We start from the raw sequence: 51,626 nt of genomic DNA, 5'->3' as shown, positions 1-51,626 counted from the left end.
AAGTTAAGGGATTATAAATAATTCAGAGACTCTATAAGTTAAGGGATTATAAATAATTCGGAAACTCTATAAGTTAAGGGATTATAAATAATTCAGAGACTCTATAAGTTAAGGGTTTATAAATAATTCAGAGACTCTATAAGTTAAGGGATTATAAATAGTTCAGAAACTCTATAAGTTAAGGGATTATAAATAATTCAGAGACTCTATAAGTTAAGGGATTATAAATAATTCGGAAACTCTATAAGTTAAGAGATTATGTTGGTTAAAACTACTATTACTAAAACTTTCAAAATATGATTACTACAAATTGGAGTCTCGGAACACTTGCTATATAATAATAAAAACTCTCACTTAAATACTAAACTTTATTCTTTCAACAAAATGTTCTATTCAAACTTAGAACGTAACTGTTCATTCAGTTACGTTCTTTTTATTAAGTATGAGAAATAAGTTATTCAAATAAAGATAAATTATACAAAAGCAAAAGACCAATAAATATTATTCTTTTACTAAATAAGAAAGGTTCATTTCTAAAATGAACCTTTCTTGTCTTTTATTATTTATCTATGTTCTAATTACAAATCTTCACAACTTAAATACTTTTTCCGAATTTTTATTGTTATACGGTAAAAATCTAGTTATTGTTAAATGAAAAATATAAACTATTTTGGGGGCTAACTGTGAAGTTAAGATGTAAATGATTTGGAAGAAGAGAGAATAATAGTGAATCCTGTTAGTTTTGAGAGGTTTGTGAATTACCTACCAATTAATCATAAAATTAGAATTTCATATATTCAACAATACATAATTTTTTAGAATAATTAAGGATTTTAAATATAAATTCCAATAAAGTTATAAGTGAAATAAGAACTCAGACGTATAAAATTATTCAAAAGAAAGAACTAGTGGTAAGTATAAAATAAAAACTTGAAAAGATGTATAGTTAAGAAATTTTCATAAGTATAAATATTTTAAATGTGTTGAAAGAGGGGTGTACCATGTTTGATTATAATAATTTAAGTCCAAACGAATTTGAAATTCTTTGTTCAGATATTTTGAGTAGAGAATTAGGTATAGAATTGAGACATTTTAGTCCAGGTAGAGACGGTGGAGTAGATTTAACTGAAAGTCCTACTAATAAAAATGTTGTAGTTCAAGTTAAACACTATCTTAAAAGTACATATAGCAGTTTAAAATCCTCATTAGAAAAAGAATTGATTAAGTTACAAGAGATGAATCCTAAACCTCAAAAATATTATGTCTGCACATCTAAAGAGCTTACTGCTGAAAATATTAAAGAGATATATAATATTTTTAAAAATTATATGGAAAGCGATAAGAATATTCTTACTAAAAATGAAATAGATAAACTTTTAAACAAAGATTGTAATCAAGATATTCTTAAAAAGAATTTTAAGCTTTGGTTAGTAGCCGATCAAATTTTAACCCAATTAATTAATCGAGACATATTTATAGACGGAGAAGTGCTATTAAATAACTTAGAAGTAGATTTTAAGTATTTTGTTCAAACAAGTCTTTTTAACCAATGTTTAGATATATTGGAGAAAAATAGAAAAATTTTAGTTTGTGGTGATCCCGGGGTAGGGAAATCTATAACATCTAAGATGCTAACCTTTTATTTCGTAAAAAAAGGATATCAAATTCGATATACTACTAATGGCTTAATAAGTGATTTGAAAAAAAGTATACAAGACAATAAAGATTTAAAAGAAGTAATCTTATTAGATGATTGTTTAGGTCAATATTATTTGAAATTGAGAGAGTGGCAAGATCAAGAATTAATTAGTTTGTTAAATTACATAAGTATAAGTGAAAATAAAGTATTAATACTAAATAGTAGGGTTACAGTTTTAAATGAAGCACAGAATAGTTCAGGAGTTTTACGTAGATACTTAGAAGATGAAAAAGTGAAAATAAAAACTATTAATATGAATGATATTAGTGAGAAAGAAAAAGCTTATATATTCTTTAATCATTTGATACGAAATGAATTGCCAAATGATTACTATGACATGATTCGAGCAAATAAAAATTATCTTTCTATTATTAAACATAAGAATTATAATCCTCGAATAATAGAGTATGTCACACATAAAAAGCGATATGAAAAGATAAATCCTTCTGAATATCACGATTTTATAATAGCTACTTTGAGTAATCCACAAGAGGTTTGGAGCGAAGAGTTTAGACACGGATTAGCGATGGAAGATCGGATTTTTATGCATACATTATTTTCTTTAACAGATACTTTTGTGGAAGTGAGTGTTTTAGAAGAATGTTTTTTTAAGAGGATTCAAAGTGAAGGTATGATAGATCCTACTAGAAATATCTTTGAAGAGTCTAAAAAGCGTTTAACGTCCTCAATGATTAGAATGGTGGAAAATGAGGGGAAGCTCCTTATTGGTGTAATAAATCCTTCTTTAAATGATTATATGCAAAACTCTCTAAATGTTAATAGAATCGAAAAAGAACATATATTAGATAATAGTCTCTATGTTGAGCAATTAGAAAGAATTTTAGGAGAAGCTTCGCAGGAGAGACTTTTAAGTGAATTGCAGACGGGAGAGTTTCTTAGTAGAAAGAGTATTGATAATAAAATTCCATTATATTGCTTGTATAATATTTGGAAGTTCGGCGAATTAAATAACCAATATGAGCATTTAATAGTTGAAGGAATACTTAAAATGCCTAGAGAAATAAAAATATTTGGTGACAATTTAAGTAAGGCAAATATTGTTTCTATTTTGCTATATACATCTAAATACAATACTTTTTATAAAATAAAAGAAAGATTCTCAGAATCTAAATTTAGAGAAAGTGTTTTATTAAACCTTAAAGCTGATGAAGCTGCTAATCTATTATGTATACTGAAACAACAAGAATTAAATGAAGTTTACTATGAAGAATGGGAAAATCAATTTATAGATATTTTAGAGAGTTTTATTAATGAGTTTGATTTGAATGATTTTTTAGAGTATGAGGACGTAGATGACTTAGAATTCTACTATGAAAATAAAAGTACAAAAAAATTAGAATATGAAAGAGAATTAAGTAGAATAAAATCAAATATAGAAGAAAAGTTAACAGATACGGCATTTGATTTAGTTGAAATAACAGAATTTATAGATGAAAATAATCCTGATGTACAAAATGTAATACTTCAGGGTGTATACGAAAAGTTAGAAGATGAGTTTGAAGAAACCGTAGAGTGGTATTTAGAGCCTCAATCTATGGGAGAATATCCAAATCGAGCTATAGTTAATACTCCAGCTCATATAGATGAATTAGATTTAATATTAGATAGACCACTTGAATAAGCTTTTAAAAGTATAGTAACTTTAATAATTTGCTTACGAAAATTTTGAAAATTCGGCTAAATTAATGAGTGATATGAGAAATTAATTTATTCCTTAAAATGAAACTAACGTGGGCGTTAGTTTCATTTTAAGGAAAGGAGTTTTTCTAATTACAATATATAGATTATGTTATTTGTACGATAAACGATATAAACATTAAATGTATATGAATACTTTTGTGTAAAATTAACATTATTTTATTTACATAAGTAATAGTTAACGTGTTTTATTAAAAATAACGTTAAATGTTACATACCTTGTAGAAAAACTTCTTATTTGTCGTCATATTAAGTAAATAGTACAACTTTAATTTTAATAACAAACTTTATATGTTTACTTCTTTAAATGATATAAAATTTATAATTAATTAGATTGATGATTAATTTGTTTAAATAATACTAAATATAAATTATTATGGAATTTATATTTAATTATTGTATTTTCAATAACATACTTAAAGGTAAGAAGATATAATAGAGAGTTATACGAAGTAGAGATATTCGCTTTTTAACACAATGAATGTCTAGACGAAACACAAATAGGCGACTTGTTCCTTCCATTGAGAAAGATCAAGTCACCTACACTTTTTTTCTTCCATAATTCGTAATCCTTTCAACATTTAAAATTTATTGACTTACATGTTCCTTTTCTAACTCATTTACTGCATTCTCCTGGCACTCATTGATAAATAAATAGGTAAGGTACGAATGTAAGTCAAAACGTTCTTCTTTAATAAATGTAGAGAAACCCTGTTGTTTGCTCAATCGTTTTACCCCCTTTGTTCATGCTCTTATTCTTAATTATTGCCTAACTAGCAATCTTTTATACATATAAATTAACAACTGATGTTTATATGATAAGCACTTTCTATTCTGTACTGGCTCCGCCTACGCCACATACGTTGATAGCCACGCGTGCTATACAACCTAAATATAGTATATATGATAGCGTTTACAAATTGTAGTTAAAAGACGGAATATTATGATTAATTAAGTGTTCTAGAGAAATTATGAAAAGATTTTATAAATAGCTAAGAAACCTTTTTGTTTCATGAAGGTTTTTTAGCTATTTTAAATGTGGAAAACGGAATAAATATATTACAGTATGTTAATTATGGATTAAAGATGTAAAATACATTTTCCCAATCCTATAACAATTCCATAGGAGAACATATATGGACAATTATAAAAATGATAATACGGCAAGACGCTATATAGCCCACGTTAGTATATTTGGAACCACTCAAATTCACTTAAGAAATCCTTACATCATAGCTTGGTGGTCAGCAGCTTTTCCCGGTTTTGGACATTTACTTTTATCCAAATATCTTAGAGGCTTTGTTTTATTTATTTGGGAGGTTGTTATTAACCTTCAGTCTAATATAAACGTGGCTATGATTCATTCCTTTCAAGGAGACATAGACATGGCCAAAGAGTCACTAAACACTAGATGGCTTCTCATTTATATTCCGGTTTATATCTTTGCCATATGGGATAGTTATCGAACGACAGTTGATTTAAATAAAATATATGTCCTAGCTGAAAGAGAAAATCACACCTTTAATTCCTTTAGTATAGGATCTATGGAGATTAACTACTTGGATAAAAGAAATCCTCTTATGTCTATCGTATGGTCTTTATTTATGCCAGGTTTAGGTCAGCTTTATATTCATCGAATAATCGTTGCTTTTTTTATCGTTACTTGGACGGTTGTTTTCTTTTACTATTCTCATCTTCTTGAAGCTATTTCTCTTCTCTTTTTAGGCGAAATCCGAAAGGCTACTAACGTATTAAATGCAGAATGGTTACTGTTTTTCCCTTCCCTTTATGGCTTCGCCACTTATGATGCTTATATCAATACCGTTGAAAATAATAAGCTTGCTGAAAAAGAACAGAAAACCTTTTTAGAGAAGAACTATCAACACCCAGATTTTTATATTGAAAAGGAAAAAAGGTAACAAGAGGGCCTGGTCTACAGGTCTCTTTTAATTTTATGTGAATGAAAGAATCGTAATTGGAGCATACTAACCAAGATGCCAAAAGGTGTCATTGGATAAAGTCACGTAAGAGCTAAAACCGCCTTAGAGAGAAGGGGGTTTTTGCTTTTTAACTGTAATAATGTATATTTCTTTAGTTACCATAAAACGTATTATCAGTAGTCAAACCTTTTTAAATAAGAGTATTTTATCTTATCCATTTTTCACGTGTGCTTCTTAGATAATTTCCTAAATATTCTCCAATAGATCCAATAAAAAATATAAGTATACATTGAACTAAAAGGCTTGAAGGAGAGACTAATTGAAAAATAAGGGCACTTACACCTCCCCATAAAATAAATAACAATAAATTCTTTGCTGTAACCCCCATAATGTACTTCTTTTAAAAGTTTTTTTAATTTATTAAACCACATAATTTATTTACTTGATATAACAGGAATTGTAAGGAATCTTTTGTGGTTTTAAGCTTAAGATATATATCCTTAGTTAACATAATCACTCTTCCTGTACACAGAATAAATAGAACCACTTGTGCCACGTGGGGTTTGTTGAGTTCTATATTTACGGAACATACAGCTTTTTATACAACCTTAATTTAACAAGGTTTCCCTTAGGGACGGAATTTAGAGAAGTATTTAAAAAGTGAACTTTCTGCACTTTTATTATTTTTTGAAAATTCAATAAAATACCACTGTATTCTAGATACATAATTCACGTATAATGAGAAAGCGAGAAGAAAGAAGGGATTGTATGTTAAAAAGTAAAATGAATCAGTTGTTTGCAGAACAAAAGAGTGTTCATATACTGTATTCTTATGACCAGCAAGAAACGTATATACAACAAGCTGTAAGTTATATTCAAGAGGGGATTCTTGCTGGAGATTGCATTCTTCTTATTGAAAATGACCGTTTTTATCCTTTTATTCATAACCATTTAAAAGCACTCTTAACAACAGATCAAATGAAAAAAATCCATCGTATAAACAACTTTGATTTCTATTATTCAAGTGGTAGTTATCATCCTCCTGCTATTCTTGCTTACTTTGAGAAGAGTGTACAGCTCTATCTAGAAAATAAACTTTCTTTTAGATCATGGGCACATGTAGAATGGAGTACGATGGAAGATCCCTTACATCTCATTGAAGATTTTGAAAGAATCGTGGATGATGCAGTAAATAAACTCTCCTTTCCGTTAATTTGTGCATACAAAGCAGAGAGGATGCCGGAGTATCTCCAAACTATTTTGATGGAAACACACCCTTATGTTCTTATGGAAGGTGATTTAATTACCTCTGAACAATATCGGCCCCTAACAGATGTAGAATAAAAATAAAAGCGCTTACGTAATTATACGAAGCGCTTTTTTATCGGTAAGGAAACGACTAGTTCCCTTTGTTTTTTTATATCTCTTCTGTTTAGCCGTCATAGCCTAAATGTTGATTCTAACTAGTCTTATTCATTTTAAAGATTTTCTATTTAAAGGATAAAAATTACTTTTTTACGGTGAATACATGATAAAATGGACTAGATGGTTCCATCTATAAAGCCATTACTTATTCGTAGCCAAGAAGAGCCCTTTCAGTCCTTAACTAATTAAGGGCTTTTCTTGTTTTCCATATGTAATTTCCTTATGTTAGATTGATCTTAATGCCACTAGAAGATGCTGACGGTCTTGACCTTACTTCTTTTGTTTGTTTTGAAAAACTCTTGTATTTCCACATCAATACATGAATGCTTGTCACTTATATGACCGAGAGTGTTTCGAGGACATTGCTGCTGGGAGTGAACAGCAAAGTTTTCTATTTCCCATCAATAGTAAAACCAAAATTGGCTTTACTATTGATGAAAAGGTTTATTGATAACAGTATTGACTTGTAAACATTTGAATATAAAATAAAAGGGACAATTGATTCGTTACTTTTTTTAAATAATGAGGATTTCTAACTAAACAATAAGTTAACCTAATAAGAACAAGCAGATTATCTAAAAAGGACTTAAGATGCAAGGTATCTATTCTATAAACTTAACTAATAAACGCACCTAAATAAGCTAATTTAGGCGTTATTGATTTTACTCGAGAAAAATACATTAAGTTAATTCATGAGTTGTTATGGATGGAAAAATCAGAAAAAAGAATAGGAGAATGGCGCATGGAGATACTTTCAGCTATTTTAGTTGGAATTGTAGCATTAGAACATTTATTCATTATGATTCTTGAAATGTTTTTTATTCGTTCGAAGGTAGCAAAACGAGCATTCCAGTTACCTAAGCACTTGGAAGGAGATCGGAATGTAGCTATTATGTTTGCAAATCAAGGATTATACAATGGATTTTTAGCCGCAGGACTCGTTTGGGGGCTCATACTTGGATTTAATTCAATTGGTTATATGATTCAGTTGTTTTTTATCATTTGTGTGGTGGTAGCAGCTATTTACGGTGGTTTTACATCTACCAAGTCAATTATTATAAAACAGGGACTTCCGGCTATTTTAGCACTGATTACGCTTTTGTTTGTCATATAGAATTCAAGTTTTTTTAAAAAGGTACTTCCTTCTCCAATGCCATTAGAACGAGGTACCCTTTTCTCATTTAACTACTAAAGAAACTCCCACTCTTTCTTTTCCTCTTATAATGATGATGTCCATAACTTCCGTGATGACCACCCCTTTTCCTTACAATCAAATTGTAACATGCCTTTAAAATGGAACTTAAATGTTTCTATAAATACCTAGTTTCCATAAAACATTCTATCGGTAGAAAGGCTATCTAAATATATATGTATTAGCCATCAATAATCTGTGATTCCTTAACATTTAAAATTTCAATACTGTTACAATAAAAGTCGATATCTTCATTTTCTACGTCTCTTACTTGAAACCTAATGTTTTCCCAACTTCTATCACTAATATCTATTATTTGTAGTATAGATAGCTGTATAGCTCCGCCATTGGCAAATAGTTTGAAATTTTCTACTCCATAAAAATTCATACTGACTTCATAAAAGTTATGATTCCCTTTAGGTTGTAAAAGAAAAATTACATGTAAATTAGTTTTGTTTTCTTCACCAAACAAAAAATTGTTGCTATATTCTATAAAATACCTTATTTCTGTGATGTATTTCATATCTAATAACGAAAATTCTGGTGAAAGATTATTTAACAAGTGAAAGTTCTTAATATTTAACACTTTAAGAGTCTCCTTTTCTCATTACCTTATAGTACTTCTTAAAGAATTTTATTATTGCTCTATTTGTCTTTATTATTTAAGTCGTGCCAATCCCAATATGAACTATACAGTTCATCATGTAAAAATTCTTCATCTTCATCGTCGTCTTGTTTTTCTTCTAACTTTAAACCAACCCATATATCTTCTTCGTTCTCTGATACAGGATCACTTACCCCATCTAGTAAACAAAAAGCACTATGAAAAGCACCCATAATATTATCTCTTACGATTTTTTCAATTGCACTAATACTTTCGTCAGTAAACTTTTGAGCATTTAAAGCACTTATTTCTTCTTCAGTTAAATCGAATTCCTCCCAGGATAATTGTTTATCTGGCTGTTTCAATTGTTCCCCTACTTCTGCATATTTCTTAATGATGCTATGTAGTTCTCTTAAAAATAACTGTTTAGAATCCATATTTAATTCTCCCATGTATGTTATAAGTTCTATTTATTATATCAGTTTCACTTTGATACTCAGTGTATAAATTATACAAATTCAGTTTACATAATACGGCTTCTAGGAGCTTATTCAAAGTGTTCAGGAGACCAAACAGCTATATCATCGCCTGGAACGGCAACTAAAAGCCACTCATTGTCGCTTCCTCCCCAATGATCACCTAGTTGCCAACATTCATAGTTCGTATCATGACCATTTACAAACAAAATGCTACCTGATTCAAATGAAATGATTAGATGGGGCGACCGATGACCTAAATGTACATCCACTATTTTTTGTCTCTTAACATCCCAAATATGTTTAAAGTGCTGTTCTTCAGTATGTGTGGGGACTTCTCTCTCCGAAGATGGATAGACAAGTGGGACCTCTTCATATACCGTCCACGCTGTTTCAATCGTTAAAATGAATGCATCATCTTCTTTTCGATCATACTGAGTAAAGATTAATGAAATGGCGGAAACCTCAGACGCAAACTTTATTCCATCCATTTGACTATCAACAAGTAAATGCCTTAACGCTTTCTCTGCGAATCTCCGATTCTCTATTTTCAAAGTCGTTTCTCCTTTAACGTTTTTTGTGCTTATTATCTCATGTATGGGTCGTACATTTATAGTTACCATAATGTATCTTATTGGTACCTATTAAATAAACGATTTAAGCTGTGTTTCTTTATCACATATTAAAGCTTCAAGGTTTAGAGACTTAATTGTATCCTCAATATTTGTATCTTTAGCTAAAAGCAATGTTATAAACGAATCATAGATCCCCATAAATGCAAAGTCCATATTTTCATCTGTGATAATTGACTCGTTAGGAGATAAGTTAGCTATTTCTAAAGATGACACATCATTGACTTTAAATGAACCGTTTGTGTCGTGAATAGGTTCAGAAAAATATAAAGTATTTGCCCCTTTTGAACAGAGGATCTCTACTAAACTATTTAGTATAAACAACGATGTACGATCTTCTTCTGGGTAATAAAAATCTGGATTAGACTTAACATAAGGAGCTAATTTTTTATATTCATCACTAGGCACACCAGTAAGGTGTTGCAACGCTTTGAATAGTTCCTTGTAGGATTTTAAATTACATTTGGCCATTACTTCTTTCCATAGTATTGGTTCTCCAAGTTTAAGCATTTCCTCATCACTAGGATATATATGCTGATAAGGATTTTCTCTCTTTGATTTATCCCAACCAAAGGGCATTTGAATAAAAGGGTGGAATAGAATAGCCGCAGAATTAAAGTTATTAGGTAATTGAGACAAAATAGGTACATCTCCATCGATCCATATATAATCTAACAAAACGAGACATCTCCTTTGAATATACTTAGTTACGTACATTTTATATACAGAGAACAGTAATTTCTAGTCAACATAATCACTCTTTCCGGAACACATCACAAAAAAGAACCCTTATGAGAGTAAGGGTTCGAAAGAGGTCTCAATTATGAGTTATGCAGCTTTTTATACATCCTTGATTTATTAGGCTTTTCATTAGGAGGACCAACTAAATCGATGAATAAAAAGCGCACCTTTTATTCATATGCTTCAGACCCAAAAATAGCATTTGATACCATAATATGCCACACTACAGGTCAGACTATTTTTACAAATTTCAACGTAGCAAAAGAGCAACCTCTCGTCCACTGCAGAGGTTGTTCTTTTATTTTGTTAACGCTCCATTATTTTTAAGTTTTTATTTATATTGTCTTGCTGAGAAGAATTGAACAATCGGAAAAATAACTAAGGACAGGCAAATAGCTGCAAACAAAGAGATATTACCGAAATCATTTCTTCTGACAAAAATAATACGATCTGCTACCCATAAAACAAAGAGAGATATTGTTAAGATATGATAACTTGTTTTAGCACTTATAGTAGCAACCTTCTTGCCCATTTCATCTTTTTGAACTTTTCTATCGAATCCCCAAGTAGCAAATTGAAATATGCTAGTTAAAACTACGACTATTCCTATAACACCAGTTACTCCTATACTATATCCATTCTTAAAATCTGTAATATACATAGTGATTAGAAAAAAAGCGAAGCTTAGCAAAACAACAATACCCAAAATATAATTTCTTTGTACATTCTTCATTACGAATTCCTCCCATTATGATATAAAAATAATTCGTTCACACTTACTTCTAAGTTTTCTGCTAGTTGAAATGCTAAAGCTAAACTTGGGTCATATTTGTTATTCTCGATAGCATTGATTGTTTGCCTGGATACTTCACAAGCTTTAGCTAAATCCTCTTGAGACAACTTATTAAATTTCCTAAGTTCTTTGATACGATTATTCATACTTATCAACCTACCCCTTAAATGTAAAAAACTTTTTACATTTATATTTTATGGTAATATTTTCTTTTTGTCAAATATCTTTTACAAAACATCTATTTTTTTCACATATAGCATACAAACTTAGTTAACATAATGTGCTTTATAGACAGTGAGAAAGAATTTATATTTTCGATTAAAAATGGAAAAGGGTTAGATTCCTCACTAAGAGTCTAACCCTTTTTATTATCATAAATCGTATAATAATATTTATCTTTTGTATAAGTTTACTTTACCTTTATATAAGTTTGTTGTATTATTTGTTTGTAGTCAAAAAAGGAAGGTGATTACATTGAAAGAAAAAAATGGTGACTACGTTGAAAATAAAGTGTATGAGTACCGAGTTTTAAAAAGAATGTCTCAAAAAGAATTGGCAGACGCTGTAGGAGTATCCAAACAAACCATATATGTGATGGAGAAAAATAATTATTCTCCTTCCCTCGTTTTAGCTTTTCGAATAGCTAATTTCTTCGACGTAGACGTTAACGATATTTTTAATTATGTGGGAGGACGTGACTGAGATGATAACTGACAAAATAGAAGATGCTATTTTTATCCCTTTAAAAACCTGGACAGAACAATCAAATAATAACTGGAATATGCTGATTGGTATTGGACTTTTATCGCTTATAATCGCAATAATCTTAGTATACGTATTTCAAAAAAAATTAGGAATGAGTGTGTCTGACGAAAGAACCAATCAAATAAATTTAAAAAGTGCCCTTATTATGTTGTGTGGAATTATTTTATGCGACCTCATTTTTCCAAAAGAGTATATGTGGCAAATTTTCTTCTTATTTAAATACTCCCTGGCATTCCTTGCTGCAGGTATATATCTTGCTGTTCGATATAAAAAGGATTTCTTAAGCTAAAGAATTTTGCACACTATATTCAGCATTAGTTAACATATTGTACGTTATAGAAATAAGTAAAAAGAAGAACCTGCTATACAATAATAGTAGGTTCTTCTTTTTATATTAGGCTTTTTTCAAAAAGTATATCTATTTACTATCTATAATTTTCTTATCTAAAAGCAATTAACTTGCAGTGCTTCTTAAAATCTTCTTTAATATTTTGTTTGAAATAAAGAAAACAAAATAAAAGAAAGCAATATTAAACAAGATACCTAATATATTAAAAGTTAGCCTTGGACCTTTATAATATCCCAACCATTGAGCAGGAAAACCGAAATAATGATATGGTCCTTCAATCCTAATACCAACGTTTGGAATAAAAGCAAAAATTATAGTTGCCATAATACTAAGAATCCAAAATAATTTTAAACTAATCTTCTTTTTCATACACAATTTCATACACCCTTTACTTCTCACCTTTATATTCCTTAAATATTAAAATAGCCAGTATGCCAATTACAATGGTCATTGTAAAATAAAGCCACCGCCAATTTAAAAACAAACTATTTATTAAGTTTATTAGTATCGCGACTACCAACATGGAATTTAACCATTGTCTATATTTACTATCTTTAGCAGGGTCGATCTTTCTAAAAAATAATCCCACACTTAGCCTCCTTTTTTCATTCCTCTATATGTAACTACCTAATTCACAATGTGAGGTGTTAGCAAATTATGGGCACATAAAAAGTAATGCAGCAAACCTAAAGTGTGATGCATTACTTTTTTTTATTCTCACTCTTTTCATAGTTATATAGCATTATCTTTATGATGATTAATATCAATAATGTACATAAGGTATAGTATCCTGGTCAAGTTTGTCCTTTCCAAACAAAATTGACAAAGGCACTAGACACTAGTAGCCCTGCTACAACCCAAGAGTAAGATCCTTTCAACTTTCTCATTTGAAATTCCCTCGCTACCTATATGTTTATTCCTTAATTATCCATCATAACATATGTTAAATAGTTATTCAGTTCCATTGGTTATATAATGTTATTTTATACCAATTTAATAAAAGGATAGGTTTTCTATAAGTCCGCAAAGGTATACATTTACGGACTATTGTTTTTTATAAGAAATCTATCATTTTAATCGTTCGTTTAAGTTTCAAAATAAATTACGAACGTATTCTAAAGTACAGGCACTTTTACGAACATTTTTAATGGATTAATCAGAACAGAAAGTACAAAATGAGTATGCAAATAGAAAATTTGAGATTTTGATACATAGGTGCGATCAGTTGATATCAAAATAAAGATTATCATCTACAATTAATGCAGCAAAAATATAAAAAGGTATTATTTTCAAAATATTAAAACAAGCTATTAAACATCTTGCTTTACCACTCCCATTATTCATTACTCCTAATCTACATTTAAATTTGTTAATCCCTTTCAGTACATTTACTTAAGATAATTTCTTCATATAACCGTTATTAACTTTTTCAAAAGGGAATGAATTAAAAAGAGTAGTTAGAAATGTAGTTATAGATGGTAGCAACAAAGTCTGTTTTCCCATATAAGCAATGATCTTTTTAATAGTATAGTTTAGTAGTATAATATACACAGGAAAAATATCACTTTTTTATAGAAGAAAATAGATGAGTGCAAAATACACGGGTGAAAAAGAAATATTATGATAATTTATTTTGGAGATGAAATAGTAATGCCCTTAAATAAATGGCAATATACAAACTTTAAAGGTGATATTGTATATCTGGAAGACTGGATGAAATTCAGTATTACATTAGCAAATTATGTAAAGCAAGCAAGCCATCTAATGAAATTATATATATCTGTACCATCTAATCTAATGTTTTCTTATTTTTTTGTAGTTGGAGCTATTGATTATGATTTTAGGAATCCTTCTAAAGAATCATTATTGGAAGAATATCTCAACTTGAAAAAAGGGCAAAGGATTCTCTATAAAATAGGAGAAGAATGGGTAGCCCACTCAGTTATAGAAGTGAGCAAAATTCCTAATACAGATATTAATGCCATAGTGGTAAAAGATCGCTCAAACTGCATTAACTATATACCAGAAACAAGATGGTTTGAGTATATAAGAATACATGACAATGAAATAACAAGAGTTAGAAATACCAGAAGAGTAAACAATGTGGAGAACATAACCGATAATCTCAAATTGAAAAGTTTATACTCAAAGGACAATCTCAATTTGTTAATGATGCAAAACACGCCAAAGACTTATCTATACGCTAATAAAAAGGAATGGATAGATAATCTCTCCGTTATTGAGCTTAAAGTTAACGGAGAACCTATAAAATTCGCGGAAATATTGTTTGATGGCACAGAAGGTACGTTTAAGAATTTTTCATTTATCCAGCAAAATCACTCATCAATCCTTCCAGATGAATCTACGGTAGTATTTGCCGGAAGTAGTAGATCACTCAGTAAGATGGATCAATTTAAGGAACAAAAGTGTGTCTTTATTATAGATCTGCATGAGAGGGATGAGAAGATTGAAGAGCTTCAATTGAAAATTGAGCAAGACTTTTTAATGGAGAGAGGACAATCTCTAAATAAAGACATTTTGGAATATATGAATAAAAACCAAATTAGAATCCCAAAAGGAGTGGAGATCTTTGCATGGTCATCGAAGATCTAATCTGGATCTAGCAAATAAATTATATTCTTCACCTATAAATATAGAGTTTGTGAAGATTGAAGAAAGTCATATAGGAAGTTTAATATACGCTTTGAAAGAGCTACAGAATGAAGTCAAAGCTTATTATGAACATGATCAAGTTCTGTTAGACGAAACCGAGACATTCGTCAGAGTATGTCGTAAAGTAGTTGGTACTCTATGTAACTATAGCGCTTACTTTAAGGAGAATAATGACTTAATCGTCAAGTACTTTACCTTAACAAAAAAGCAAGTGTATGCTGATTTATTCAAAAAGAGCATAGAACCTATTATAAATATAATAAAAATACTACGTAAGCAGGAAAATAACTCCTATGCTGATGCTTTATCGCAATTACTTATAGAGAAACAAATTTCTCCGAATAATACATATATCTTAACTAAGAAAAATTCCCCAAATGAATATATTGAAATTAATCATACCAATTATAAAGTAATGAGAGATAAAGAATTTGTTAGTTTAGGAATATTTGCAGATGTAGTTATATTTTTAGGTACCCCTAACTATTTTTCTAAAAAATTCTCTACAATATTTCATGGAAATAAAATTATATTTATAGGATATTCTTGCTTCGAAAACCGATTAGTAAAAAGCAAATCCTTTTTGAACTTAATTAATGATGACCATCTAATAAATACCATTTATGAAGATGTTACGTTTGAAAAGGGATTTTCAGGGCTGGATTTTAAAGAAACTTTTACGAAAGAAACAATAAAAAAGTCAGAAAAAACTTTAATTAGTTATTTTGAGAATTTTTCTCCTGAAGGCAATATAGAGGTAAAATTAGCTACTATTTCTCATAATGATTACATTTTCTTGCCAATTAGGCAAAAAGTAAATGTAGTTGATAGAGATTCTCTAAGAGTATTCCAAAAAGAAGTTGAGGATGTAGTTATTGAGGATTTATTAATATTCAGGGAACAGAACGCATCTAATTTAGTCCGTGAAGAAGCAGATAACATTATGGGTGCAAACGCAAATGAATATCGAGAGAGCTTAGAAAAATGGAAGAAACGGCTACGCTATCATGTAAGAAAAAAGGGAATTAAGGCAGTATCTAAGATATTAATAGACCGTTATAAACTTTCAGTTGCTAAAGAGAATAACATTAAAAATTGGATGAGCAATCAGTCTATTAAGCCTTCATGTCTAAGTGAATTGTTAAAAGCATTAAGGTTTGATCCTCAGGAGATAAAAGAAATATTAAATGCAGCTACTGAAATTCGAAGTGCACATATCTCAGCCGGTCATCACATATCTCGCACCTTGATGAATGAGTTAGATAAAGATCTGGAAAATATTATAAACGAAAACGGGTTTTATAGGTTTGAATCAAAAAAATTCGAAGAATCCTTTTTTAATATTGCTGAAATAGAAAAAATTTCTGATGAAACCTATTTTATTCCAGAAAATGAAACATTAAAAATTATTAAAGGTTGAGGTGTAGAACAGTGGATAAAAAGTTAGAAAGATCCTTATATAATCGAGAATTTATTATTAATGCCATAGAACAAGAAATTGTAGGTCCCAGCGACATTCAAAATACTATAAAACCTTTAAATGTAATTGGCAATACATCATTTAATAATTTTGATGACTTGAATACCAATTATTATTGGAATAAGGCAGCATTAAAGGAGGAAGTAATCCAAAGAGATACCCCTTCTCGAAGGTATGCTGCAGGAATGTTATATCCTATGAACATTGAAAACGAAGATTCAAAAGAAAATGAACTTGTAATTAATATAGTTAATGATGAGCAAAAAACAGAGTTTTATGATGAATTAGCTAACTTAAATACAGAAGAAATAGATGAGGAATCAGGTCTAGACGATGCCGTAGCTAAAATCCAACAGGAAGATTCAAAACCTTCAAGCATGGGGATGACTTTTTGCATATCTAAGGATGCGAAATCATTTACAGTTAAGTTTAAAGGTGGAATATATGAAAAACATAAAATCTATGCAGATATTACTCATAAAGATGAGGATAATGGCAAACAAAAACATTACAAATTTGATGAATACTGGTGGTTACGCACATCTATTTTCGCTGAAAAAGAGATCAATTTATCAGAATTTGACCCTAACAAAGAGATTAGTGTAAAGAAATTTTCTCTAGATGTTTATGACAATACACAAAAAAGAATTGAAAAAATTAGTTTAAAATTACATATTCAATATCGTGTAAAAAAAGAATATACATTGTTGACAGTGACAGTTTTAAATGTGACTGAGCCTCCTGCAAGACATAATATAAACGAATATATAGTATTTCAATCTCATTTAAATATTTCAGCTGCTCTAGGAAGCTTTTTAAATTATCCTAAGATCTTTCAGCGCAATTTAGATTTAACTGAAGACGAGTGGAATAACGAGTTACTATTTCGGAACAAAGCTAATTATGCAATCGGTCATGGGTGTTCAACTACATGGAATCAGCATTCTAAAACCATATCGGAAATTAACTCTACATTTATTCCAAGGTATGAGACAGAGAGCATGACTCCAGATGTTACGTTGGAAAATATTGATGGTAAAGAAATAAAGTTAAAGATTGAAATGCAGACCTTAATGAATGCAAAAAGTTATGATGAGTTAATTAAGATCTTGCTGCCTTTAGTAACAGGCTATGATGACTGGATTACTAAACGCGAGAAAGAGCTATCTGGCTTACAAAAAGAACTAAAAAAAGCTGCTGAAGCTAATTTGAAATTGTGTAAGGAAAGCTTGACCAGGATAAAAAAAGGGCTAGAATTGTTGAAAAAGCCTAAGGTGCTTCAAGCATTCAAAATGGCTAACAAAGCGATATTGTTGCAACAAATTAATGGAAAGATACCACGTAAAGCTTACTATGAAAAGCTAGATACTGGATTAGAGTTAGTATTTGAAAAGAAATTTTCTGAATCAACAAAAAAAATGAATAATTTGGATTCATGTGATAACAGCTGGCGTGCTTTCCAGATTGCTTTTTTCTTGTTATCAATTCAGTCTTTAGTTGAAAAGGATTCCTTAGATCGTGAAACAGTCGATTTAATCTGGTTTCCTACTGGTGGAGGAAAAACAGAGGCATATTTAGGTGTTGCGGCATTTCAGATGTTCTATAGACGCCTGTTAGACCCTAATGATGCAGGTGTAGATATTATAATGCGCTATACTTTACGTTTACTAACAGCTGACCAATTCCAGCGCGCTTCTAGACTGATTTGTGCGATGGAATATGTACGTAGAGAAAATAAAAATGCTTTGGGTAGCATACCTTATTCCATTGGAATCTGGGTAGGGTCAAAAACTTCACCCAATGACAATAGAGAAGCATTGAGACAAGTAAGTTCAATGAGTAAGTCAAAAGGTCCTGAGAATTTAGTAGTAACAAGATGTCCTTGGTGTGGATGTCAAATTGGAAAGGTTGAAGTAAAGGGAAAAGGTGTCAAGCGTAATGAGAGCAAGGTAATTGGTTTTAAGAATAAAAATAACAGATTAGTAGTGACATGTCCAGATGATCAATGTAATTTCCATGATGAGATTCCTGTTTATTTCGTAGATGAAACAATTTATGAAAAGCAACCAACTTTTTTAATCGGAACTATTGATAAGTTTGTTCAATTAACTTGGAAACCTGAAGCTAGAAAGTTATTTGGTTTAAACGAAAGTGGAAAGCGCATTGTATCGCCACCACAAATTATAGTTCAAGACGAGCTCCATTTGATTTCTGGACCATTGGGAACACTTGCAGGTCTATATGAAGTATTAATTGAGGAATTATGCATTGATGATCGTGGTGGAGTACCGATTAAGCCTAAAATCATTTCAGCAACGGCAACTATTAAAGAATTTGAAGAACAAGCTAAATGCCTGTTTGGACGAAATAGTGCAAGGTTATTTCCAAGTCCAGGTATAGATATTGATGATTCTTTCTTCTCTAAAGTGGCCGTTGATGATAGTGGGAAGCCAATGCCTGGTCGAAAGTATATAGGAATTTTCACATCAAGAGTACGTATTTTAATGGCACAAGTAATGACGTATTCAGCTATTTTACAGAAAGTAGAGAGCTTACCAGAAGATGAACGGGATCCATTTTGGACACTACTTTCATTTTACAATAGCTTAAGAGATTTAGGAGCTGGATTAAATTTATTTAATAGCGATATTCCAACGTATATTGACGCGCTGATTAAGAGGGAAGGCTTCAATAACAGAAGGTTTTTAGGTGCACCTTTAGAATTAACATCTCGTAAACAGAGTAATGAAATCTCTAAAACTATAGATGATTTGAATGTTCCATATAATATAAAAGATAGTAAAGGTCGCACGAGGGCACTTACATCATGTTTAGCTTCGAATATTATTGAAGTAGGTGTAGATATTGATCGTTTATCATTAATGGGCATTGTCGGACAGCCTAAAATGACAGCACAATACATTCAAGTGAGTGGGCGGGTAGGGCGCAGACCTAACGAGAGACCAGGATTAATTGTAACAGTATATTCTAATCAAAACTCACGCGATAAATCACATTTTGAGCATTTTAATGAATATCATCAAAGGCTCTATGCACAAGTAGAAACAACAAGTCTAACGCCTTTTTCCACAGCCTCATTAGAACGTGGATTAACAGCCGTACTAATTGGATTTTTACGCCAACGTATGAGTATGCAAATAGCAAATTATCCTACGAGCAAGGAATTAAGTCGTGTTATGAAAGATGATATTTTCACTAACTTTAGCTCTCGTTTTAAAGAACGTGTGGAATTAATAGATCCAGATCAGTTGGATACATGGAAAGATATCTTTAAAACCTTTATGAATGGAGTATTAAAAGGACGCTATGAAACTTGGCGAGTTTCTGATACAGAACGTGGGTTAATGTATCAAGCTGGAAATTTAAGTGATGGTGAAAAATATACTGGTAGTATCCCTGTAATCAATACATTGCGAAGTGTAGATGCTGAAAGTAGGGGCTCCATTGTTTTGATAGATAAAGAGGAAGAAGAATTCGTATGGGGGGATGATGATTAAATGCGATATTTGCCAATGAGACGTTCTAAATTGGTCGGAACAGAAGGACCAGGTTCATTAGTAATTAGTCCAGAAGGTGAAACGGCTGTTGTAGGTGCTCTAGACCTCTGGTTTAGAGATTCTAAAGGAGATAAAGCAAGAAATATTGAGGAGTTTTCAGTAAATGAGCCACGTTTAAAATCAATTTTAAAAGTAGATAAATTTTATACTCCTCCAGAATTTAGAAAGCATTCAAAAAACGCTATGGAAGTGATCCCAAATAGTGGACTGGTCATGCCTTTAATGCGGTTTCCTAGATGGCATTATTGCAGTTCGTGTAAATCATTAAGAGAATTAGAACTTGATCAAACCTCAGTATATTTAGAGTGTCCAAAATGTCAAGCAAAAAAATATTATAAACAAGTTCCCTTTGTAGTAATTTGTGAGCACGGTCATTTATCTGATTTCCCTTGGCGTAAGTGGGTTCACAGTGATGAAAATACTAATTGTGAAGGTAATTTAAGAATACGCATGAGTGGGGGAACAACACTTGATTCCTGGAGAATTGAATGTGAAAAATGCAAGGATAGCCGCGGGTTACAAAGAGTTACATCTTCAAGTGATGGTGAAAAGAAAACAAGCGTTTTAGGAGATACCTTAAATAAAATAGGCTCGCAAAAATATACTTGTGAAGGTGAGCGCCCATGGTGTGGGGAAGAAAAAGAAGAATGTGCCGCAGCACCAGTTGCGATTTTAAGAAATTCTATTAGTGTGTATATGGCGAAAAAGCTTAGTGCTTTAGCCATCCCAGGTGATTATAGGGAAAATGTAGATCTGGTTGTATCTAAACTCCAATCTCCTGCTAAGTTTATAATACGAAAAAGTCTTGATCTTGTAGATGATATAGAGAAGAAGATTCAATTTATAAGGGAAAACCTTAGATTCGAATTAAAGGAAGCAGTAACTGACGAAGATATTCGAGAAGCTTTGATGTATATGGCGGCTGGAGAAGAATATCAATACACGGAGGAAGAATTAGAAAAACCAGGCTTAATAATTAAACAAAAAGAATTTGAAAAGCTTACGTCTAAAGTAGATTCAAAAGAGTTAAAAGTTGAACCTGAATGGGTTTATCAGACTAGTACAGAGATCGAAGATAATTATTACAAACCATACTTAGAACGCTTATCTAGAGTATTGAAATTAAAGGAAACAACTGCTTTATATGGTTTCGATCGAAAAGATTATAAAAACACTAATGATTACGGTAGTTATTATCCTTCTCTTTATAAAGATTATGATAATGCTTATGAAAAGTGGCTTCCTGTAAATGAAGTATATGGTGAGGGCATCTTTTTACAGTTAAACCTAAAAAAACTTGAAGAATGGGAATCCTCTCAAGATGTCCAGCAATATTTTGAACATTATCTTCAACGAGTAGATCATATTGAGCATCGAGATGATACCATTCTCAAACCCAGAAACATCATGTTACACACACTATCTCACTTTTTGATTGATGAACTTGCAAATGTCTGTGGTTATAATCGAGCATCGATTAGAGAAAGGCTTTACTTGGATAAGGGGCAGGCTGGTGTTTTAATCTATATTTCTGCAGGTGATTCGGAAGGTACTTTAGGTGGGCTTGTACGTTTAGGGTTACAGGATAAATTTTTTCATGTTTTAGATAAAGCTAAAAATAGCGCAGAATGGTGCAGTTCTGATCCAGTTTGTACCGAAATTGGGAAAAAACAAGGACAAGGTGTAAACAATTTAAATGGTGCAGCTTGTTATAACTGTTCACATATTCCAGAGACTTCTTGTGAATTTTGGAATTTATATTTAGATAGAAGCTTACTTATTGATGAAAAGATAGGATACTTCAGGAACTAGAAGATTAAATTACAAACAGTTTTTATAATTACTATCTCAGTTCCTTAGTAAGGCATTATAAAATTAGTTTTGCGGTGTACTTTTGAATTAGATGAAAAATTATTCTGTTACCATAAATGAACCTATTATGCCTATTATTCAAAGAAAAATGAATATAATCTTTATTTAAAGGAAACAAGTAATCTCAAAGTTACTAAGTACTTTAAAAACATAGAAAAATTGTTAAAAAATCGTTTGCTACTGTTAGCAAACGATTTTTAACAATTCAAGTGAATTGTATTTTAAGGTTAAATCATAAGGTAAACATAGAAAATTTTTGTATAAGATTAAATTTTATTACAAACACTTATTATATCTTTCAATTCTTTAATAGTATATGCAGGTTTTCTTCTGTGAAGCATCGCATGACAGTTTGGGCAGACTGGACGCAAATCATTAATTGGATTAACAATATACTCTTCGCCAATTTCATGAAGTGCCACTAAATGGTGTACATGAATAAATTCTCTTCCAATATCCCCATACGTTTTTTTAAAATCAAATGAGCATACTGAGCACTTATAGCCATAATAATTTAAACACTTCTGTCTTGCATCAGAGCTACGCTCATAAATATTTACTTTAATTTTCTTAGTAGAGCCTTCTTCGTAACGATTATTTCCTGTTACCTCTTCAGGAAGTATTTCAGGATGATTCTCTCTATAGTCTTCAAATCCCCATAATATCTTAACTGGTGTCATATCATAAACTTTTTTTGCTGTAGCATTTCCACGATAAACAAACTTGGTGTTATTATTGTTTTCTCGTGTAAAGATATATACATCTCCAGTGGAAGAAATGAGTCGTTGAATTGAAGGCTGGTGTAATTTAGAGGTATTGTTGCCATACCATAATAGATCATTTCCTATGAATTTGTTGTTATAATCATGTCCAGTTCTTCCTGTGGTGTTAATTCCCGCAAAAATAAAACCATTACCCTTGTACGTAGTATAACCTGTGTTCCAATGCCCTTTTTGGCTTGTTAGTGGCACACTTAAAATCTTATAAATGTCATTTCTTGAATACTCATGGTTAACGACAAAAGGAATTTTCATTCGTTTACATTACCTTTCAAATAAATAGTTGTCTACTTTCTACTAAATAAATAGGATCATTAATACTTATTACATATTATCAAGACCTAATTCTTAATCGAAATTTTGAACCCACAAGCTAATTTCAAAGAAGACCAACCTTTACTTTGTCCACCACTAAACTTAACACGTAATGAAAGTTGCTCTTGCTTGTCATTCCAATACAAAGTTGTATGTGTAGGTCTAGGGTGTTGCTTTGAAATGAAAATCTCACTTTCTACATCATTATATTCTAAAACTTTACTATCATTGTGTTTATAAAAAGTAAGAACTACTATTGAGTTTCCAAGAATAGACTGAACTCCTTTACGCAAATTTGCTTGAGATGCTAAAACCAGTTGTTGACCTAATTCTTGAGAGATCCTCTTTAAGCTATTTTGATGATCTATCATTCCTTGTAAAAACAGATTTTTTGTCTCCGATACTATGTCTGAAAGATCACCAATGTTAAAGTATTGAGGTCCTAAGATTTGACCTATTCCAGGATTTTTGACATTAAGGGTAGTACTCTTATTAGATAATGCTTTAAGTGAAAAAGCTTCTTCGATATATTTGTTATCAATAAACAAAATTAGCTGCAGATCTGCAGTATTTAACCGATTTTTCAAGTAACTATCGGGAACCAGTTGAATACTATCAATTTTATAAACACCGTACTTATTCTTTAAGTATTCACTGATTTTATGAATTGTAATTTTTGAAGCTTCTTGTAGCGCCAATAAATCCACAAATGGCACAATAGGTGAATACTTACCCAACATTGTACAATATTCGTTCGAATCAACTTGGTTTATTTCCAAATTATTTTTCAAAAGTTGATAATAAATCATCGCTTCATTACATTTTCCAATGGCATTACTAATATTCTCGGCCTTTATCAGTTCGTGATTGTTAATAATACTTTCAAATTTAGAAATAGTACGTTTATTCTTCCCAATTATGCTCTTCTCGCTTGGGAACTTCTTGTAACCTGTTGCTAATTTTATGGATGAAGTAGGGATACTTTCGAACTTAAATCTAATAGTAAAGGCTTCTTCCCCACATCGAATGCCGATTTTATCGTTACCAACTTTATAAATGTTTACTCCATTCGCTATATCAACGTTAAATCTTACTTCTTCTGCATAGGAACTCTTGTTCCCGTCGTATTGACGAGTTATAATAATAGTACTATCAAGCATAAGAAATTCCTTAAATGCATATTCTATACCACCATTGACTTCATTATATTCTTTCTTTAATAAGTCAAAACAGTATTCTCGCAAGCGAAAGAGAAAATGTCGGCGAAAAGGTTCAATTTCTGATGTGAATTCAGGATAATAATGTTTAACTTTTTTCTTTAAGTCAGTTGTTGAATCGTAACCATCTTCACATTCTTTTGTTTTAATAATAGATTGTAGATAAAAAGCATATTCTTGAGCAAAATAATCATTAAAAAGCATTTGCATTTTTTCAGAAAGAAAATATCTTTTAAAGAAGCTCTTAGCACCTGGGTTTTTAGGCTGAATAGCTTTTTTTCCTTTGGTGTAAAAAAGGTTTATTTTTACTTCTTTGTTACTTTCTAATATTAAACGGAGGTCAGGGTTAAGATCAGGTTTCTCAGTTTCAAACTTGCTTTGTACTTCCTTAATAGTAGGGTACAGCTGAATAATATATTCAACTGTTGCTCGGGTAGTATCAAGAATATCTTGAATTGGATTTCCTATAAGATAATCTTTTAATGCTTGATAAACGTTTTTAACATGCTCATCACCTGTTTTTCGAGATATGTTCATATGTATCACTCAACTCCTAGTCATAGAACATTTTATCTCAATCCTTGTAAATATTACATAATAATCTGTAAGCTGGCCTTTTTAGAGTTTAAATGTTAAAATAAATAATAGTCATCGGAGGTGATCGTATGAAAATAGAAGAAAGGGGCAGAGCAAAATATCGCCCATTACAAAATTATGATATCAACGAAGTAAAAGATTTACTTATAGAGAAAATTCATCAGGAGCAAGAAAATGCACAATTGTTATCTGACGAGGAAAAGCTTGAAGAAGTTAATTATAATACTGACAAGCTTAACATGGTAAGTTTATTCTCTGGATGCGGTGGTTTAGATTTGGGCGTTGAGCTTGCTGGTTTAGACGCTGTAGAAGAGAAGGAATTTACAGACTATGTACTTTCATCTCGAGAGCAATTTTTAGAAAATAGAGGAAAAAGCATATTCCATACCATTTACTCTGTTGATATGTTTAAAGAAGCAAATCAAACATATAAATTAAACTTTCCTGAAACAGTTATCCAAGATGAGAAGGATATTAGAAAGATTAAAGATTTTCCTAGGTGTGATATTGTTTTAGGTGGATTTCCATGCCCAGGCTTTAGTGAAGCTGGTCCAAGACTTATTGACGATGAACGTAACTTCTTATATATCCATTTCATTCGCTGTCTAATGCAAACAAAACCTGCATTTTTTATTGCAGAGAATGTAAAAGGAATGCTTACTTTAGGAAAAGGGGAAGTTATTAAACAGATTATCCAAGACTTTGAATCGGCTGGATATAAAGTGAAATATAAATTAGTAAATTCAAGAGATTATGGTGTTCCACAATTGAGGGAACGTGTATTTATTGTAGGGGTTAGAAAAGATATTGATTTTGAATACGAATTTCCTACGCCAACTCATGGTCCTGATCAAAAGCAAACACCATATGTAACTCTTAAAGAAGCTATTGGAGACTTAGAATCGGATCCAGGCGAATGGTATGAAGGTGGATTCTCACCCATTTACCTTTCTCGTAATCGAAAGAAAGACTGGGAAGAACAAAGCTTTACTATTCAGGCTTCCGGTCGACAAGCACCGTTACATCCAGGTGGAGAGCGAATGAAACATATTGGAAAAGACAGTTGGGAATTACCTGGAGGGGAAGCTGCTAATAGACGACTTTCAGTTAAAGAGATTGCCCGTATTCAAACATTTCCTGACTGGTTTATATTTTCTGATGGTAATAATTCCTCCATTAGTAAAAATGGAAGAATTAACAAGGTATATAAGCAGATTGGAAATGCTGTACCAGTTGAGCTCGCGAGAACAATCGCTCAACCAATAGCTGAATGGACTATAAAAAATATGGATATTATCAGTAGCAAAAGGCTTCGTTTACAGCAACTTCAATTATTTGAGTAATAGAATCCATAGATGAGTTTGTAAGAAATACAAGAGGTACAAAGCTTTATGCTTTGTACCTTTTCGCTTTAACATACGTTTAAATGACTTTTGAAGAAGCTACTTTCCTCATCCGTCATCAGATTTCTATCAAGATATTTCTTCCAATGTTCACAAGATGTTTCTGAAATATGAGAGCAGTTGTATCAAGTGAAATTAATAAAAACCAGCAGCAACAAATATTTACGTATGGAGATGTTGATGGTTTTATTAATTATTTTTTTATGTTAACCTTTTAAATTTATAACCGTAAATTCCCCTTAACTCGCTAGGCTCTTATATAAAGATTAATGTGGATTTTTACCTTTATCGTTATTTGCGATATGATTCCCTATAACTGACCTGAAGTAGATTAATGCTTGGAACTACAATCGGAACAGAATCCATTTAGACCCTCATTATGATGACCTATTCTAGTTCCGCAATCTGGGCAATCTGTATACTCTCCGTCGAATTCATCTTCATCAAAATTTATTTCAAAATCATTTCCCCATCCGTATTCAGATCGATTAAAATCTAAACTTTTAACATCTATTTCGTGATTATGCTCATTGATTAATTGTATCTTTTCTTCTTCTGTTGAATCAAAATTCAGCTCTATTTCTAATTGTGCTCTTAAACACCCTTCAATAGTACCTTGCGATTGAATATTATCATGCTCAAATTCTGAAATTACTGATATCATAAAAGGAATTTCTAGGATAAACCTATAGATCACATCTTCTCCATTTGTCAGTAAAGTAATATTATCATATTTAACCTCTGACATATCAAAAATATCTAATCCAATACTGAGCTCTTGACCCATAACAATATTTTCTATTAAGTCTCTGTGATCTTCAAAATTATTCACCGTATAAAATAGTTCCGAACTATCTTTCTGTAAAATGAAATCCTCAATATAGTATCCTATTCTGTCTAAACTTAATTTTCTTATAAATTGCTCTTTTCTTATATCTAATAAAGCAAATTTGTCATTCGTATTTGCTGATAATTTCTCTATAAGATCATCAAACGTAATAATTTCTAATTCAATATCTTTGCAATAATACTTAAATTCTTCCAATAACTCTTGTCTTGCCTGATATCGCCCATTCTTATCTTTTTCAAATAAATCGCCTTTGGATTTATCATTACTAATATAAATTACTTTTCCTCCTGCTGAAATATCATTGGCTTTCCTTATAATCTCTTTCCAAATAATTAAATCACCAAATACGTCTGCTCGTATCATTAGCTTTTCTTCTTCATTTTTCTTTTTAATGTCCTCTAACTTTCCAGCGTCTTTAAACCCTGGAGCAACATTGTATTTATATCGAATTTCTCCTTCTTTAAAGATATCAATTAATTCTACAATATTAAATTTAGAGCCCGTTTTTTTATTAATTAGCTTCTCCAAATAGTCCCGGACTTCTATTATAAAGTGATTGTAAGCTTTCACTTCTTCTTCAATATCAGAATTAAATTTATTGACTAAATCGTTTATTTCTGAAAACTTTTCATCTATGCCAGACTTTAGATCTAAAAGACCATTAAAATTTCTATTCTCAAATTCAATTAGTTGATTAAATAGCTTTTCTTTTTGGTTGTTAACTTTTGTTAACATAGTTTTATTTAGTTTTTTATATAAATCAGGTTTAAATTCATTTAACTTATGTTTTCTATATTCTTGTGCTACCTGAAATGGAATCCAAATGTTATCTTCATTTTCCTTAAGATAATCTAAAAATACTTTACTGCTTACAATACTATATCTGAATGCATTTAATAAAGAATTAGCATCTAATGCAATCAATAATTTATTACCGGTTTCGGTCATACCTTGTTTCCCCAATCTATATAATTATCATTTTATAAAAATATTATATAATTAAGATTGCATAAATTTCTATTGTATTGTTTATACGATTATAAATTTTGATAGAAAGAGGATGTCTATGCCTCAACCCAGGTATTCTACACATTCTAAACTGGGACAATGTATAACAGAAAAAGGGTGCATCCGATTCATTGATGCCCTAAGGAATTTGTTTGTTTTATTAATAAAGTATTTGAGTTAAAGAACAAAATGAGGTTAAGCAAACTCATTAATGTTTGCTTAGCTTTGTTCCTAAAGAAATTGTGTACAGGAAGCATTTATTTTGGGGAAAGTGCATTCATGTACAATTTTAGAGTATACACGTTACGTAACGGTTCCAAGAGAATTATTAAACTAAAAGAAGGAGAATCCTTTAAAGAGGAACTTTAAAGAGCCGGTATTCAAGAAACGCAAATTCTTCAGATGCACCTGGTGGAAAAACTAGAGTGATTTTAACGTAACACTTTTAAATGGATGTAAGTTTGTTAGCCTAAGTAAAGCCAAATAAAAGGAGTGATCAACCTGGAAGAAATAAAAGAGCCAGAAATAGATCTTGATAAAGTATATGAATACGATGAATTTCCGGATAAAGTTAGTGGAAGATGCGATCACTGCAACTCATCTTACTTCAAAAGTTCCGTAAAAAATGGAGTTTTTCTGCGCGAATGCAGGGAATGTGGCATGAAGAAAAGCATTTAGTTGGTATTGATTGAAAGGTTTGGGGAAATGAGAGATATTTGGGATGATGGATACAGTCAATCAAAAAAATTAACAGAAGAAATGGTTAGCGATGCAGAAAAAAAGTTGGGTGTGAAGTTGCAAAAATCCTATATTGAGTTATGTAAAGTGCAGAATGGAGGCTATTTAAAGTATTGTGACTACCCTACCTCCGTTCCAACAAATTGGGCAGACTATCATGTAAATCTCCCTGAAATTTATGGAATAGGGAAAGAAGGCATTTTATCTAGTAACTATTATATAGAAGAATGGGAGTTACCAAAAGATATTGTTCTACTATGTGGAGAGGGACATTGGTGGGGTGCATTCGATTATAGGAATACAACAGATAACCCCCCTATAATTTATATGGATCTAGAATGGGGATCAGACACACTTATTTTGGAATTAGCTCCTGATTTCGAAACCCTCGTAAATGGCTTATTTATTTATGAAGATGAAGAATGACTATATTTATACCATACAAAGGAACTGACATTCAATTGTCATTTCCTTTTTTATTATTACGTTCAACTTTAGTCCTTGGGACATCTTTGGATCGCTCCTCCATTTCATGAAAAATAAAAGCCAAATTGATAATGTGTTTGAGTTGTTAAGGAATGAAATGCCACTAACAGAATTAATTGATCTTAGGTTTAAACAAATTTATAAGCACAAACTAAAAAAACAGCCAAAATAATATATTTTGACTGCTTTTTAGAAAGTTGAACAACAATACAGGTTGATTCTAACATTATATTTATCTTTTGTATATTTTCACGAGGTAACGCACATGGAAAGTGAAGTGATGAAAAATTATTCTTCAATCTCAAATAAATCTTCTACTGATATTTCCAGAGCTTTAGCAATACTAAATAAATGCCAATCTAAATGTTGTTCGTTTTTGTCAAAACGAGAAATGCTTGCTTGTGGGATGCCCGTCATTTCTGACAATTGTCCCTGTGTAAGACCTCTTTCTTTTAGTAGCACTCGCAATCTAGGCTTTATAGTTACCATGTTCATTCCTCCAACTTGATTTCAATTCATTATACAGTAGTGAATAAATTTTGTTAAACCTATTTACAATTCTTAATCCACTATCGTATAATGGATTATAATAACCAATTATTTCTAAGGAGGCTCAAAAATGAAGATAAAAGCAAGTTATTATCGCTTTTTTTACTATATTTTCCAAAGTATCTTAACGAAATATCGAACACTATGAATGATGTTTGCGAAGAAGAATGAGAAAAGTTGTGAGTTTTACTACATTTTTAAATTCTAAATGTGTAGTAAAACCCAAGAAGGAGCTGGTTTTATGAAAGTAAAAACAACAGAGCCTGGATATCTTGCAAAACAAAAATCAAAAGGAAAAACTTATTTATTCATAAAAAAAACCTATCGTGAAGAAAAAAAAGTTAGAAGTAAATCTCTATACAGCTTCGGGTCCATGCCGGAGGCCCTTGAACGTCTTTATTGGCTTCGTGATCATCCAGCCTGTTTCCCAAAGGATCTGGAGAAAAAAGGTTTTACACTTGCTCATATATATAAATGGGTGTTAGCCATTGAAATACGACAAAAAGAAAATGGAGCTCCATTTGATGTGTATATTTGATGAGTTGAAACAAAAAGTCAGAATTAAAAGTTTTAAAAAAAACACCTAATTTTAGAATTAGGTGTTTTTTGTACGTTGAAATTCATCTATTAGAAGTCGACTATACAGCTGTTTTTACAAAAAATCATGTAGTTTTTATATTATATGTTAATAAATGTTTTGAATGGTATGTAAATGAATATATTTATTAAGTTTTTAAGAGGCTATATAAAAGTTTAAGGCTCTATTTATGTACTTTTTAAAAATTTATTGTAGCATAAACGAAACTTTGATGAAACGTTAACTGGAGAGCTTTAATATCAACGATAGCACATATTCTTAGTATTTATATGTCAAATATCAAAAAAATCATGTATTTTCTTATTCTTATCAATCTCATTGTTTATTACCTTCATAACTTTCTTTATTGTAACTAACTTCGGTGAATAATCTTTACTTTCGTTAACTAACTTATTTATGGTGTTTCTATTTAAACCAGTCTTTTTTGCTAACCATGTAACACTAATCCCTTTAGATTCAAGGTACTTTCCTAATTTGGTTTTATAGGGTTTTCCTAAACCGAAAAAATTCATTAGTAATCAACTAGCTCCTTCATTTTGGATTTCATGTATTAGCAGTATTTCCAAACTGCCTACAAAAATATACATAAATGATTATTTAAGTAGGCATAGTGGACAAGCGTTGGCTCATAACATTTAATAAGACGTCAGAGCAAGACGTCACTGTAAACTAACATGAATGGAGCGAATTAAATGACAAAAGAATTAGCAATCTCGTTATTAAGTCGAAAAGACGTCTATTTAACGCTAGAGGGGAAACAGATGTTAGAGGTAATATTGAAAGAGAAAAACGCGTATGAAGAAAAGTAAGAAGTCGAAAAATCAAGTAGACACTTATCGACCAACGGTACGGTATCATTCTATTTATCGTACATATGTAGATCATCTTTTTAAGGCTACTGAGTTAGACCGAAATCAAATTATGAGGTGTGCGCTTTTTACAGCAGCGCACAACCCTATTTTCTTAGCACTAATGAAAAAGTATAAAATGAGTGACGTCCCTCTTCCCTCCTCTCCGTGGAAACCTTCTTCCCACCAGTTATGGATGGAGCAAGAGCCTATTATTGAAGAGAAAGGAGGAAGTGAATGTGATAACAGTGAGCGAAAAGGAGCGTCTTCAAATGCTCCTACACTATTTGGAACATCAACAAATAGTAGAACAATATCAGAAACAATTATTCAACCCAAACAGCAGCTTTTTATCAATGAAGAACAAACAGAGTCTAAGAGACGTCAGCAACCGATTGAGAGACGAACAAGGACGTTTCCTGCCGTACAATTATCAAACAATGGAGGAATACGACTTGATCTTAGATGAAGAGGTTCAGCAGCAACGTAAGCTTAAAATAGAACCAATTCAAGGTTCTTATAATAGCTATTTGGTGGATGAAAAGGGAAAAAGAGATTGGGGAGGGAATATCTTTTTAGCTTGTTTAGCAACAATTTTGGCTGTTGCTTTTTTTTTCTGACGTCTTTTTAGAATAATGTCGATATTTTGGCCATAAACATATAGCATGAATATAGTTAAGACCGCCTTATACACTAGGGGTAATGGGCGGTCTTTGTTCAAGGTATTCATATTTTTATGGAAAAAAGCCTTGTCCTTAGAAGAACAAGGCTTTTTTGTTGCACACAATGAGATAAAATCATTCCATTTCGTTGCTTTTCACTCATTATAAAAATTACTTTATTACTTTAAAAGTAAAGGTTACTGAAAAGCAATTGTATGTGTTTGAATACCCATTTCTACAATTTCACTTACCTAATAATCGTTGTAACCAACCTTTCTTAGTAGGTTGTTCTTCAGACTGACTTACTGCGGTGAGCTTTTTACCTTCTAGCATCTCGCGCATAGCAGCAGTAAGGTTTTCATTTCTTTCTTGTAAGGTATGTTCTATATAAGCATTTTGCTTAGTTAGCTGTTCTGCTAAATTCATAAGTACTTCGTCCCGTTGTTTATCACGTTCTTCTAACTGATCAAGACGTTCTCTCATCCTTCTCATTTCATCAGCTAATATGGAATCAGCCTTTATTTCTGGAACTGGTTTGAATGCCTCTCCTCCAGTATCAAGGTATAAAGCTATCTCTTTAAGTGTATACTCTTGATCTCGGTTTAGATGTTTAATTAATTGAAATCTTTCTAAACCATCTTTTTTAAAAATACGATATCCATTTTTCTTTTTTGTGAAAGGAATATAGCCTTCAAGTTCTTTTAACCAGTTACGTATGGTATGTGGTTCTTCATCTAAAATCTCTGCTATATCTTTTATAATGTATTCACGTTCGTCTGTTTTCCCTTCAACAGCTCGTTTTTCAACTTGATTATCGCCATTACTCATGTTTTTACCTCTCTTCCTATCAATATAAATATCAAACTTATGTAAACTTAATTATCAGTACTATAATAGTTAGAACCTAATTTAAAACTTATAGAGAACTATTATGTAACCAGCATAATATATCCTCTTTTTAAATTCAAAATTTTTTTATTTGTTTCTTTGTAAAGGTAGTTACTTTAAATATTAATACATATGTTGAAAGGTTTAAAGTGCCTATAATATACTTGCGAAATAGTGTTGAATAAGTAAAAAAACAAAATAGTTCAACTTTAGTTTAACTTGAGGTTTAGATTTTAATATTTTTTTGCAATTAAGTTAACTAGTTGAACTTGAAAGGTGATTGTTGTTTTATGTATGTTATTAGAGAGGTTTGTTAGTTCAACTTAAAAGGTATAAACCTATATACATAGGAATTGATTGATCTTTAGTTGAACTTTAGTCCGACTAAAATAACCTTGTTTTAATTATAACCTAATTCTTTAAGGTGTAATAAAATTCAATATACTTAATAAAAAAGTATCGTACTTTAAAAACGACAAAGCGCGTAGAATCTTAAAAGATTCTACGCGCTTTGAACATAAACTACAGCATTAAAGGTGTATTTCTATAACATAATACTCGATTAATAATACGCTAGTATTATAACATATTTTAAGGGGAAGAGGTATTAAAAATCAGCGTAAGAGATAATAGTTTGTGTGCTTAGTTATCTGATAATTTAGAATAAAATGGTTATGTTTTTTTATTTTATACTTGTAAAGTGGTTAAGTTTAGCAGTATCATAGAAGTACAACTAAATGAACGGAAAGAAAGCAAAAAGCTCAAGCGATTAGAATCGGATTGCCGTCCTATCTAATCGTTCACCGTAACGACACTACGGTAAACTGCTGCTCAAGCTTTTCACTCAATGTACGTATTCAACGTACATAATGTATTTTCCTACTTGGAATTTTACTACAAGTAGAAAATATAATCAAGATATTATGAGTGATTAATTTGAACAGGTAACGCTAAATTTATAGGGTTTCTCTCTATGTAAAAGCGTCGTTTACCACTTAACGGTAAACGACGCTTTTTGTGTTTCCGAATAAATGGAGGGACACATGTAATGAGAAACCTTGCGCAACAAATCTACGGAAAGCAGTTGACGGAATATTCGAAAAAACAAACACAAAAGCAAAAAAACGGTTACAGTAGCCGTTTAGGCTGGGTATTCGTATCAAAAGATTTTACGAAAGAAACAACAAAAGCAGTTCGTACATATGGTTCGTTATTTAATGTCAGCAAAGACTATACATACTTTACGCCTAATACGTTTTATCGGAATGACCTACGGCGTTTAAGTACGCTACGTTGGATCAATGCCATGTCGATTGATATTGATACAAAGAACGGTGAAAATGAGGGAATGACTCTTCCAGATGTACAAGAATTAATTACAGCAGCAGGTCTTCCAATGCCTTCGTTAATCGTTCAAACACCTTCTAAAGGGTTTCATGTTCATTGGTTTTTAGAACAGTCAAAACGGGCTTCGGACAAGTTGAATGCTCATTATAGCCGGATTCAAACATATATTGCTGAGATGTTAAAAGGGGACGTAAATGCGATTGGTCCAGAGCGATTATTCCGTTTACCGACGGAGGAGAATACGATCTTTCATTCACAAGAGCGCGTATCGTTTGATGACCTATGCGAATGGTTCCAACTGGTTCAAGAACAAGATCAACAAGACGTACATACATACAAAAAAGGGTTCTGCAAAGGCTATGAAACTCTTTTACAACATCCTGCTGTTCAAAAAGTCCTAGAAGGTGTACACGAAGGCCAACGTGATACGGCTTGCTACACACTTGCGCTTGCTTACAAGGCAGCTGGATACGATGAAAAAACAGCAGAAGCATACTTACATAACTGGAATCAAAAGAACACACCTCAAATGCGTCAAATTGAGGTTAAAAGGAAGGTTAAGAGTGCCTATCGTGGCCGTTTCCATGCCCCATCTGCGAAAAAAATTCGTGAGTTATCAGGCATGCTATTTAGCTATGTCATTTGGCAAGAAGCGAAACCACGTGAAGAACGTACATATAGCCATATCCAAGAGTGGGAAGGGGACGTGTTAGCATTTATTCGCGCTCAGGGAGGACGTGTATCAGGATCACAACGTGATCTTGCTGAGCAAATCACGTCAAGTGTGAATGCTGAGAAGAAAATCCCTTATGCCACGTTTAAAAAAGTGATTGCTAGATTGGAAGAGCAAGAAATCCTTTCGAAAAAGGTCTCTGGCAAGGGAAGAGGAGCTTCAACAGAGTTATGTATCATTGACGAGATAAAAGCTCATAGAGCGCAATCTGAAGCCTCGAAAAAAGAGCAAGACACTGCTCCTAAAAATAATGGGCTCAATTCAAATACAATTAAAGATACGGTGGTGGGGGGGACGGCTCTATCGCTCTCTCCGGATATAGAGTTTGCTCGTTCTTCTGAACATAGTATATTAAATTTACCCCCTACGTATTCTACTAGTCTACAGCCCGCGCTTATTCCTGGGAATGTTCCTTCCTCCTTTACGAGTGCGTTGTTTAACCGGGGGTTTACAGATGGTCGTTTTATTTTCCGGGCTTGGGGGAAAGTTCAGTTAGCCTTTAAAGAGTTTGATATTCCTTATCGTTTTATTTCGTCTACTCCGCATTATGTACGCTTATCCGTGGAGGCTGTTGGCTTAACGGTTCATAAAAAGGGTTCTGTGATTGCAGGAGATTTCCAAGGAGCAGATGTTTTCTTTAAGTACCTTTATGGGGTGATGAAAGGGCTGTTCAAGAAGCATCGATCTGCTCAATTGACTCAATTTGTGGAAGAGATTGAGCGTTTAAGTGACGTCATGTTATCTCATGTAGGCATGGAGTTAGAAGAGACATTGAAGAAAAATCCTGTAGTGGATCGAGAGCTGCAGATTGCTAAATTAAGAGAGTTGGAACATGAGGCATCGGCTCGCCAAAGACGAAAGCATTATTCGAATCATGCTGCTTTTGATCTTACTTCGAGCTTGAATCAGTTCAAACTTTTCATGAAAACAGATGATTAATGTTCATAAAAAAAGCATCAAGAAAAGATCCAAAATCCTTTCTTGATGCGACTCACAAACGTAACTATTCTCCTTACAGAATAATCACTGTCATTGTATAAAAATGATGAACAAAAGGCAATTGCAACCTCAATTTTGGCGATGCCTGATTAAAGTTTGAAGTGGTACATCACTCAATAGGATAGCCCGTACATAATCGACTAAATGTACGCATGTTTTATAACAAATATGCATTAGGATGAAAGTAATGAAAATAGGAGGTTTTATTACAGTTTTGTTAAAAAATGTGACCTTAAAGGGCTATGTAGTAAAACTTCTACTAGGTATTAGGTTGTTTTCTCTGGAAATCCCTTGAAGCACGTGTAGGGAAGGAATATCATGGAAGTAAGCAATAAACATCCTACTTTTTTCAAGATACTTTCCCTGAGGTAACATTGATTACGTTAGTAATCATGTACCGATGGGAGAAGTCCTACTAGTACTCCTATTTTTATTTGTATCAGTCATTCGTATCGGCGGCGGGCGCACCTAGCGTCAACCCAACATGGCCTTACACATGCTGGCAACCATACGAACATATACACTTCACCCTAGAAACGTACTTCACTACAACCCGGAAACGAACACCCTATGAACCTCGTTCCTCGAAAACTTCATAGCTCTTTTCCTTCCTCTCTTCGCAAGGAGGGGAAACCAAATGAAACAAAAACCATCTAAAAAACACTCGACCATCTTTGACGATATCCTGGATCAACTACTTGAACATCCACGGCAGGGGGGAGCGATTGCTGTTCTTGGTTTGGCTGGCGTTGGCATTTGGAAGAAAGAATGGCTTTTGTCTCTTTTACCATATCGTCCAGAAATCATTCAGCATTGGCTCACGCTCTTTATTCATGGCGTTCAATTACTACTGGCGTTACTGTTGTTATTTCTCGTGATTCGGTGGATATGTGCTGTCTTTCGCATTCAACGACAGTTTGAGTATGTTCAATTGCTGCCACATGCAGATGATGGCGTATCGAAAGAAATGTTAGGACAATTAATGAGACGCATCCACGGAACAAAGCGTAGGTGGATTGAAAGGCTCTTTCTTGGAAAGGAACGCTTTTCGTTTCTTATCCATCACGTAGTAGATGAATCTGCAGGTATTCAATACCGTTTTTATATGGGAGCCGAAAAGAATCAGTTAGAAGCCATTAAGTCCAATTTTCAGAGTGTCTATCCGAATTTAACGTTCTTTCCGGCGGATGACTTAGAATTCCCAGAAAAGAAGGCCGTGGGTGGACGCCTGAAATTAAAAAGCAATAATTTGAAAAAGTCGCTTCCTCTTTCACGGTATAAGTCAGATCAACTACCCGGTATTATTTCGCATATGAAGCCTGGTACATGGTTACAAGTAGGTTTTACCCCTAATGATGGCTGGAAGCTCCGAAAGGCCATCCAGAAGCTTGAAAAGGACTTAAAAGGAGATCGACCTTTCAGAGATCAGTCTGCATTTGATAAAGAAGAATTAGTGGGCTTGAAACATCGTTATTCAGGCAATGAAGTAGCTTTTGACTGTACAGTGTCCATGGCTTCTGAGTACTACCCTGGTGTACCTGTTGTAAAAAGTATGGCCAACGCCATTAACTCTGTTTTGCATTATGTGAATGAATTGAAGTACAAGAAGTGGAAAAAGGCGGTTCAATGGTATCCGACTATGAGTCCGTATCGTATGACATGGACGGGTGGAGAGCTTGCGAACCTTCTTCATTTGCCACACTTTGATGAACGAACGATTATGCAGAAGCTTGCAAAAGAGGTCCCACATTCGAAACGTGGTGAAGAACTTCTTCCAGATCATCTTTTAAGCCATGAAGAAGGGTCTGTCGATTTCGGTGTACAATATCATCCGTTTGTGAAAGATCGGACGATCAGAATTTTAATGAGTGTTCTTCAGAAGCATTGGTCCTTGCTTGGCGTAACGGGTTCGGGGAAATCAACTCTACTCAACAATGTGTTGATGAGTTATGTTCATCAATTCATTAAGCAAGGAATGGAAAACAAAACATCACCTGGCTTCTCGTTTGGTGACCCTGCCAGAAATACGGCCATGATTTTATTAAATCAAATGTTGAAGGCTGAATATGATGGGGCGACCATCAACTGGGATAAAGTCCATTGGATCTCTTTTAAAGATACGGAATATCCACCAGCTTTAAACTTGCTTCATCGTTTTCCAGGTGAATCACCTGAACGAGTCACACAAATCGTCATGCGGATTATCGGTGAAAACTTCCAAGTAGCAAAACAAACGGAACGTCTTTTGGTGAACTGTATTAAAACGCTCGTATTGGACGTAGAAGGTCAACATACGATTCTGGGAGTAAAACCATTAGTGAATGATTTTACGTTCAGAAAACGAATTTTGAACCGTCTAGAGGATAATGTTGAAGCGTATGACGTGTTAGATTTTTGGGAGAATGAAGCAGAAGATCTAATTGATGCTAGTCGTATTGCATTATTTAATCGTTTAGATACCTTCTCAGCTAATCCATTATTACGTCGGATGTTTGGCCAAAAAGAATTTACTCTTCCTATCCGTGAATGGATGGATTCTGGTCATATTATTTTTTATGACTTTAGTGGATTAAGCGAAGAAGAAACAGGGTTAATTGGTGGGTTTCTCACCTACTTGTATTATCGAGTGGCGGATACCAGAACGCCTAATCCTTTAATGCATCAGTTTGTATTTGATGAAGCTGCCAGACTGGAGAAAATGACAATTCTACCTCGTATCATTGCAGAACAACGTCAAAAAGGATTGTCGCTGGGAATTGGTACACAGTCTATGCATCAATTGGATCAAGAACTCAAAAACGCCCTAACAGAAGTTCAAGGAAATTTCTTTGTTTGTCGACAAGGTGCTGAAGGTGCAGCCGCAGCGAGTAAAATGTTCAGTGTTCAAGGCACCAAAAAAGATCAACCTCTTTTTTCAGAATCGTATTTTCGAAATTTGCCTGACTTAGTAACGGTTATTCGTACACAGGATAATGTAAATGGTGTGGATGAAATTGTACAATGTGTGGCCAAGCTACCTCCGTTAGATCGGTATATGCCGAATGGAAAAAAAGCACGGTACAAACATGCAGCCGAAGAAGCAAAGGCTGATGCTTGGACCAAAGCCAAAGTAAAAGAGTTGTCATCTAAGAATGGCCATCATCAATCTGAAGTTGATGTTATGATTCGGGCTTATTTACAAGGTGAAACCTATGAACCAAAACAAGTAAAGAAATTACAGCCTAAGAAACCAAAGGCCCCGTTACAAGCACAGCCAGAGGCGCCTGTTTCCTTAGAAAAGAAAACGGATTCAACTATTGAGCCATCGAAGGACATTACTGCAGAATCGGTTGCTGAAGTTAAATTAAGTCAAAAAGAAGATATAAAGCAAGAGACTGAACATGAAAAGGATTCTTTTACGACGATTACTCTTTCAAAAAAACAGAAAAAGCAGCCAGAACAGGAACAACCAGTAGCCCATTCGCCTTTCAAGCCAATGCTTACTCTTTCATGGAAGAGTGCTATTCATAAAGAAGAAGCACAAGGAATGAACGAAACGGCTGTAGCTGTCGAGCCTGTCTCACAGGAAAAAGAACAAGTTTCAGAAATGGATCCTACATCGTTGGAACCTGCTGTGGCAGTTTCAAAGACAGAAGAGTTACCAATAGAACCACAGCCCATTGTGTCACTAAGAAAGAAAAAACCTTCAGAAAAAAATGAATAGAGGTGGAAGGAAAAGGGGCGAATAAGAGATTTATTATAAAGAGAGATAGAAAGATGATTTGACTACTCACGAACGTAACGTTTCTCTTATTGACAAAGGAGAGGGGAAACAACATGAAAAAATATATCACACTGAATGAACAAGACACGGATTTACTTATTAAGTTACATGACTTCATCTACATTGATTCAAACTTTATTGTGGATCATATTTTAACGAATTACGCAGATCGAAAATACGTGATGCAGCGCTTGCGGTTGCTGGAAGAATCCAAGTACCTTAAGAGCTTTACCGTTCCCATGCCAGGCTATGAAAAGCCAGGAAATCTATATACACTCGATACGTTTGGCGTAGAGAACGTACAAGAATTGCAAGGGTTCTCGAAATGGCAGAAAAAATGGTCAACGGATGTACCTGCTTGGTACCAACATCAATTGATGTTAAATCGTTTAGTTTTATCCTACAGGAAACAGGCAGAAGAGGTAGGGCTAGCTGTTAAGGAATGGATTCCAGAAGCAAGAGGGACCTTCCAATATGGAAAGAGCAAGTCAGAAGTAATCAAGCCAGATGGCGTATTGGTCGTGGGAGAAGCAGATAGCGAACAAAATATTGGTTTGTTTATTGAACTAGAACGTAGCGTAGCCAAGAGACAAAATACCATTCAAAAGATTCAAAGGTATAACGACTTTTTGAAACGTGGAAAAGAAACGCTCCAAAAGTACGACCTTTATGTTGGCTTTGAAGAACCTGTTTTAGATTGGCGAGTCTTGTTTGTCGCTGGAAATCAAACAAATACGAAAAAGACCATGCGTGATATTTTAAGTATTCCAAGTCAAGAACGGTCACATATCAAGATTCCCGTTTTGACAGCAAACATTGAAGACGTACAAAAAGATGCCTTTGGAGATATTTATCACTATATATTCAGTGAATCAATCGAGGTAAAAAGAGGGTTGTAAGGGGGGGACGTCTAGTGGTTCGTAGTTTATTTAAAACCCTTCTATACATCGCTGGAATTTGTCTCGTAGGAAGCTTCATCCTACGGACATTCCCAGAAGCGAACGTACTTTGGGAGACAGGGAAAGAACAGTTTTCGGTTTTCTATAACCAAAGTGTAGCAAGTTATGGCGTGACAGGTACACTCATCATCATAGCGATTGTAGCCTTCTTGTTCTTTGGTAAAAAGTAAGGAGGAATGACGATGAAGAAATGGCAGAAAAAAAAGAAGCCTGCTTCTACTGACCCTTCACAGGTGCCAAAAGATAAAGGAAAAGAAAAAGCCGGTTCATCCAAGAAGTATATGCCGAACTTACTAAAGAGGGATGAAAAAGATAAGCAACACGAACAACGGATGATTAAGCGAGCAACGATGAAACGCTCCACAGCAGCCATTATAGGAAGAGCTGTGATGATTCTAAGTCTAGTGATTATAGCTTTAGGTGTCTTTAGTGCTTTTCGCCACAACTTGGCCATTAGTGATCTAGAAGACAAAGTGTCAGCTCAACAGCAAGGTACGAGTGAAAATAAAAGTCAAAATAATCAAAATATTAAAGCTGTCGAGTACTTTACGACGCAATTTATACGTCAGTACACAACTATTGAGCCAGGAGAGGATAAACAGAGAGCTAGGGAAGAGGCTTTGCAGAGCTTTTTAGCGACCGGTCTAGATAAAGATGCCGGAATCGATTATGCCAATCTCCCTGGTAGTCAGCGTTATGACCGTAGTGACGTCGTTTCCATTAAACAAAAAGGTGACCACATTTCAGATGTATCCGTAAGAGTTCAGGTCACAGCAACGAAAGAAGTGGAAAAGAAATCGAAAGACAAAGATGGAAAAGAGAAAGTGGAGAAAACAAAAGAAGAGAAGCCAGCCACTATCTATTATCTAGTCAGAGTCTACGAAGGTAAAAACGGTTATAGCGTCATTGATCTGCCACAACCATACATGCCAAAAGAAAATCAACGTGTCAGGGTTTCGGAGGACGAACAAAACAAAAACACAGATTCAGTTGTCAATCATGAGGTTCAAAGCTTTCTAGAATCGTTCTTCAAAACCTATACAGCAAAAGATCGAAGCGATGAAACCAAGTTCTTCTTTAAAGATTCGAAAAAAGCGCAGTCGCTGAATGGATTAATGAACTATAAATCTCTGAATAACGTATCGGTTTATGAAGATCCGTCTTCTAAAGGAAGGTATATTGTCAGATGCTCAGTCAAGTTTGAACAGCCAGATACAGGCATTCAAAGCAACCATAGCTATGAGTTTGATGTTCAAACCGATGGTCAAGATAAGTTTGAAATTTTACACATGAAACCTGTTTCGTACGACATTCAATAAGTGAAAATGGAGGGATTCAATATGCTTACAAGCTTCTTACACATATTTATGCTCGGTGATATTAATTTGCAAGGGGTTAGTAGTCAAGGAGACACAAACGTAATGGGCGTTTTACAAACGGTTTTCATCTGGGTGGTGCTCTTTGCTATCATCGGCTCGTTGGTTATGAAAAAATATCGTGGTGCTCTGATGGTTGTTGTTTTCGGCGGGGTGATTGGTGTTTTCATCTATGGTCCAAGTAACATCGTGTCGTTAGGTGATTCCCTTTTAAAATTCTTTGGTCTTTCAACCTAAGGAGGTCTAGGCATGAGACGTGTTACTGGATATTGTACAAACAAAATTTTTGCCATTCCAAATATCGTGAGAGGACTAGCTGGGGGAAGGGAAAGCATTTCGCTTCCCTTTTCTGTTACAGTTACTCAAATCATTGTGATATTCATATTTTTTCTTCTTAGTCTTCTTCTCGTTGTTCCTTTAACCCCTCTGATCCCTAATAAAATTGCAAGAGTCATTGTTGTGTGTATGGCGGCGCCCATGTTCTTTGGTTATCTCGTTGGCTCTCAGACAAAAGAAAATATGAACATTATTCGTTATTGGCAAGTGAAGTTCAAAACGTTCATGGAGCCAAAGGAGCTCTTTCGGTTTGAAGAAGTGGAGCAGGCAAAAAAAATCACATATAAGCGTAAGATTCCTATTTACCGAAAATGATGTAAGGAGTGGTGATGGAAATGGATATCCAAAACGACATTATAGCTGTTTGGCAAAACACAGTCATAACAAGGGATGCACGAGATCAAGGCTGGTTTAAATTTAGTGGATTCCATACGAGCTTTGATTCAGAAGCCCAGTTGATGGCTCACTTCTCCGAGTTGAAGCGATTATTTAAAGAAATTAAGCGAGAAATTCAGTGTATCGTTGTGCCAACACGTCAATCCATTGATGATGTTCAAGAAAAATATGCATCGATGATTCGTGGCAACTTGCGAGTTGTAGCAAGCTCTCATATCCAATCGGTTTTTAATTACCTTAAAACCAGTGATGAATTAGGCGCAGAAGAGCGTCGTTACGACTTTTATATCGGTGTTGAACTAGGTAAGAGCACACTGGATGACGAGGCAGAGGATATGACGTACAAAGAAATGTATCAAGCCTTAAAAGATTGGGTATCTTCCAAATTTGCCAAAATCCGTGGAGATAGTCATGTTCATTTAACCGAAGATCGCTTACGAAGAATTTATCGTGCTAATCGAGAGGTCACACGGTTGCTTGAAGGATTACCCTTTACATTTACGCCTGTTACACCAGAAGGGATGACAAAATTAATTCCATGGATCTTTAATATAGGCTTACGCTTCCCACCCAATTGGCAGAACTGGGAAGATCGTTTTACTCCTATCTTTAATAAGAAAGGTGAACTTATTGCTCGTATTCAGACAGAAGAAGATGTGTTGAACCTTCAATTAACGGGGATTGAGAATCCTCGGTCACGTCGATATTTAACGCTCCATCAAACTGATGCGAAAGGCTACAACCATCAGACACATGTAGCTTTCTTGCATATGGTTGGTATGCCTGAAGAGATTCACTTTCCAGAAACACGATGGTTAGAAGCCTTACGCTCTCTGCCCTTTGCAGTAGGCGTTAATTTGAAGATGAGCTATCAAGATGCGGACCAACGGTTGCGCAAGTTACGTCGCAAGAAATCCAATTTAGAAGATCAAGCCAACCATTTAAATACGTTTGGAGAAGATGCCGGATCAAACGTGTACCAAGGGATTTCACATGCTGAAAGTATTATCTCCAATGTAGAAAAAGAACGAGAGGGTGGCTACTTAATGAGTGCTATTTTCTCAGTTAGTTCCTCTGATAAAGATGAATTGATGCAGCGAGTGAATGACCTTATTGATGAATACGCTGGAATGGGCATTACTTTACAAAACACGTATGGCCTTCAATTACGTAGTTTGCTTGAATGCTTACCAGGTTCAAGACGCTATGTAACGGAGTTTATCCAAGACGTAGACATTAATGCTGTGACGGCTAGCTTCTTTGGAAATCGACAAGAATTAGGTGATGAATACGGCTATTACGCAGGAAGAACGTTGAGTGGCACGGCCGTTTATGTCTTACCTGGTCTTGCTGCATCAGGCGCAGCCCTTACACAGTCGCTTGTCACGGTGTATACAGGGAAAACAGGTTCTGGTAAATCTATGGCTGCCAATCGAGATATTTACGAAACGGCATTGAGTGGGGGAAAGGTATTGCTGCTGGATCCAAAATCGGAACGTAAGGACATCTGTAAATGGGATGAAAAATTAACGGAATTGGGAAGCGAGCTCAACTTTATTTCCTTCTCTACCAAAGATGAAGATGTTGGAAAGTTAGATCCGTTTCTTTTGTTTGATAATCGAGCCGAAGCCGTGGAAGTTTCAAGAGAAATTATTTATTACTTGTTAAATATCAATATTCGAAATGATAGTGTCAAAAGCTCCATTGTCACCAAAGCCGTTAAACGTGTGGGGCAATTGGCCGATCCATCTATTCGATTTGTAAAAGATGAGTTGCGAAATTTAGTAAACGAGCATGATACTTTACCAAAAGATCATCGTCCAATGGCATTAGAGTTAGCTTCCATTTTAGAAGAATTTGAAGATGTATCACTTGCTCGTTTGATTTTTGGCAAACGTATGAATGATGAAAACGTCTTGAATTATGCCAATCAATTTAATGTGCTGCAAGTTGATAATTTACAGCTACCCAAAAAGAGCACATCTGCAGAAGAATATACAGAAGCAAACATTGTATCAGTCGCCATTTTGTTTAGTCTAACAGCCTACATGATGAAGTTTTTACGAATGTTCCAGAATGAATTAACCGTTGTGGCGATTGATGAAGCATGGAACTTCTTCCAAAACCCAGCAGGAGAACGTTTAATTGATCGTTTATTCCGTGAAGGGCGGTCCTTATTTTCACCTATTTATCTAATGACCCAAAATCTAATGGATATTCCAAGTAGTATGCGTGGTCAAATTGGTACGGCCTATTGCTTCCGTACCGATATACCAGAAGAAATTGAGACCATTCAAGAGTTTATGAAACTAGAAGATAGTGCGGGGTTGGAAGATATGATGCCTAAAATGCAGTCGGGTTATTGCCTGTATCGTGACTTGCATCAACGGACAGGCGTCATGCAGGTTCGTATTTTACAGGAGCATCTATTTGATGCCTTTGACACCTCAGTAGACGTAAGAGAGCTTGCAAACCAAGTGTAGAAGGCTAACCCTTCGTTTACATACAAAACGAGGGGATCGCTTTTTAAGAGGGTTAGAGAAAGGGAGACTAAATATGAAAAAGATACTTGCCTTTATTTCGATTACCGCCGTTGTGGGTATGCTTGCAAGTTGTGGGAATGATGAAGCTACTACAGAGCCAAAACCAAAAACATGCGAACAAATTGAGCCTTGTAAAACAGCTTTACAGTATGCCACATACGTAGAGCAAGGCGCAGAAGATAAAGTTTATGAAATGGAAGACCAAACAGGAGAGCACAAAAGTTATGACAGTTTGGAAGAAGCTAAAGCAGATATTAATGACGATTATAAACAATATCAAAATCAAAAAATTAAGCATTATGGAGTAGTGGAGTATGTTCTTAATCCAGATGAAAAATATATCTATAAATTTAAATATAAAGATTTCCGTACTCAAAAAACAAAAAACATAACAGTAGGTATTACTAAAAAACAAAATCAGTATTTTGCAAATGAATACTACAGTGGAGCAACTAAACAAGATGTAACAGTAAATGGGGAGATAGCAAAACATAAAAGATACTATTCAATAGGCATAGATAAGCAAATGAAAGAAGACTTTACTCCAAACTTAATTGAGCAATATTGAGAAAAAAGGAGGAACAAGCAGTGAAAAACAGTCTTCATATAAAAATAATGATGGCACTGTTTATATTATGTTTTTTATGTCCTTTCTCATCAGTCTCAGCAGCTGCACCGAATGTCATGGATGAGTTAATGCCCAAAAGTGATTTACCACAAACAAATGCACCTTTACTTCGATACAATGAAGTACCTCTAGAAAACTACGATATTGATGTGTATGTAAAAGATGATGACGATAAAGGTTGGTTTGATTCAATTAATATTTTTAAAGTAGATGAAAAAGTTTATAACAACATCGCAGCCTTTCAACAACAAATCTTAAGTGGCATTTGGTACGGATATTTAGTAGTTGTCAATTTTGGGATTTTCTTAATGGAGCAAGCTTTTACTTTTGACATCATTGATAACATGCTTTCATATATTACTGGGTTTATTTCAGAAACGGGTGGAACGTATGGAATCGGTCAATTTATGGGCTTTATGATGATTATGGTGGCTGGATGGCTGGTCTATTCTTTTGCTCAAAAGAAATATCGCGCTACCGTTTCAGGGCTCTTTATGGCAGCGCTCTTATCTGCGGTTTTCACTGTTTATGTACAAAATAGTGATCAGCTACTAGGTCAGTTAAATCAAGCTCGTAACTATATATCAGGTGCTGTTTTAACTTCTTCTACTTACTCATTAGGTGATGGAAATGAGGAAGCCATAAGAGAAGAGATGATTGAAGATAGACAACGAGATCAAGCTACACAAAGCTATAAGGACACATCATCCGTACGGTATGGTGTATCAAGAATACGAAACTTAATGCACGATTTATTGATTGTAAAACCGTACTTGTTACTAGAGTTTGGTACAACAAATTATGGTGTTATTGGTGGGGGAAAAGGTGACAATGCTTCACCAGCACAAATAAAAGAGGGGAAAGAAGCAGTCAAAAAATTATTAAATAAAAAGCCAGGAAGTGACGAGCGAAAAAAAATAGTTAAGAAGAATGCTGAAAACTCTCTTTTTGCTCCAGAACATACAAATAAACGGATTGTTTTATCCCTGTTAATTTGGGTTCCGGCACTTGTCATATTAGCGATGGTAGGCTATTTAGCCACATTCATTCAGATATATGGAGTAGGTTTCTTACTTACAGCCATTACAGGGGTATTTGTTTTATTTCTTAGCATTTTTCCAACGTTTCAACGGTTCGCCAAGCAATTTGTAGGCAAGTTAGTAGGCTTCTTGGCCATGTGTATTGGACTTACGGTTTTACTCATTTTATTATTTAGTTTTGTTAACATCACCTACAAAGTCGCGAGTGAGAATAATTGGGCATATGCTCAAACCATTGTAGCCGTTCTGATTGTGGTTGCAGCCATATTTGCTCTTCAAAAACAGCTTTTTGGGTATAAGATTTATTCAGAAAAGAAGCAACAAATCCAACAAGCTTGGAGACAAAAAGTCGATGCCATTAAATTTCGAGATGCCCAACGTCAATATGCACACGTAGAGCCATTTTATACAGGGGATAACGTACATTCACGTTCGAGGTCCGGCCAAAGGGGAACAACAGACGTTAGAGCTAGAGAACAGATGGAAAAAGCAATGGAACGACAAAGTAATAAACCTACTTTACGAAGAAATAAACCTATCGATAGCAATGGGAACGTGATTGAAGATACACCAAAACGAAATGTAATGCCGTTTAAAAAACGACCAGATAAAGAACGGAAAAATAATTTATCGTCTGAAAATGGGGTGATTCCAAACCCTCACAAAAAGGGTCAGGCATCAAATCATAATCAAGCTGTGTCTACTCAGATTGATCGGCAACAGAAAAAACAAGAGCATGCACCTTTGAAGGCACAGCCTAAAGGACCTCAACAAGAGGGTGTAAAAGAACATGCACCTACTTCTGGGAAACAAAATGAACAAGTCATGAAAAAAATAAGACAACAAGAAACACAAGAAAACGCACCATTGAAAGCACAGCCGCAGCAAACATCAAGTTCTTCTCAATCAAGTAAAATTGTAGAGCAAGTGAGAAAACAAGAGGTGCGTTCAGAAAATCAGCAAGCACCGATTCAACCTTCTCGCCGTTTGGTCCCAGCTAGTGGAGACGTCTCAACGAAACAATTCAACCAAGAGCAAGCACCGTTAAAAGCACAACCTAAACCACCACCAACAGACAAAACAAATCAGCACATTCATAAGCAAATGAGGCAACAACAGGCGCAGCAAGAAATTCAGCAAGGAAAAGAAGAAGCTTCTGCTTCTCATGAATCTAATAACGATCATATAGACCGTTCTAAAGAAATCGAACAAATGAGGCGACAGTCTCAACAAGATTAAAAGGGAGGGCTATTCGTGAGTGTTCAACAAAAGAAAATGCTTGTATTTCTAAGTGTCGTTGTCTTTTTGGGCATTATGATTAGTTCTTTTCTTCCAAAAGAAAAGCCTGCTTCTTCGCAAGAGGAGAAGCAAGCTCCTTCTTCTGAATCTGTTCAACAAGAGAAAGAAGAAGCTACAGAAGGCAATAAAAACCCCTATGATCAAACACAACGAAATACAAAAGAAGACTTACAGAGTACGAAAGAAATCGCAAAAGAGTTTGTCAAAGTCTTTGCTAGTTTTAATGCTAAGAACCCTTCAGAACATGTTGAAAAAGCTAAGCCTTATATGTCAGAGGACATGTATGAAAATTATAAAGAACAAAAAGAACGAGGTACGCTTACTTATGATAAGGTTGTCCCGAAAAACCTTGAAACGACAGAGGTTTCAAACAATAATACCGATGTTATTCAATGGAATGTCATTATGCAAGGAGACGTGTACGACGTAAATGGAAATGCTGAACAAGAGGAAGATTGGTATTTAGTCACACTTGAAAAGCAAGAGGCCGAATATAAGGTGGTGGGTGTTCGTGTCAACGTACCGAATTAAGCCCATCCATAAATTAAATCATTCTGCCAAACGAAGGTCTAAAATTTTACTAGCCATTGTGGCAGCTTTACTAGCATTAGGCGTCGTCATAAGTGCGATGGCTATGGTGAGTGTGTTTGGTATCCTTTTACCAGATCAGGAAGACGTAGCAGAATTAGACGGTGCAGCTGTAGACTTTGGAGATATTCAAATATCCAAGGTTGGGGAAGGACAGATACCCAAAGAGTATATTCCTATTTATAAAGCAGCAGGTGAGAAATACAATATCCCTTGGACACTCATTGCTGCGATTCACCGCGTGGAAACGAACTTTGGTCAAGATTTAAATGTGTCAAGCGTGGGCGCACTTGGACATGGTCAGTTCATGTCGAAAACATGGGTAGGGTGGGGATATCCTGGAGGTACGAGGTTAGGAAATGCCAGCATTCCAAAGGACATTTTAGAGAGCCCTGCAGCTATTAAAAAGTACGGGGGATTTGGAGTCGATGGAGACGGAGATGGAAAAGCTGACCCCTGGAATGTAACAGATGCGATGTATTCAACAGCCAATTATCTAGCCGCAAATGGTGGCGCTTCTGGGAATTATCAAAAAGCTGTTTTTTCTTACAACCATGCCTCATGGTATGTTTCGCGAGTCATGGGATTTATGAACGAGTACACAAGTGGTTCTGTTGAAGCTGTTTCCATTAAAGGTGGTTCTGCAAAAGGTTCAGAGGCTATCGAAAAAGCGATTAAAGTGGGATCATCTATTGTTGGAAAAAGCCCTTATGTATGGGGCGGTGGACGAAACCAAGGAGATATTAACGCACGTAAATTTGATTGTAGTTCGTATGTTAGATGGGCCTATAGTTCAGCAGGGGTAGATTTAGGGCCGGTAAGTGCTACGACAACAGATACGTTAATCAAACGCGGGAAAGTCATTAAAGCAAGTGAAATGAAGCGTGGTGACGTTATTTTCTTTGATACGTATAAGATTAATGGGCACGTTGCCATCTACTTAGGTGATGGGAAGTTTCTTAATGACAGTAGTTCACAAGGAGTGTCAGTGGGGGATTTAAATACGGAGTACTGGAAAGATCGATTTAATGGAAATGTGCGGCGTGTAGCTTAATGAAAAGAGGGTGAGTTCATGGAAAAAGAACAAGTTGAGGGCATAAAAGACATTGTAATTAGGAATGTCAAAGGCGTTTTGAGCGATTATTGGCTACCTATTACGGCGTTCGTTGTGTTGATTGTATCGTGTCAGCTGTTTAATTTAACCCATAGTGGATTCTTTTATCCTCTTATGTTCGTTTCGGGATGGATTGTTGTGATGTTTGCCTTGAAATTTAAGAGTGAGAGTTTAGTATTCTCCTTGAAAAAACTTACAAAACAGAGGCAGCAAGATACCTCATATGAAATGTATACTGTTTTACGCGTCTATACCAATGACTCAGACTTTCAAGAATATATGCACATACAGGAGTATTTTGATAGTCAGCATATCCAGATGGAAAATAGAGTAATCGATCATAATCAGGATATCAAATCGCAAATCATGTTCATCCGAAAACCGGAGTTTGCGTATTGTTATCACTTGTTAATGGGTCAAAAAAACGAAATGTATTATATCGGTGAATATTTGTAAAAAGGGATACATTCTATTAAATAAATAGATAACAGGGTGTTTCTTACAATATATGTAATTATTTATTTTCTATAATTTTAATAAAATATCCATTATTAACTACTTTTACTAGCAAAATATTGAAAAATAGAGTATAATTACTCTACCTGAGAGGAAGGGAGGAGAAGATGTGAGCGTGTCGGAACTTCTTTCTCTACTTCAGGGAATAGGTTTCCTTAAACCGTACATGGGAGTTATTACTGCCATTGTGGTTGGGATGGCACTTCTCTACACTGCTGCTTTAGGATATACAAACATTGAGAAGAGGCACTTATCTAATAAAAGTTTGGCAGAAGACATCAAGAATAAAAGTCTAGACAATGAAAAAAAGCGTCTAGATAATCAAAATTTTGAAAAACAATTAGCCGAACCTAAAGAAGATGCCCCAGCACAAGACGCTGTAACGTCCAGTACTAAGGCAACTTAAGAACTGAAATTAGAGAATTTTAATCGAAATAAGTAACATGTAATGCTGGTGAGGGTAGCTGTAACTACCTTCACTAGAATGTTACTTACTAGATATTATAACACGTTCACAAAAAAATATGCACAATTGGAATAAACTACTAATTGTTTGGGCGCTGACACTCTTAATGTCTATCCTAGCATTTAAAACTTCTCAATCTGCGTTGACAACTACAACTCTGTTATTAAGTGTTGCTGCTTCGGTTACAGTGCTTGTAGCTTATCGCTTAATGCAGAACCAAGATGAAAATGAGGAGGAGGGAAGATAACATTTAAACAGATAATTTATAAGGATCTGTTTAATTCTTTAAGGTCGGTTAGGAAAGGGAAGAATTTTAAAGGATATTATTTGAGGAAGAGTTTTTACGAGTCACAAAAGAGTTTTATAATCCTCCATTTATAACTTAGGAATGATAACAAAAGTAATTCAGAAACTCTATGAGTTAGAGAGTTATAAATAATTCAGAAACTCTATAAGTTAAGGGATTATAAATAATTCAGAGACTCTATAAGTTAAGGGATTATAAATAATTCAGAAACTCTATGAGTTAGAGAGTTATAAATAATTCAGAAACTCTATAAGTTAAAGAATTATAAATAATTCAGAAACTCTATAAGTTAAGGGATTATAAATAATTCAGAGACTCTATAAGTTAAGGGATTATAAAT

The 51,626-nt window shown here is 33.9% G+C and carries 44 protein-coding genes; 30 read left to right on the top strand and 14 right to left on the bottom strand.

Annotated features, from left to right (window positions below; translation table 11 throughout):
- The first annotated feature begins 1,001 nt into the window (after window positions 1-1,001).
- Window positions 1,002-3,341: an nSTAND3 domain-containing NTPase gene (locus AC3WJG_RS25015; RefSeq protein ID WP_492588786.1), complete on the top strand. Its 2,340-nt coding sequence runs from the start codon at window positions 1,002-1,004 to the stop codon at window positions 3,339-3,341.
- Between the two features lie 665 nt (window positions 3,342-4,006).
- Here AC3WJG_RS25015 and AC3WJG_RS25010 read toward each other — a convergent pair.
- Window positions 4,007-4,144, bottom strand: a complete 138-nt coding sequence (locus tag AC3WJG_RS25010) for a hypothetical protein (RefSeq protein ID WP_169305217.1) — start codon at window positions 4,142-4,144, stop codon at window positions 4,007-4,009.
- A 410-nt stretch (window positions 4,145-4,554) separates the two neighbouring features.
- On the opposite strand from AC3WJG_RS25010, the gene AC3WJG_RS25005 reads away from it, so the two are divergent.
- The 3 genes from AC3WJG_RS25005 to AC3WJG_RS24995 all read left to right on the top strand — a co-directional run bounded on the left by AC3WJG_RS25005 (window position 4,555) and on the right by AC3WJG_RS24995 (window position 7,897).
- Complete coding sequence (locus AC3WJG_RS25005; RefSeq protein WP_028408084.1) at window positions 4,555-5,337, top strand: hypothetical protein; 783 nt, start codon at window positions 4,555-4,557, stop codon at window positions 5,335-5,337.
- A gap of 789 nt (window positions 5,338-6,126) precedes the next feature.
- Entirely contained in the window at window positions 6,127-6,702 is a 576-nt protein-coding gene (locus AC3WJG_RS25000) for an MEDS domain-containing protein (protein ID WP_028408083.1), read from the top strand.
- Between the two features lie 823 nt (window positions 6,703-7,525).
- Complete coding sequence (locus AC3WJG_RS24995; protein ID WP_492588785.1) at window positions 7,526-7,897, top strand: DUF1304 domain-containing protein; 372 nt, start codon at window positions 7,526-7,528, stop codon at window positions 7,895-7,897.
- Window positions 7,898-8,156: 259 nt separating this feature from the next.
- Here the strand turns inward: AC3WJG_RS24995 and AC3WJG_RS24990 are convergent, their stop codons facing one another.
- The 6 genes from AC3WJG_RS24990 to AC3WJG_RS24965 form a co-directional block, all read right to left on the bottom strand.
- Window positions 8,157-8,561: a hypothetical protein gene (locus tag AC3WJG_RS24990; protein ID WP_221840308.1), complete on the bottom strand. Its 405-nt coding sequence runs from the start codon at window positions 8,559-8,561 to the stop codon at window positions 8,157-8,159.
- A 59-nt stretch (window positions 8,562-8,620) separates the two neighbouring features.
- Window positions 8,621-9,016 carry a hypothetical protein gene (locus AC3WJG_RS24985; RefSeq protein ID WP_098332336.1) on the bottom strand — a complete coding sequence of 132 codons (396 nt, stop codon included), beginning with the start codon at window positions 9,014-9,016 and terminating at the stop codon, window positions 8,621-8,623.
- 110 nt (window positions 9,017-9,126) lie between these two features.
- A complete protein-coding gene (locus AC3WJG_RS24980) occupies window positions 9,127-9,609 on the bottom strand; it encodes a hypothetical protein (RefSeq protein WP_221840306.1) in 483 nt (160 codons plus the stop codon).
- A 90-nt stretch (window positions 9,610-9,699) separates the two neighbouring features.
- Window positions 9,700-10,365: a DUF2711 family protein gene (locus tag AC3WJG_RS24975; protein WP_492588784.1), complete on the bottom strand. Its 666-nt coding sequence runs from the start codon at window positions 10,363-10,365 to the stop codon at window positions 9,700-9,702.
- Between the two features lie 394 nt (window positions 10,366-10,759).
- Window positions 10,760-11,161 (bottom strand): hypothetical protein, encoded by a 402-nt coding sequence (locus AC3WJG_RS24970; protein WP_025753491.1) that lies wholly within the window; start codon window positions 11,159-11,161, stop codon window positions 10,760-10,762.
- Window positions 11,161-11,367, bottom strand: coding sequence for a helix-turn-helix transcriptional regulator (locus AC3WJG_RS24965; RefSeq protein WP_492588783.1), 207 nt, complete (start codon window positions 11,365-11,367; stop codon window positions 11,161-11,163). Before AC3WJG_RS24965 ends, AC3WJG_RS24970 begins: the two co-directional genes overlap by 1 nt.
- A gap of 328 nt (window positions 11,368-11,695) precedes the next feature.
- Between AC3WJG_RS24965 and AC3WJG_RS24960 the strand changes: the two genes are divergently transcribed.
- Window positions 11,696-11,923: a helix-turn-helix transcriptional regulator gene (locus AC3WJG_RS24960; RefSeq protein ID WP_060746761.1), complete on the top strand. Its 228-nt coding sequence runs from the start codon at window positions 11,696-11,698 to the stop codon at window positions 11,921-11,923.
- 1 nt (window position 11,924) lies between these two features.
- The gene (locus AC3WJG_RS24955) at window positions 11,925-12,275 is read left to right on the top strand and encodes a DUF2178 domain-containing protein (protein ID WP_492588782.1); all 351 of its coding nucleotides are present in this window, start codon (window positions 11,925-11,927) and stop codon (window positions 12,273-12,275) included.
- Between the two features lie 165 nt (window positions 12,276-12,440).
- Here AC3WJG_RS24955 and AC3WJG_RS24950 read toward each other — a convergent pair whose 3' ends face one another.
- Window positions 12,441-12,704 (bottom strand): hypothetical protein, encoded by a 264-nt coding sequence (locus tag AC3WJG_RS24950; RefSeq protein ID WP_142382964.1) that lies wholly within the window; start codon window positions 12,702-12,704, stop codon window positions 12,441-12,443.
- Window positions 12,705-13,955: 1,251 nt separating this feature from the next.
- Between AC3WJG_RS24950 and AC3WJG_RS24945 the strand changes: the two genes are divergently transcribed.
- Genes AC3WJG_RS24945 through drmB form a run of 4 tightly spaced genes read left to right on the top strand, consistent with a single transcriptional unit; the run spans window position 13,956 to window position 21,878 of the window.
- The gene (locus AC3WJG_RS24945; RefSeq protein ID WP_492588781.1) at window positions 13,956-14,948 is read left to right on the top strand and encodes a hypothetical protein; all 993 of its coding nucleotides are present in this window, start codon (window positions 13,956-13,958) and stop codon (window positions 14,946-14,948) included.
- Complete coding sequence (locus AC3WJG_RS24940; RefSeq protein WP_492588780.1) at window positions 14,926-16,428, top strand: DISARM anti-phage system protein DrmE domain-containing protein; 1,503 nt, start codon at window positions 14,926-14,928, stop codon at window positions 16,426-16,428. The genes AC3WJG_RS24945 and AC3WJG_RS24940 overlap by 23 nt, the downstream gene beginning before the upstream one ends.
- Window positions 16,429-16,439: 11 nt before the next feature.
- On the top strand, window positions 16,440-20,006 hold the full coding sequence (locus AC3WJG_RS24935) for a helicase-related protein (RefSeq protein WP_492588779.1): 3,567 nt from the start codon (window positions 16,440-16,442) through the stop codon (window positions 20,004-20,006).
- The gene (gene drmB, locus AC3WJG_RS24930; protein WP_492588778.1) at window positions 20,007-21,878 is read left to right on the top strand and encodes a DrmB family protein; all 1,872 of its coding nucleotides are present in this window, start codon (window positions 20,007-20,009) and stop codon (window positions 21,876-21,878) included.
- 326 nt (window positions 21,879-22,204) lie between these two features.
- Here the strand turns inward: drmB and AC3WJG_RS24925 are convergent, their stop codons facing one another.
- The gene (locus tag AC3WJG_RS24925; RefSeq protein WP_492588777.1) at window positions 22,205-22,972 is read right to left on the bottom strand and encodes a DUF3427 domain-containing protein; all 768 of its coding nucleotides are present in this window, start codon (window positions 22,970-22,972) and stop codon (window positions 22,205-22,207) included.
- 86 nt (window positions 22,973-23,058) lie between these two features.
- Entirely contained in the window at window positions 23,059-24,786 is a 1,728-nt protein-coding gene (locus tag AC3WJG_RS24920; RefSeq protein WP_492588776.1) for a hypothetical protein, read from the bottom strand.
- Between the two features lie 128 nt (window positions 24,787-24,914).
- On the opposite strand from AC3WJG_RS24920, the gene AC3WJG_RS24915 reads away from it, so the two are divergent.
- Window positions 24,915-26,189, top strand: coding sequence for a DNA cytosine methyltransferase (locus AC3WJG_RS24915; RefSeq protein ID WP_492588775.1), 1,275 nt, complete (start codon window positions 24,915-24,917; stop codon window positions 26,187-26,189).
- 391 nt (window positions 26,190-26,580) lie between these two features.
- Here AC3WJG_RS24915 and AC3WJG_RS24910 read toward each other — a convergent pair whose 3' ends face one another.
- Window positions 26,581-28,047 (bottom strand): PIN-like domain-containing protein, encoded by a 1,467-nt coding sequence (locus AC3WJG_RS24910; RefSeq protein ID WP_492588774.1) that lies wholly within the window; start codon window positions 28,045-28,047, stop codon window positions 26,581-26,583.
- A gap of 561 nt (window positions 28,048-28,608) precedes the next feature.
- Here AC3WJG_RS24910 and AC3WJG_RS24905 point away from each other — a divergent pair.
- Window positions 28,609-28,785 carry a DUF8096 family protein gene (locus AC3WJG_RS24905; protein ID WP_481380159.1) on the top strand — a complete coding sequence of 59 codons (177 nt, stop codon included), beginning with the start codon at window positions 28,609-28,611 and terminating at the stop codon, window positions 28,783-28,785.
- Between the two features lie 27 nt (window positions 28,786-28,812).
- Complete coding sequence (locus tag AC3WJG_RS24900; RefSeq protein ID WP_243557904.1) at window positions 28,813-29,271, top strand: SMI1/KNR4 family protein; 459 nt, start codon at window positions 28,813-28,815, stop codon at window positions 29,269-29,271.
- A gap of 348 nt (window positions 29,272-29,619) precedes the next feature.
- Here the strand turns inward: AC3WJG_RS24900 and AC3WJG_RS24895 are convergent, their stop codons facing one another.
- Entirely contained in the window at window positions 29,620-29,820 is a 201-nt protein-coding gene (locus tag AC3WJG_RS24895; RefSeq protein WP_243557902.1) for a helix-turn-helix domain-containing protein, read from the bottom strand.
- 301 nt (window positions 29,821-30,121) lie between these two features.
- Between AC3WJG_RS24895 and AC3WJG_RS24890 the strand changes: the two genes are divergently transcribed.
- Window positions 30,122-30,418, top strand: coding sequence for a hypothetical protein (locus tag AC3WJG_RS24890; RefSeq protein ID WP_492588773.1), 297 nt, complete (start codon window positions 30,122-30,124; stop codon window positions 30,416-30,418).
- 332 nt (window positions 30,419-30,750) lie between these two features.
- Here the strand turns inward: AC3WJG_RS24890 and AC3WJG_RS24885 are convergent, their stop codons facing one another.
- The gene (locus tag AC3WJG_RS24885) at window positions 30,751-30,990 is read right to left on the bottom strand and encodes a helix-turn-helix domain-containing protein (RefSeq protein WP_243557895.1); all 240 of its coding nucleotides are present in this window, start codon (window positions 30,988-30,990) and stop codon (window positions 30,751-30,753) included.
- A gap of 283 nt (window positions 30,991-31,273) precedes the next feature.
- Between AC3WJG_RS24885 and AC3WJG_RS24880 the strand changes: the two genes are divergently transcribed.
- Complete coding sequence (locus AC3WJG_RS24880) at window positions 31,274-31,795, top strand: hypothetical protein (RefSeq protein WP_243557893.1); 522 nt, start codon at window positions 31,274-31,276, stop codon at window positions 31,793-31,795.
- Entirely contained in the window at window positions 31,782-31,946 is a 165-nt protein-coding gene (locus AC3WJG_RS24875; protein WP_492588772.1) for a hypothetical protein, read from the top strand. Before AC3WJG_RS24880 ends, AC3WJG_RS24875 begins: the two co-directional genes overlap by 14 nt.
- Before the next feature lie 285 nt (window positions 31,947-32,231).
- On the opposite strand, the gene AC3WJG_RS24870 is transcribed toward AC3WJG_RS24875, so the two are convergent.
- Window positions 32,232-32,816 (bottom strand): helix-turn-helix domain-containing protein, encoded by a 585-nt coding sequence (locus AC3WJG_RS24870; protein WP_492588771.1) that lies wholly within the window; start codon window positions 32,814-32,816, stop codon window positions 32,232-32,234.
- Between the two features lie 1,108 nt (window positions 32,817-33,924).
- Between AC3WJG_RS24870 and AC3WJG_RS24865 the strand changes: the two genes are divergently transcribed.
- The 14 genes from AC3WJG_RS24865 (at window position 33,925) to AC3WJG_RS24800 (ending at window position 50,919) form a co-directional block, all read left to right on the top strand.
- Complete coding sequence (locus AC3WJG_RS24865) at window positions 33,925-35,895, top strand: primase C-terminal domain-containing protein (RefSeq protein WP_492588770.1); 1,971 nt, start codon at window positions 33,925-33,927, stop codon at window positions 35,893-35,895.
- A gap of 697 nt (window positions 35,896-36,592) precedes the next feature.
- On the top strand, window positions 36,593-39,658 hold the full coding sequence (locus tag AC3WJG_RS24860; RefSeq protein ID WP_492588769.1) for a TraM recognition domain-containing protein: 3,066 nt from the start codon (window positions 36,593-36,595) through the stop codon (window positions 39,656-39,658).
- A 113-nt stretch (window positions 39,659-39,771) separates the two neighbouring features.
- The gene (locus AC3WJG_RS24855; RefSeq protein ID WP_492588768.1) at window positions 39,772-40,617 is read left to right on the top strand and encodes a replication-relaxation family protein; all 846 of its coding nucleotides are present in this window, start codon (window positions 39,772-39,774) and stop codon (window positions 40,615-40,617) included.
- Between the two features lie 14 nt (window positions 40,618-40,631).
- Window positions 40,632-40,847, top strand: a complete 216-nt coding sequence (locus AC3WJG_RS24850) for a hypothetical protein (protein WP_025753473.1) — start codon at window positions 40,632-40,634, stop codon at window positions 40,845-40,847.
- A gap of 12 nt (window positions 40,848-40,859) precedes the next feature.
- A complete protein-coding gene (locus AC3WJG_RS24845; RefSeq protein WP_492588767.1) occupies window positions 40,860-41,996 on the top strand; it encodes a conjugal transfer protein in 1,137 nt (378 codons plus the stop codon).
- 102 nt (window positions 41,997-42,098) lie between these two features.
- Window positions 42,099-42,290: a hypothetical protein gene (locus tag AC3WJG_RS24840; protein WP_217599852.1), complete on the top strand. Its 192-nt coding sequence runs from the start codon at window positions 42,099-42,101 to the stop codon at window positions 42,288-42,290.
- Window positions 42,291-42,302: 12 nt separating this feature from the next.
- On the top strand, window positions 42,303-42,704 hold the full coding sequence (locus tag AC3WJG_RS24835; protein WP_025753476.1) for a hypothetical protein: 402 nt from the start codon (window positions 42,303-42,305) through the stop codon (window positions 42,702-42,704).
- A 20-nt stretch (window positions 42,705-42,724) separates the two neighbouring features.
- On the top strand, window positions 42,725-45,268 hold the full coding sequence (locus tag AC3WJG_RS24830) for an ATP-binding protein (RefSeq protein ID WP_492588766.1): 2,544 nt from the start codon (window positions 42,725-42,727) through the stop codon (window positions 45,266-45,268).
- Between the two features lie 73 nt (window positions 45,269-45,341).
- Entirely contained in the window at window positions 45,342-45,896 is a 555-nt protein-coding gene (locus tag AC3WJG_RS24825; protein WP_492588765.1) for a hypothetical protein, read from the top strand.
- A 20-nt stretch (window positions 45,897-45,916) separates the two neighbouring features.
- Window positions 45,917-48,235: a CD3337/EF1877 family mobilome membrane protein gene (locus tag AC3WJG_RS24820; protein WP_492588764.1), complete on the top strand. Its 2,319-nt coding sequence runs from the start codon at window positions 45,917-45,919 to the stop codon at window positions 48,233-48,235.
- A gap of 15 nt (window positions 48,236-48,250) precedes the next feature.
- On the top strand, window positions 48,251-48,826 hold the full coding sequence (locus tag AC3WJG_RS24815; protein WP_492588763.1) for a hypothetical protein: 576 nt from the start codon (window positions 48,251-48,253) through the stop codon (window positions 48,824-48,826).
- On the top strand, window positions 48,807-49,937 hold the full coding sequence (locus AC3WJG_RS24810) for a bifunctional lytic transglycosylase/C40 family peptidase (protein WP_492588762.1): 1,131 nt from the start codon (window positions 48,807-48,809) through the stop codon (window positions 49,935-49,937). Before AC3WJG_RS24815 ends, AC3WJG_RS24810 begins: the two co-directional genes overlap by 20 nt.
- 18 nt (window positions 49,938-49,955) lie before the next feature.
- Window positions 49,956-50,453, top strand: a complete 498-nt coding sequence (locus AC3WJG_RS24805; RefSeq protein WP_492588761.1) for a hypothetical protein — start codon at window positions 49,956-49,958, stop codon at window positions 50,451-50,453.
- Between the two features lie 169 nt (window positions 50,454-50,622).
- Window positions 50,623-50,919: a hypothetical protein gene (locus AC3WJG_RS24800; protein ID WP_243557869.1), complete on the top strand. Its 297-nt coding sequence runs from the start codon at window positions 50,623-50,625 to the stop codon at window positions 50,917-50,919.
- Window positions 50,920-51,626 lie beyond the last annotated feature (707 nt).

Source organism: Priestia sp. FW507-14D1A (assembly GCF_058781295.1).
Note: the sequence above shows the minus strand (reverse complement) of the source record. Positions and strands in the feature narration are given on the sequence as shown.

Coding starts and splice junctions, on each gene's coding strand:
- AC3WJG_RS25015 (WP_492588786.1), top strand. CDS start 1,002: ATGTTTGATTATAATAATTTAAGTCCAAACGAATTTGAAATTCTTTGT.
- AC3WJG_RS25005 (WP_028408084.1), top strand. CDS start 4,555: ATGGACAATTATAAAAATGATAATACGGCAAGACGCTATATAGCCCAC.
- AC3WJG_RS25000 (WP_028408083.1), top strand. CDS start 6,127: ATGTTAAAAAGTAAAATGAATCAGTTGTTTGCAGAACAAAAGAGTGTT.
- AC3WJG_RS24995 (WP_492588785.1), top strand. CDS start 7,526: ATGGAGATACTTTCAGCTATTTTAGTTGGAATTGTAGCATTAGAACAT.
- AC3WJG_RS24985 (WP_098332336.1), bottom strand. CDS start 9,016: ATGGATTCTAAACAGTTATTTTTAAGAGAACTACATAGCATCATTAAG.
- AC3WJG_RS24970 (WP_025753491.1), bottom strand. CDS start 11,161: ATGAAGAATGTACAAAGAAATTATATTTTGGGTATTGTTGTTTTGCTA.
- AC3WJG_RS24965 (WP_492588783.1), bottom strand. CDS start 11,367: ATGAATAATCGTATCAAAGAACTTAGGAAATTTAATAAGTTGTCTCAA.
- AC3WJG_RS24955 (WP_492588782.1), top strand. CDS start 11,925: ATGATAACTGACAAAATAGAAGATGCTATTTTTATCCCTTTAAAAACC.
- AC3WJG_RS24950 (WP_142382964.1), bottom strand. CDS start 12,704: ATGAAAAAGAAGATTAGTTTAAAATTATTTTGGATTCTTAGTATTATG.
- AC3WJG_RS24945 (WP_492588781.1), top strand. CDS start 13,956: ATGATAATTTATTTTGGAGATGAAATAGTAATGCCCTTAAATAAATGG.
- drmB (WP_492588778.1), top strand. CDS start 20,007: ATGCGATATTTGCCAATGAGACGTTCTAAATTGGTCGGAACAGAAGGA.
- AC3WJG_RS24925 (WP_492588777.1), bottom strand. CDS start 22,972: ATGAAAATTCCTTTTGTCGTTAACCATGAGTATTCAAGAAATGACATT.
- AC3WJG_RS24920 (WP_492588776.1), bottom strand. CDS start 24,786: ATGAACATATCTCGAAAAACAGGTGATGAGCATGTTAAAAACGTTTAT.
- AC3WJG_RS24915 (WP_492588775.1), top strand. CDS start 24,915: ATGAAAATAGAAGAAAGGGGCAGAGCAAAATATCGCCCATTACAAAAT.
- AC3WJG_RS24910 (WP_492588774.1), bottom strand. CDS start 28,047: ATGACCGAAACCGGTAATAAATTATTGATTGCATTAGATGCTAATTCT.
- AC3WJG_RS24900 (WP_243557904.1), top strand. CDS start 28,813: ATGAGAGATATTTGGGATGATGGATACAGTCAATCAAAAAAATTAACA.
- AC3WJG_RS24895 (WP_243557902.1), bottom strand. CDS start 29,820: ATGGTAACTATAAAGCCTAGATTGCGAGTGCTACTAAAAGAAAGAGGT.
- AC3WJG_RS24890 (WP_492588773.1), top strand. CDS start 30,122: ATGAAAGTAAAAACAACAGAGCCTGGATATCTTGCAAAACAAAAATCA.
- AC3WJG_RS24885 (WP_243557895.1), bottom strand. CDS start 30,990: ATGAATTTTTTCGGTTTAGGAAAACCCTATAAAACCAAATTAGGAAAG.
- AC3WJG_RS24880 (WP_243557893.1), top strand. CDS start 31,274: ATGAAGAAAAGTAAGAAGTCGAAAAATCAAGTAGACACTTATCGACCA.
- AC3WJG_RS24870 (WP_492588771.1), bottom strand. CDS start 32,816: ATGAGTAATGGCGATAATCAAGTTGAAAAACGAGCTGTTGAAGGGAAA.
- AC3WJG_RS24865 (WP_492588770.1), top strand. CDS start 33,925: ATGAGAAACCTTGCGCAACAAATCTACGGAAAGCAGTTGACGGAATAT.
- AC3WJG_RS24860 (WP_492588769.1), top strand. CDS start 36,593: ATGAAACAAAAACCATCTAAAAAACACTCGACCATCTTTGACGATATC.
- AC3WJG_RS24855 (WP_492588768.1), top strand. CDS start 39,772: ATGAAAAAATATATCACACTGAATGAACAAGACACGGATTTACTTATT.
- AC3WJG_RS24845 (WP_492588767.1), top strand. CDS start 40,860: ATGAAGAAATGGCAGAAAAAAAAGAAGCCTGCTTCTACTGACCCTTCA.
- AC3WJG_RS24840 (WP_217599852.1), top strand. CDS start 42,099: ATGGGCGTTTTACAAACGGTTTTCATCTGGGTGGTGCTCTTTGCTATC.
- AC3WJG_RS24835 (WP_025753476.1), top strand. CDS start 42,303: ATGAGACGTGTTACTGGATATTGTACAAACAAAATTTTTGCCATTCCA.
- AC3WJG_RS24830 (WP_492588766.1), top strand. CDS start 42,725: ATGGATATCCAAAACGACATTATAGCTGTTTGGCAAAACACAGTCATA.
- AC3WJG_RS24825 (WP_492588765.1), top strand. CDS start 45,342: ATGAAAAAGATACTTGCCTTTATTTCGATTACCGCCGTTGTGGGTATG.
- AC3WJG_RS24805 (WP_492588761.1), top strand. CDS start 49,956: ATGGAAAAAGAACAAGTTGAGGGCATAAAAGACATTGTAATTAGGAAT.